At 52.9% G+C, this 57,671-nt stretch carries 47 protein-coding genes, 8 pseudogenes and 2 riboswitches (2 of these 57 running past the window's edge); of the genes and pseudogenes, 8 read left to right on the top strand and 47 right to left on the bottom strand.

From position 1 onward, the window contains the following. The 15 genes and pseudogenes from ispD to RJD28_14170 all read right to left on the bottom strand — a co-directional run. Window positions 1-181, bottom strand: the beginning of a protein-coding gene (gene ispD, locus RJD28_14100) for a 2-C-methyl-D-erythritol 4-phosphate cytidylyltransferase (protein ID WNV59632.1). Its footprint begins 491 nt before the window's first position; 181 of the gene's 672 nt are visible here — the first part of the coding sequence; its start codon is at window positions 179-181; its stop codon lies beyond the left edge, outside the window. 59 nt (window positions 182-240) lie between these two features. Beyond that, window positions 241-1,264: pseudogene (gene tsaD / locus RJD28_14105) on the bottom strand (tRNA (adenosine(37)-N6)-threonylcarbamoyltransferase complex transferase subunit TsaD). Window positions 1,265-1,282: 18 nt separating this feature from the next. Then, window positions 1,283-2,194: a ribonuclease Z gene (locus RJD28_14110; protein ID WNV57371.1), complete on the bottom strand. Its 912-nt coding sequence runs from the start codon at window positions 2,192-2,194 to the stop codon at window positions 1,283-1,285. A 24-nt stretch (window positions 2,195-2,218) separates the two neighbouring features. After that, a complete protein-coding gene (locus RJD28_14115) occupies window positions 2,219-2,467 on the bottom strand; it encodes a hypothetical protein (GenBank protein ID WNV57372.1) in 249 nt (82 codons plus the stop codon). A gap of 163 nt (window positions 2,468-2,630) precedes the next feature. Further along, complete coding sequence (rimI, locus tag RJD28_14120) at window positions 2,631-3,083, bottom strand: ribosomal protein S18-alanine N-acetyltransferase (GenBank protein ID WNV57373.1); 453 nt, start codon at window positions 3,081-3,083, stop codon at window positions 2,631-2,633. Further along, window positions 3,076-3,781: pseudogene (tsaB, locus tag RJD28_14125) on the bottom strand (tRNA (adenosine(37)-N6)-threonylcarbamoyltransferase complex dimerization subunit type 1 TsaB). The gene rimI and the pseudogene tsaB overlap by 8 nt, the downstream one beginning before the upstream one ends. Continuing rightward, window positions 3,778-4,215: a tRNA (adenosine(37)-N6)-threonylcarbamoyltransferase complex ATPase subunit type 1 TsaE gene (gene tsaE / locus RJD28_14130; protein WNV57374.1), complete on the bottom strand. Its 438-nt coding sequence runs from the start codon at window positions 4,213-4,215 to the stop codon at window positions 3,778-3,780. The pseudogene tsaB and the gene tsaE overlap by 4 nt, the downstream one beginning before the upstream one ends. 13 nt (window positions 4,216-4,228) lie before the next feature. Then, a complete protein-coding gene (locus tag RJD28_14135) occupies window positions 4,229-4,744 on the bottom strand; it encodes a YcxB family protein (protein WNV57375.1) in 516 nt (171 codons plus the stop codon). 142 nt (window positions 4,745-4,886) lie between these two features. After that, window positions 4,887-5,507: an FtsX-like permease family protein gene (locus RJD28_14140; protein ID WNV57376.1), complete on the bottom strand. Its 621-nt coding sequence runs from the start codon at window positions 5,505-5,507 to the stop codon at window positions 4,887-4,889. Further along, window positions 5,504-6,124 carry an ABC transporter permease gene (locus tag RJD28_14145; protein WNV57377.1) on the bottom strand — a complete coding sequence of 207 codons (621 nt, stop codon included), beginning with the start codon at window positions 6,122-6,124 and terminating at the stop codon, window positions 5,504-5,506. The genes RJD28_14140 and RJD28_14145 overlap by 4 nt, the downstream gene beginning before the upstream one ends. A gap of 29 nt (window positions 6,125-6,153) precedes the next feature. After that, a complete protein-coding gene (locus RJD28_14150; GenBank protein WNV57378.1) occupies window positions 6,154-7,662 on the bottom strand; it encodes an efflux RND transporter periplasmic adaptor subunit in 1,509 nt (502 codons plus the stop codon). Beyond that, the gene (locus RJD28_14155) at window positions 7,620-7,916 is read right to left on the bottom strand and encodes a hypothetical protein (GenBank protein WNV57379.1); all 297 of its coding nucleotides are present in this window, start codon (window positions 7,914-7,916) and stop codon (window positions 7,620-7,622) included. The genes RJD28_14150 and RJD28_14155 overlap by 43 nt, the downstream gene beginning before the upstream one ends. Continuing rightward, on the bottom strand, window positions 7,909-8,610 hold the full coding sequence (locus tag RJD28_14160) for an ABC transporter ATP-binding protein (protein WNV57380.1): 702 nt from the start codon (window positions 8,608-8,610) through the stop codon (window positions 7,909-7,911). Before RJD28_14160 ends, RJD28_14155 begins: the two co-directional genes overlap by 8 nt. 324 nt (window positions 8,611-8,934) lie before the next feature. After that, complete coding sequence (locus tag RJD28_14165; protein WNV57381.1) at window positions 8,935-9,534, bottom strand: ECF transporter S component; 600 nt, start codon at window positions 9,532-9,534, stop codon at window positions 8,935-8,937. A 190-nt stretch (window positions 9,535-9,724) separates the two neighbouring features. After that, window positions 9,725-9,843, bottom strand: a riboswitch (FMN riboswitch). Between the two features lie 164 nt (window positions 9,844-10,007). Further along, entirely contained in the window at window positions 10,008-12,161 is a 2,154-nt protein-coding gene (locus RJD28_14170) for a Tex family protein (GenBank protein WNV57382.1), read from the bottom strand. 296 nt (window positions 12,162-12,457) lie between these two features. Here RJD28_14170 and RJD28_14175 point away from each other — a divergent pair, with 296 nt between their 5' ends. The 3 genes from RJD28_14175 to RJD28_14185 all read left to right on the top strand — a co-directional run bounded on the left by RJD28_14175 (window position 12,458) and on the right by RJD28_14185 (window position 16,461). Then, a complete protein-coding gene (locus RJD28_14175; protein ID WNV57383.1) occupies window positions 12,458-13,939 on the top strand; it encodes a Na+/H+ antiporter NhaC family protein in 1,482 nt (493 codons plus the stop codon). 116 nt (window positions 13,940-14,055) lie between these two features. Then, window positions 14,056-15,495 (top strand): Na+/H+ antiporter NhaC family protein, encoded by a 1,440-nt coding sequence (locus RJD28_14180; GenBank protein WNV57384.1) that lies wholly within the window; start codon window positions 14,056-14,058, stop codon window positions 15,493-15,495. A gap of 9 nt (window positions 15,496-15,504) precedes the next feature. Beyond that, complete coding sequence (locus RJD28_14185; protein WNV57385.1) at window positions 15,505-16,461, top strand: LacI family DNA-binding transcriptional regulator; 957 nt, start codon at window positions 15,505-15,507, stop codon at window positions 16,459-16,461. 117 nt (window positions 16,462-16,578) lie between these two features. Here the strand turns inward: RJD28_14185 and RJD28_14190 are convergent, their stop codons facing one another. From RJD28_14190 to RJD28_14235, 10 genes and pseudogenes are all read right to left on the bottom strand, one after another. Continuing rightward, window positions 16,579-17,787, bottom strand: coding sequence for an aspartate kinase (locus RJD28_14190; GenBank protein WNV57386.1), 1,209 nt, complete (start codon window positions 17,785-17,787; stop codon window positions 16,579-16,581). A 27-nt stretch (window positions 17,788-17,814) separates the two neighbouring features. Beyond that, window positions 17,815-19,027, bottom strand: a pseudogene (locus tag RJD28_14195) (homoserine dehydrogenase). Window positions 19,028-19,032: 5 nt separating this feature from the next. Beyond that, the gene (locus RJD28_14200; protein ID WNV57387.1) at window positions 19,033-19,476 is read right to left on the bottom strand and encodes an ACT domain-containing protein; all 444 of its coding nucleotides are present in this window, start codon (window positions 19,474-19,476) and stop codon (window positions 19,033-19,035) included. Between the two features lie 257 nt (window positions 19,477-19,733). Further along, window positions 19,734-20,862 (bottom strand): annotated as a pseudogene (gene prfB / locus RJD28_14205) (peptide chain release factor 2). A gap of 31 nt (window positions 20,863-20,893) precedes the next feature. Beyond that, window positions 20,894-23,461: a preprotein translocase subunit SecA gene (secA, locus tag RJD28_14210; protein ID WNV57388.1), complete on the bottom strand. Its 2,568-nt coding sequence runs from the start codon at window positions 23,459-23,461 to the stop codon at window positions 20,894-20,896. 433 nt (window positions 23,462-23,894) lie between these two features. Continuing rightward, entirely contained in the window at window positions 23,895-24,422 is a 528-nt protein-coding gene (gene raiA / locus RJD28_14215; protein ID WNV57389.1) for a ribosome-associated translation inhibitor RaiA, read from the bottom strand. Window positions 24,423-24,720: 298 nt separating this feature from the next. After that, window positions 24,721-25,505, bottom strand: a pseudogene (gene hisA, locus RJD28_14220) (phosphoribosylformimino-5-aminoimidazole carboxamide ribotide isomerase). 299 nt (window positions 25,506-25,804) lie between these two features. Further along, window positions 25,805-26,188 carry a hypothetical protein gene (locus RJD28_14225; protein WNV57390.1) on the bottom strand — a complete coding sequence of 128 codons (384 nt, stop codon included), beginning with the start codon at window positions 26,186-26,188 and terminating at the stop codon, window positions 25,805-25,807. An 86-nt stretch (window positions 26,189-26,274) separates the two neighbouring features. After that, window positions 26,275-26,919 (bottom strand): fructose-bisphosphatase class III, encoded by a 645-nt coding sequence (locus RJD28_14230; protein WNV57391.1) that lies wholly within the window; start codon window positions 26,917-26,919, stop codon window positions 26,275-26,277. 44 nt (window positions 26,920-26,963) lie between these two features. Next, window positions 26,964-28,241: a fructose-bisphosphatase class III gene (locus tag RJD28_14235; protein ID WNV57392.1), complete on the bottom strand. Its 1,278-nt coding sequence runs from the start codon at window positions 28,239-28,241 to the stop codon at window positions 26,964-26,966. 210 nt (window positions 28,242-28,451) lie between these two features. On the opposite strand from RJD28_14235, the gene RJD28_14240 reads away from it, so the two are divergent. The 3 genes from RJD28_14240 (at window position 28,452) to RJD28_14250 (ending at window position 31,118) form a co-directional block, all read left to right on the top strand. Continuing rightward, window positions 28,452-28,823, top strand: a complete 372-nt coding sequence (locus RJD28_14240; GenBank protein ID WNV57393.1) for a metalloregulator ArsR/SmtB family transcription factor — start codon at window positions 28,452-28,454, stop codon at window positions 28,821-28,823. Window positions 28,824-28,895: 72 nt separating this feature from the next. Beyond that, the gene (locus RJD28_14245) at window positions 28,896-29,117 is read left to right on the top strand and encodes a cation transporter (protein ID WNV57394.1); all 222 of its coding nucleotides are present in this window, start codon (window positions 28,896-28,898) and stop codon (window positions 29,115-29,117) included. A gap of 129 nt (window positions 29,118-29,246) precedes the next feature. Further along, window positions 29,247-31,118: a heavy metal translocating P-type ATPase gene (locus tag RJD28_14250; GenBank protein ID WNV57395.1), complete on the top strand. Its 1,872-nt coding sequence runs from the start codon at window positions 29,247-29,249 to the stop codon at window positions 31,116-31,118. A 107-nt stretch (window positions 31,119-31,225) separates the two neighbouring features. Here RJD28_14250 and dapB read toward each other — a convergent pair whose 3' ends face one another. The 4 genes from dapB to RJD28_14270 all read right to left on the bottom strand — a co-directional run bounded on the left by dapB (window position 31,226) and on the right by RJD28_14270 (window position 34,783). Then, complete coding sequence (gene dapB / locus RJD28_14255; GenBank protein WNV57396.1) at window positions 31,226-31,981, bottom strand: 4-hydroxy-tetrahydrodipicolinate reductase; 756 nt, start codon at window positions 31,979-31,981, stop codon at window positions 31,226-31,228. Between the two features lie 65 nt (window positions 31,982-32,046). After that, on the bottom strand, window positions 32,047-32,937 hold the full coding sequence (gene dapA / locus RJD28_14260) for a 4-hydroxy-tetrahydrodipicolinate synthase (protein ID WNV57397.1): 891 nt from the start codon (window positions 32,935-32,937) through the stop codon (window positions 32,047-32,049). 150 nt (window positions 32,938-33,087) lie between these two features. Further along, window positions 33,088-33,260: riboswitch (Lysine riboswitch) on the bottom strand. A gap of 108 nt (window positions 33,261-33,368) precedes the next feature. Continuing rightward, on the bottom strand, window positions 33,369-33,884 hold the full coding sequence (locus RJD28_14265) for a cob(I)yrinic acid a,c-diamide adenosyltransferase (protein WNV57398.1): 516 nt from the start codon (window positions 33,882-33,884) through the stop codon (window positions 33,369-33,371). 272 nt (window positions 33,885-34,156) lie between these two features. Next, complete coding sequence (locus tag RJD28_14270) at window positions 34,157-34,783, bottom strand: single-stranded DNA-binding protein (GenBank protein WNV57399.1); 627 nt, start codon at window positions 34,781-34,783, stop codon at window positions 34,157-34,159. Between the two features lie 196 nt (window positions 34,784-34,979). Between RJD28_14270 and typA the strand changes: the two genes are divergently transcribed. Beyond that, window positions 34,980-36,827 (top strand): translational GTPase TypA, encoded by a 1,848-nt coding sequence (typA, locus tag RJD28_14275; GenBank protein ID WNV59633.1) that lies wholly within the window; start codon window positions 34,980-34,982, stop codon window positions 36,825-36,827. 155 nt (window positions 36,828-36,982) lie between these two features. Here the strand turns inward: typA and RJD28_14280 are convergent. The 3 genes and pseudogenes from RJD28_14280 to RJD28_14290 all read right to left on the bottom strand — a co-directional run bounded on the left by RJD28_14280 (window position 36,983) and on the right by RJD28_14290 (window position 38,222). Further along, window positions 36,983-37,631: pseudogene (locus RJD28_14280) on the bottom strand (YigZ family protein). A gap of 22 nt (window positions 37,632-37,653) precedes the next feature. Next, a complete protein-coding gene (locus RJD28_14285) occupies window positions 37,654-37,791 on the bottom strand; it encodes a hypothetical protein (GenBank protein WNV57400.1) in 138 nt (45 codons plus the stop codon). Window positions 37,792-37,919: 128 nt separating this feature from the next. After that, complete coding sequence (locus tag RJD28_14290) at window positions 37,920-38,222, bottom strand: DUF6514 family protein (protein WNV57401.1); 303 nt, start codon at window positions 38,220-38,222, stop codon at window positions 37,920-37,922. 358 nt (window positions 38,223-38,580) lie between these two features. On the opposite strand from RJD28_14290, the gene RJD28_14295 reads away from it, so the two are divergent. Then, window positions 38,581-41,301, top strand: coding sequence for a transglycosylase domain-containing protein (locus tag RJD28_14295; protein ID WNV57402.1), 2,721 nt, complete (start codon window positions 38,581-38,583; stop codon window positions 41,299-41,301). Between the two features lie 474 nt (window positions 41,302-41,775). On the opposite strand, the gene RJD28_14300 is transcribed toward RJD28_14295, so the two are convergent. The 15 genes and pseudogenes from RJD28_14300 to RJD28_14370 all read right to left on the bottom strand — a co-directional run. Next, a complete protein-coding gene (locus RJD28_14300; GenBank protein WNV59634.1) occupies window positions 41,776-42,717 on the bottom strand; it encodes an ROK family glucokinase in 942 nt (313 codons plus the stop codon). A 97-nt stretch (window positions 42,718-42,814) separates the two neighbouring features. After that, the gene (gene hprK / locus RJD28_14305) at window positions 42,815-43,753 is read right to left on the bottom strand and encodes an HPr(Ser) kinase/phosphatase (GenBank protein ID WNV57403.1); all 939 of its coding nucleotides are present in this window, start codon (window positions 43,751-43,753) and stop codon (window positions 42,815-42,817) included. Between the two features lie 107 nt (window positions 43,754-43,860). Then, window positions 43,861-44,712 (bottom strand): patatin family protein, encoded by an 852-nt coding sequence (locus RJD28_14310; protein WNV59635.1) that lies wholly within the window; start codon window positions 44,710-44,712, stop codon window positions 43,861-43,863. Between the two features lie 21 nt (window positions 44,713-44,733). Continuing rightward, window positions 44,734-45,378, bottom strand: coding sequence for a GNAT family N-acetyltransferase (locus tag RJD28_14315; protein ID WNV57404.1), 645 nt, complete (start codon window positions 45,376-45,378; stop codon window positions 44,734-44,736). Between the two features lie 43 nt (window positions 45,379-45,421). Then, window positions 45,422-47,725 carry a M28 family peptidase gene (locus RJD28_14320; GenBank protein ID WNV57405.1) on the bottom strand — a complete coding sequence of 768 codons (2,304 nt, stop codon included), beginning with the start codon at window positions 47,723-47,725 and terminating at the stop codon, window positions 45,422-45,424. Between the two features lie 23 nt (window positions 47,726-47,748). Then, window positions 47,749-48,253 (bottom strand): annotated as a pseudogene (gene greA, locus RJD28_14325) (transcription elongation factor GreA). 258 nt (window positions 48,254-48,511) lie between these two features. Beyond that, window positions 48,512-50,209 carry a carbon starvation protein A gene (locus RJD28_14330; protein ID WNV57406.1) on the bottom strand — a complete coding sequence of 566 codons (1,698 nt, stop codon included), beginning with the start codon at window positions 50,207-50,209 and terminating at the stop codon, window positions 48,512-48,514. A 183-nt stretch (window positions 50,210-50,392) separates the two neighbouring features. Further along, window positions 50,393-50,545, bottom strand: a complete 153-nt coding sequence (locus RJD28_14335; GenBank protein ID WNV57407.1) for a hypothetical protein — start codon at window positions 50,543-50,545, stop codon at window positions 50,393-50,395. A gap of 116 nt (window positions 50,546-50,661) precedes the next feature. After that, window positions 50,662-53,494 (bottom strand): annotated as a pseudogene (locus RJD28_14340) (TetM/TetW/TetO/TetS family tetracycline resistance ribosomal protection protein). Window positions 53,495-53,513: 19 nt separating this feature from the next. After that, a complete protein-coding gene (locus RJD28_14345; GenBank protein ID WNV57408.1) occupies window positions 53,514-53,870 on the bottom strand; it encodes an Hpt domain-containing protein in 357 nt (118 codons plus the stop codon). A 15-nt stretch (window positions 53,871-53,885) separates the two neighbouring features. Beyond that, entirely contained in the window at window positions 53,886-54,044 is a 159-nt protein-coding gene (locus RJD28_14350) for a hypothetical protein (GenBank protein ID WNV57409.1), read from the bottom strand. Then, window positions 54,007-55,782, bottom strand: a complete 1,776-nt coding sequence (locus RJD28_14355; GenBank protein ID WNV57410.1) for a diguanylate cyclase — start codon at window positions 55,780-55,782, stop codon at window positions 54,007-54,009. Before RJD28_14355 ends, RJD28_14350 begins: the two co-directional genes overlap by 38 nt. 258 nt (window positions 55,783-56,040) lie before the next feature. After that, window positions 56,041-56,721, bottom strand: coding sequence for a DUF6198 family protein (locus RJD28_14360; GenBank protein WNV59636.1), 681 nt, complete (start codon window positions 56,719-56,721; stop codon window positions 56,041-56,043). After that, a complete protein-coding gene (locus tag RJD28_14365; GenBank protein ID WNV57411.1) occupies window positions 56,702-57,163 on the bottom strand; it encodes a MarR family transcriptional regulator in 462 nt (153 codons plus the stop codon). The genes RJD28_14360 and RJD28_14365 overlap by 20 nt, the downstream gene beginning before the upstream one ends. A 247-nt stretch (window positions 57,164-57,410) precedes the next feature. Beyond that, window positions 57,411-57,671: the end of a M20 family metallopeptidase gene (locus RJD28_14370; protein WNV57412.1), read on the bottom strand. Its footprint extends 918 nt past the window's final position; only the last 261 of its 1,179 coding nucleotides appear in the window; its start codon lies beyond the right edge, outside the window — the gene reads right to left on this strand; its stop codon occupies window positions 57,411-57,413.

Consider the following 57,671-nt stretch of genomic DNA (forward strand, 5'->3'; position numbering starts at 1 on the left):
CGTGCACTTTGGAGAAACCGTACTGCTCCACGAACTGTTCCTGACAGTAAGCAATCTCATCCTGTCCGATGACGAGAACGATCTCATCCACAAAAGGGCAGTCTTGGAATGCCCGGAGGGAATAATAGAGCACGGGCTTGCCACACAATAACATATACTGTTTGCGTACAGCGCTGTGCATCCGTTTTCCCGCACCCGCCGCCAGAACAATCGCCGTTACCTTTTCCACCGTTATTCCTCCTACCGCTCTCCCAGCTTCAGATTGGGCACCGCATTGAGATCCAGACCGCTACGCACGCCGGCCATATATTCGTAATAACCGGCCACACCGATCATGGCCGCATTGTCTGTGCAAAAGATCGGGGACGGATAGTAGAACTCCACCCCGTTTTTCTCACAGGCTTCTTTCATGGCTGCACGCAGGGCACTGTTGGAAGCCACGCCACCTGCAATGGCCAGCTTGTTCAGCCCATACGCCTTCACCCCGTGCATGGCATTCTGCACCAGCACGTCGGTGACCGCTTTCTGGAAGGAGGCCGCCACGTCTGCCCGGTTGATCTCCTCGCCTTTCATCTGGCAGGAATTCAGATAGTTTAACACAGAGGATTTCAGCCCGCTGAAGCTGAAATCATACTCGGAATCGCCCACTTTTGCCCGGGGAAAGGTGATCGCCTCCGGATTGCCCTCTTTGGAAATCTTGTCGATCTTCGGGCCGCCGGGATACCCAAGGCCAATGGCACGGGCCACTTTATCAAAGGCTTCTCCCGCCGCATCGTCCCGGGTTCTTCCCAGGATCTTGTATTTTCCATAATCTTCCACTACCACCAGATGGGTATGGCCGCCGGACACCACCAGACAGATAAACGGCGGCTCCAGTTCTTTGTTTTCGATAAAATTGGCACAGATATGTCCCTCGATATGATGTACGCCCACCAGCGGCTTTTTCTTCGCATAGGCAATGGCCTTCGCCTCGGCCACGCCCACCAGCAGCGCCCCCCACCAGGCCGGGACCGTAGGTCACAGCAATGGCATCCATATCATCCAGCGTCACGTCCGCATCTGTCAGTGCCTGGGTGATCACCTGGTTGATTTTCTCGATATGTTTTCTGGACGCCAGCTCCGGCACAACACCGCCATACAAGGTGTGCAGGGCAATCTGAGAAGAAATGACGTTGGACAGCACAGTGCGCCCGTTTTTTACCACCGCTGCGGCAGTCTCATCACAGGAACTCTCGATCGCCAGTATATAAATATCTTTTTCCATTTTCTCTCTATCTCCCGTCTATTCTTCCTCGAAATCCAGTTCCTTTGTCCGTCCGTCCCGGCAGACAGACGCCATCGGGAAAATTTTCTTCACGTCGCCCATATAATCCTCCGGATGCACCAGCGACGGGCTGTAATGGGTCAACCACATCTCCTTCACCGCCGCATCCCGGGCAAGCCCGGCCGCCTCTTTGAAGGTCATATGCTTGTATTCCCTGGCTTTGGCCTCTTTTCCCGGCTCTCCATACATGCCCTCGCAGATAAAAAGATCCGATCCGGCAGCATTTTCCACGATGGACTTTGTAGGACGGGTATCGGTACAGTAGGTCAGCTTGATGCCCTTTCGCGGTGCGCCCAGCACCATATCCGGCGTAAAAATCCGCCCCTCCGCCTCGATGGTCTCGCCTTTTTGCAGGCGGTTCCAGTATGCCAGTGGGATGTTCTGCTCCTTCGCCCGGTCTGCCTGGAATCTGCCTGCCCGGTCCAGCTCCAGCGTGTAGCCGTAGCAAGTGACATTATGGTTCACCCGAAAAGCTTTCAGCCGATAACCGTTCAATGCAAAGGTCTGCTCCAGACCGTTGATCTCCAAAAACCGAATGGGAAACGGCAGCTCCGGCGCAATGGTCCGAAGCGCCGTCACCACCCGTTCCAGCCCCTTGGGGCCGATCATGGTCAGCGGTTCTGTCCGCTCCGCATTGCCCATGGTGAGCAGAAGCCCCGGCAGGCCGCTGATATGATCCGCATGGTAATGGGTAAAACATATCACATCAATGGGCTTGAAGCTCCAGCCCTTCTCTTTCATTGCAATCTGGGTTCCCTCTCCGCAGTCGATCAACAGACTGCTGCCATTGTAACGCACCAGCAGAGAAGTGAGCCAGCGATAGGGCAGGGGCATCATCCCTCCCGTCCCAAGCAGGCATACATCTATCATATTCTTTCTGTTCTTTCCTTTCTGTTAGACCCCCGGGATCTCCGTGGCCTCCTGCACCTCCACCGGGACAGCAAAGCCGCTGACCCAGCTGTCATAGCAGGATTCACACAGATCCAGAGAATGCACTTCCATATCCTTATCGGAAAAATATCCCCAGATATTTTCCGCCGAAAAAATCCCTTCTTTCAGGATTCCGTTTTCCACTTTCAGTTCTTTTCCACAGCAGTTGCACACTGCCCGCAGCAATTCGCCGCTCTTTGTATATTTTCGCATACTTTTCCTCCCGATTCTCGCCGCGGTTTACCTATGATGCATACAGTTCACCCACGTCATTCGTAAAACCGCATCTTCGATGTTCTCCGCTGCTGCGCAGCTTATTTTTGCTTATAAATAAATTGTACCGAAAATATACGTATCTGCCCAGTGGTGGTTGCTGTCACTTCTTCCACATTATAACAGCATGTTCCCTGGGTTTTTCATAAAAATTCTTCCGAATGCCAGCCTCTTGGAAGCCCAGCTTTCCATACAGCCGCCTGGCCGCCCCGTTGCTCTCCCGCACTTCCAGGAACACAGAACTCACCCCTCTGGCTGCCGCGCATTCCAGCAAAACGGCCAGCATCTTTTCTCCGGTGCCCCGATTTCTGCTGGTGGACTTCACCGCCACATTGGGAATCTCGCCCTCATCGAAGCTGACGTACATACCACAGTAGCCGACGATCTCGTCCTCCTCACAGGCCACCATGTAGATCGTGTCTTCCCGGGCGATGGTGCTCCTGAATGCATCGAGAGACCATGGCATGGAAAAGCTCTCCTGCTCAATGGTCTCGACCTGGGGCAAATCTTCTTCTGTCATCGGGCGAACGATCACCCGATCGGTTGTCTCATGCATGTTCTTTTTCCGCCCGTTCCCGTTCTGCCTGAGAAGGTCTTAAGTAATCCGGCGCATGCTCCGCCGCCGTCTCATATTTTCCTTCCCGGAAATACCGCATGCCCAGCACCGCCACGCAGGCCGCCCGCTGCTTGTTGCAGTGCGCAGGTGCAAACCGGAACGGCACCTTCATCTGCTCTTCGATGGTTTTCCGATATACCGGCACGCCGTCTCCCAGGAAAATCACTTCTCCCTCACCGGCGTTCAGCCCCTCCACCAGATCGGACACCGCCTGGGGCCGCTGGGGGAGAAAGTACCCGGAATTCGTCTCCCGCAAAGGTATACACACCGGTATACACCTGACTTCTTCTGGCGTCCATGATGGGGCAGATGCGGGCGCTGCTTCCATATAAATTGAAGGCCAGCGCGTCCACCGTAGGCACAGCAATGAGAGGCTTGTCCAGCGCAAGCCCCAGTCCCTTGGCCGTGGCGGAGCCGATCCGCAGCCCGGTAAAAGAGCCCGGCCCTGCCGCCACCGCGATGGCATCCACTGTCCCCAGATCCTGTTCCGTCATGCGGACGATCTCATCCAGCATGGGCAGCAGCGTCTGGGAATGAGTCTTCTTATAATTAACTGTGTATTCAGCCAGCATGTTATCATCTTCCACGACAGCCACCGAGGCCACCAGCCCCGAGCTGTCCAGCGCAAGCAGCTTCATCTGCATTCGCCCTCACTTTCGATCGTAATCTTCCGGTAGTCAAAGCCTTTTTCCAGATCCTTCTCGATCCGAATTGTCGTCCGCCTGTCCGGAAGAAGCTCCCGGATCAGCCCTGCCCACTCAATGAGGCAGACCCCTTCTCCATAAAAATAATCTTCGTAGCCGATCTCATCCATTTCCTCGATATCGCCAATGCGGTATACATCAAAATGGTACAGCGGCAGCCGTCCCTCCTCGTACACCTGCACGATGGTGAACGTGGGGCTGTTCACCGGCTCCGTAATGCCAAGGCCCGCAGCCAGTCCCTGGGTAAACACGGTTTTCCCGGTGCCCAGATCCCCTTCCAGCGTGTAAATCTGTCCCGGCTGTGCCTTTTCCCCGATGCTTTTTCCCAGGGCAAAGGTATCTTCCGGGCTGAAACTCTCTATCGTCATCGATCTTCTGTCCTTATTTTGCAAATTTTGCGCGTCCGGGTTCCATCTTTCCCGTAATGAACTTCGTCATCTCTTCGTAATCCTCGCCGATACATTCCTTCGGGAAAAAGAAAGCCATCTTGGGCGTTGCATAAACGATCACATTGCGCTTGGAAGAAATGATATGATGGATCTTGTTCCAGGGCAGCACGTCCCGCTCGCCCTCTCCGTAGTAAATGCCCTCGTCATCCAGGAAATAGGGCACCGGTCTCTGCAGGGACTTGTTTCTTCTGACATCCCTTCTGCACCGGGACCACACATTGATCGGCACACCGAAAATGAAAATCAGGCCGAACAGCAGGTAAGCGCCCCACTGTACCATGTCCACCTGTCCCCACTTGGTCACTGCCAGATATAAAAATCCGATACCAAATAATGTCGGAATGATGATTCCCGCATTGGAATACGTGCGCTGCATCAGATAATCCCGCAGGGTCTCCTCCGTGATCACGACATCCACTTTAAAACGAACTTCCGGTTTTTTCTCCATATTTTCTCTCCTTATCATCCTCTGTTTCATCAAAATCCCGCCGAAATCCATTTCCGGTGAAATCAAAAAACAGCGTGCTATATAAAACGCATTATAGCACACTGTCTTCTTTATGACAACCTGATTTCCCTTGAAGCCCTGCTTATCCGTTCTGTCTTAACGCATCAATGGGATGCATTTTTGCCGCCTTTCTGGCAGGATAAATACCGAAGAAAATTCCCACACTGGAAGAAAAAACGGTAGCAATGAGAATGGTCGTGATCCGCACGCCCGGCGCAAAGCCAAGCATGGGCAAAGAGCAGATACCGTAAGCGCCCAGCAGCCCCAGGATAATACCGATGAGTCCGCCCAGCAGGGTAATGATGGCAGACTCCGACAGAAACTGCAGCAAAATGGAACCTGTCCGCGCCCCCAGCGCTTTGCGGATACCGATCTCTCTTGTCCGCTCCGTCACAGATACCAGCATGATATTCATAACGCCGATGCCGCCCACCAGAAGGGAAATGGCCGCTACCAGCACGATAAATGCCGTGATCATGCCCAGAATATCATTGATCTGGTCAATCTCATCTGCGGCGTTCTGCGTCATATAAACGCCCTGTCCCTGACACTGGTGCCTGGCCTCCAGAAGCCGCAGGGAATCGGTGAGCACCTGCCGGGAATCCTCTGCACTCTGGCACATAATGATTACCGAGTAGGATCCCTCTCCCAGATAATATCCGTATCCCTCCTCCAGAACGGTTGCCGGTATCGACAGCGTCACCCTGGTCTGACATATACCCCATAGACATCATGCCACTCGCGTTTTTTTTCACTTTCTGTGATGCCTACGATGGTCATCTCCTGGGTCACATTGGAAATCGTCAGTTCCAGTGTCATACCGATCACATCATCGGTACCAAACAGACGCACCGCATCATTCTGGCTGATGACGCATACCTTGTTGCTGTTATAATAATCTTCTTTTGTAAAATATTTTCCACGGATCACCGCTTTCTGATCGTATTTTTCCAGATCCCAGTTTCCCGCCGTGACCATAGCATCAAAATCCCCCTTGGGGGACAGGGCGGTACCTGCCAGATTCCAGTTATCTACCACGCCCCGGACATTGCTTACTTTTTCGCGGATGGCCTCCATATCAGCTTCTGTAATGTTATATTCGTCACCCTTTCCATCGTCTGATACATAGATCGCCACCTGTCCGCCGGCCATACTGTTTAACTGATCATTGATCTGATCCTGAAAACCATTTCCGATAGAAATAATCATGATCACCGAGGAAATACCGATGATGATGCCCAGCATGGTCAGGATGGATCTTCCTTTATTAGCCCGGATATTTTCCAGCGCCATCTTGATATATTCCAGTAATTGTGCCATATACCTGCTCCTTCCTGCGGTTCGGCCGCTTACTGGAGTGCGGCTGTGGTGCCATCCACTGCCGGTGCTGCCTTGCTTCCCTCCAGCGCCTCTGCGGAAGCATCAGAAATCACATACTCCCCGCTGGCAATGCCGGAGGTGATCTCCGTGTATTCACTGGAGGAAACGCCGGTCTCCACGGTTCGTTTTTCCACCACGCCCTCACTGTTGATCACCCAACAGAAGGAACCGGAGGTGCCCGTGTTCACGGCTTCTACCGGCACCAGCACCACACCCTCGGATTTCGCCATGTGTACGCTGACCCGGGCCTCTACCCCCAGGAAAAGCTCTGCATCCGGATTGTCAATATGGATCTGGGCACCCACCACCGGTGTGCCGGAGTCATTTTTTGTGGCGATCCGGTTGATCTTGGACACGGTTCCCTGATAGGATTTTCCGGCCACGGTGATGTCCGCTTTCTGCCCCAGGGCAATGCTCTCCAGATTGTATTTTGTCACGGAAATATCTACCTTCACGTCATCCAGAGAAGAAATTTTAAACAGGGCCGCGCCCTCGCTCACCGGGGAGCCGTCCACAATCTGCACGTCTGTCACCACACCGTTTCGGTCGGCGGTGATGCCTTCCTTTGCTTTTTCCAAGGATTCTGCCGCCGTGCTTGCCGTCAGGCTTTCCAGCTTCTGATTCGTAGAAAGCTGGGCTCTGGCACTGCCGGACATCTGTCCTGCCTCCGCAGAGGATTTCTTTCCTTCATATTCTGCCAGATCTGCCTGCCATTTGGCCAGCTGCTCCTGGGCGTCTGCCAGTTTCGCTTCCTGGGAAGAAGTATCCACACCGGCGGAAGCGGTAAGAGCGGAGAGCTTTTTGTCATTCTCTGTCTTTTCCTGATACAATTTGCTCAATTCTTCATTGATGGCATTGGTATCTGTCGTCTCCGTCGGATGATCGATCTGATCCTGCAGCTCCCGGATTTTATTCTCGATTTCAATGTTTCGATCTGAGATGGGCTTCGTCTGCTCTGCCGCCTGGCTGGCCGCCTCATTCTGCTTATTTTTGATCTCGTTCTGAATGTCCGCGATATAGCTCTTCTGATCGTCGATCTGCTGATTCAAAATATCAATGGAAGTGTTGGCATTGGCCAGATCCTGGTCGTTCTTGTTGGCTTTCTGGATCGTATCCTGATAACCGTAAGCGCTGGCCACCTTCGTCAGTCTTGCCTGCTCCGCCGCTTTTTCCAGCGTTTCGGTATCGAACTCCACCACTTTCTCTCCGGCAGTCACCGGCTGCCCCTCCTCCAGCACACTGCTGGACACATAAGCCGTCACTGGGGAGAACACTGTCTCTTCCACCTCACTGGACACATATCCGCTGGTATCCAGCGTCTGCTCCACGTCTCCGGTCTGGGCATAGCTGCCTGCCAGCGCCGGCAGACTTGCGGGCCGCAGCAGTTTCGTGGCGATATTGACCACAAGAAGAATGACAATGATCGCTGCCACGATCATCCATTTTTTGATCTTCTTTTTCCGTTTCTTCGGCGGCATGACCGTTTCCGGCAGATCTTTGGCTGTCTCTGCCTGTTTCGCTTTTTTTTCTTTCTCTTCTTTCCGGTTTTCTCCTGTTCCGAAGCGGCAACAGACGTTTCCTGGTCATTCTTTTCTGCCGGTTCCTCTTTCTGCATTTCCGCTCCTTTGCCGTTTTCCCCGGCAGCTGTCTTCCCTGCTTCCACCGACTGTTCCTCTATATTCCGGCTCTGTGCCGTTTTCTGCTCTGCCTCCCGTTTTTCCTGATCAAGCATGCTGTTTTTCCTCCTCATATTTTGTATCCAGTACCACTCTTCCGTCTTTGATCCGCACCCGGCGGGCCGCCTGCTCCGCGATCTCGTCATCGTGGGTGATGATGACCACCGTCCTGCCGGAATCGTGCAGCTGTTCCAGAATGGCAATGATTTCCTTCGTGGATGCGGAATCCAGGTTACCGGTGGGTTCATCCGCCAGGATCACCGGCGGTTCCGCTGCAATGGCCCGGGCAATGGCTACCCGCTGCTGCTGGCCGCCCGACATCTGGCTGGGCTTGTGATTCATCCGATGCGCCAGTCCCACCTTTTTCAGCGCTGCCACCGACAGCTCCCGGCGTTTTGCCTTGGGCACGCCCCGGTAAATGAGCGGAAGCTCCACATTTTCTATGGCTGTCAGATTGGCGATCAGGTTAAAGCCCTGAAAAATAAAGCCGATCTCCACATTGCGGATGTCCGACAGCTCATCGTCTGTCATCCGCGAAACATCCTGCCCGTTCAAGTAATAGCTGCCGCTGGTGGGCACATCCAGACAGCCCAGCATATTCATCAGTGTGGATTTTCCCGAGCCGGAATGCCCGATGATCGCCACATATTCCCCCCGGTCAATGGTGAGGTTCACATGATCCAGCGCACGCACTTCGTTCTCTCCGGGATTATAAATCTTACACATATCTTTGATCGTAATCAGTCCCATTCCCCTGCCTCCATCGTCATTACACACTCTTTTCACCTGTATTATTACATTAATACAATAAGATAAATAGTTTTATTTGTCAACTCCATATCCATTTATTTTTGCAGACAATTTTTATGACATAAAAAACCTGCCTGTATGAATATGACTGTTCTCTATCCGCATCTGACTATAAGAAAAATTTCTTTAGGACTTCCTTGCACAATTCTTAAGATTTTCTAAATTCAAATAAAAAAAGATCCCCTCTTTACAGGTTGGTTCCGTTTTTCAGAACAAACCCGCAAAAAGGGGATCTGCTGTATTTTTCAGCAATCATTATGAAAATTATCTTCTTCCTTTCAGAATCGGACTGATGTGCTTGTAGAGCAGCATGGTGATCACGGACACCAACACCACCTTCAGCAGATTGAAGGGTGCCACGCACAGGAGTGCAAAGCCTGCCATGCTGTTGATGGAGGAATGAATCGCTGCCGCCATATCCACAAACGCAGACACCGGCATGCCAAATGCCTTGCCGTAGGCCGGAAGCAGAATGAATACATTGATAAAGCAGGAGGCAACGATCATGATGATGCCGCCGGTGGCCAGACCGATCATGGCAGTTTTCTTGGATTTCTTATGCTTGTAGATCAGCGCTGCCGGAAGGACAAACGCCACACCGATGATAAAGTTGCCGATCTCGCCGACAAAAGCGGTGATCGTTCCATTGATGACCAGGTTCAGCAGGATCTTGATGGCCTCGATGATCACGCCGGCCCAGGGCCCCAGGGCAAATGCACCGATGAGCACCGGCACCTCGCTGAAATCCAGCTCATAAAACGGCGGTGCGATAAAAGGCAGCGGGAACTCAAATAACATGAGTACCACTGCGATTGCTGAAAGCATGGCGATCTCTACCATTGTTCTTGTTTTTTCACTTCTCATATGTCCCATCTCCTCATGATTTTGTGACGGGTTCCTCAGTTTTCTTTCATCCACCTGATAAATTTTGGCAAAAGAAAAGCCCCGGCGTTCCACCGGGGCGAATCAACATGGGTAATATCTGCGTTCTGTCGATCACTTGTACGAGCCTGCCAGACGCAGTGCCCGTAAATCCATCACAACGCAAATGCTCCACGCTCTTCTCTCATCCAGACTGTACTGTCGGTTTTGGAATTGCACCAAATCAATCGCTTGCGCGAGTCGCGGACTGTCACCGCCGGTCGGGAATTGCACCCTGCCCCGAAGAACCTGTACTATTTGTATTTATCTTACGCTATTTTTTCCAAGTTGTCAACTACAGCATACGCACATACGAGCGAGCTACAGTTCACTCGCGCCATTCGCAAAACCGCATCTGCGATGCTCTCCGCTGCTGCGCAGCTCATTTTTGCTCATGATATACATGTACGAGTGAACTATTTGCCTAACTTCATGGTCAAAGAGATCCTCTTTTTCTGCAGATCCACGTCCAGGATCTTAACCTCCACGATGTCGCCTACGCTGACTGCTTCCAGCGGATGCTTGATGTAGCGATCGGTCATCTGGGAAATGTGCACCAGGCCGTCCTGATGGACGCCGATGTCCACAAAGGCGCCGAAATCAATGACGTTGCGGACAGTGCCTTTCAGGATCATGCCCGGCTTCAGATCCTTCATTTCCAGCACATCTGTGCGCAGAATCGGCTTGGGCATCTCTTCCCTCGGGTCACGTCCCGGTTTTTCCAGTTCTTTGGCAATGTCCATCAGGGTGATGTCGCCGATCTCCAGCTCTTTGGAAAGATTTTTGCTGCGGCCCGCCAGCATGACAATGCCGGTCAGATTGCCTTTTTCCACACCCTCCGGGCTGTAACCCAGCTTGGACAGCAGCTTTGTAGCCGCATCATAGCTCTCCGGGTGCACACTGGTGGCATCCAGCGGATTGTCCCCGCCGGTGATGCGAAGGAATCCTGCGCACTGTTCAAAAGCCTTCGGCCCCAGCTTGCCCACTTTTAACAGCTGTCTGCGGTTGGTGAATCGGCCATTGGCCTCCCGGTACGCCACAATATTTTTTGCGATGGGCTTGGAAATGCCGGAAATATACTCCAGCAGGGAGGCAGAGGCGGTGTTCAGATCCACGCCTACCCGGTTCACGCAGTCCTCCACCACGCCGGTAAGGGCTTCGCTCAATTTCTTCTGGTTCATGTCATGCTGGTACTGACCCACGCCGATGGACTTGGGATCGATCTTTACCAGCTCCGCCAGCGGATCCTGGAGACGGCGGGCGATGGATGCCGCACTTCTCTGGCCCACATCAAAGTTGGGGAACTCCTCTGTGGCCAGCTTGCTGGCAGAGTACACCGATGCCCCTGCCTCATTGACGATGGCATAGGAAACCGGCTCGTTGATCTCTTTCAAAAGATCCACGATGACCTGCTCAGACTCTCTGGACGCCGTGCCATTTCCCAGGGAAATGAGGGAAACGTGGTATTTGCGGATGAGCTTTTCCACGGTGTCCTTGGCCTCCCGGATCTTCTTCTCCGTGGTGGGCGCTGTGGGATACACCACAGTCGTATCCAGCACTTTTCCGGTGGCATCCACCACCGCCAGCTTGCAGCCGGTACGGAACGCCGGATCCCAGCCCAGCACCACCTTGCCTGCAATGGGCGGCTGCATGAGCAGCTGGGTCAGATTTTTGCCGAAGACACGGATGGCGCCGTCCTCGGCTTTCTCCGTCAGCTCGTTACGGATGTCCCGCTCGATGGCCGGCGCAATGAGACGCTTGTAGCTGTCCTCGATGACCTCTTCCAGCACCGGCGCCGTCACCGGATTGTCCTTCGTGATGATCTGTTTTTTCAGATAACGGAGGATATCGTCCTCCGGTGCCGCGATCTTCACCGTCAGGATCTTCTCGTTTTCTCCGCGGTTCAGCGCCAGAATCCGGTGGCCTGCCGCCTTATTCACCGGTTCTTCATAGGTATAATACATTTCGTAAACCGACTGCTGCCCGGGGTCTTTCGCTGCAGAAGTCAGCATGCCCTTCTGAAACGTCAGCTTTCGGATGTGCATCCGGTAGTCTGCCTCATCCGAAATGCTCTCCGCCAGAATATCCTTCGCTCCGGCCAGCGCCTCCGCCGCAGAGGCCACGCCTTTTTCCTCGGAAATATAGCTCTCCGCCTCTTTTTCCAGCGGCTCCTTCGTCATCTGGAGCAGGATCACGTTGGCCAGCCCTTCCAGTCCTTTTTCCCTGGCGATCATGGCACGGGTTCTGCGCTTGGGCCGGAACGGCCGGTACAGATCGTCCACCACCACCATTGTCTGGGCAGCCTCGATCTGCTGCTTCAGCTCTTCGGTCAGTTTTCCCTGCTCCTCAATGCTGGACAGCACCTGCTGCTTCTTATCTTCCAGATTGCGCAGGTACGTCAGCCGCTCTCCCAGCGCACGCAGCACCTCGTCGTTGAGCTCGCCGGTGGCTTCCTTTCGATATCTTGCAATAAAGGGAATCGTATTTCCCTCGTCGATCAGTTTTACGGCAGCTTCTGCCTGCCAGGGCTTAATCGAAAGCTCCTGGGCCAGTGTTTTGATCATATCCATAAATACTTCCATCCTTCCTGTCAGTTTTTCTATTATACCATTCCGCCCCGGCGAAAGAAAGCTTTTCTACTTTAATTTTAACAGTGGAGATTTTCACCTTTTTGTATAAGAAATCTTATCTATAAGTGATAATTTGTGCATTTTGCACAGCAAGATTTTTATAGCAAGCTGCAAACATACATCATTGTATCTAAATGGTTAAACGTTTAAACTCTAGTTAAACGTTTAGATAACTGATATGCGCATATAAATAGTTCGTTGTAATATCTACCAACAATTATAATGGAGGGATTCCTATGTCAAGTGAATCGTCAAAGCAGACGCAAAAAGCTCCCGCCCTGGAATTTCGCGGCGGCGTATATACCAGTCTTGTTCCGTTTCTTTTGTTTGTTCTCGGATCATTCGGACTGGCAATCTTCAACGTTGCAACTGTAGAAGGCTTCTGGCTCGTCGCCATCGCCTGTATTATCATCGGTATGTGGCTCTGTAAGGATCCTTTGAAATATTTCGATGAGATTTGCCGTGGAACCGCATCCCCGCTTCTGACCACTGCTGTCTTCTGCTGGCTCTGGTCTGGTGCTGTTGCCGGCATTCTGAAAGCATCCGGTCTGGTAAACGGTCTGATCTGGCTTGGACTTAACACCGGTCTCACCGGTGGTCTGTTCGTCGGTTTCACCTTCCTTGTTTCCTGCATTTACTCTACTGCAACGGGAACAGGATCCGGTACAGTTGCCGCCATGACCGTTCTTCTGTATCCTGCCGGTGTTGCTCTCGGTGCAGACCCATGGTGGATGGCCGCAGCCATTATCTCCGGCGGCGGATTCGGAGATAATCTTGCTCCCATTTCCGACACTACCATTACCGCTGCCACAACTATGCGCGTAGACGTGTCCGGTTTGGTAAAAAACCGCATGCCTTATACCCTGGTGGCCGGATTCATTACCCTCATCATTGTAACCGTGGGCGGCGCCTTAAGCACCAATGCCGTGAACATTTCCGAGACCGAATATACCAGTATCGTAACACAGGCACATCCCAAGGGGCTGATCATGCTTCTCCCGGCGGCTCTGATAGTTTTTCTTGCACTGAAAGGACGGACGCTGATTGAAGCTCTGACTTATGGCGGAATTCTTGCCATTGTGCTCGGTATTGTTACCGGCCTGATGAGTCCTGCCAGCCTAGTATCCATTGATACCGTTGCAGGCACCGTAGGCGGCACGATCACAGATGCCATTACCGGATGGTATGGCATGATTATTCTGATTTTCCTTGTTTTTGCAATGGCTCATCTGATGCAGGCATCCGGCGCGCTGACACTGCTTCTGGAAAAGCTGGAGAAACGTTTCGTCAAAACAAAGGTTGGCGCGGAAATCGCCTGCTGGGTATGCATTGCCCTATCTGCTCTTGGGCTCTGCAACAATATCACTTCTCAGATTGTTGCCGGACCAGTTATGCTGGAAATTGCAGACAGATATCACCTGTCTCACTATCGAATTGCCAATTTCTCCGATGCAGTACAGGCAATGTTTAGTTACACAATGCCCTGGGGCGGCCCGGCCCTGACCATGTGCGCAACCTCACTGATTGCCAATTCCGCCTATGGATGGTGCCCGGTACTTACCTCTCCGGCCAAACTGTTCTTCTGCGGTATTTACGGAATTGCCATCGGTCTTGTATTTCTCGTATGTGCCATTACCGGCATCGGTCGGAAATTTGACCAGCGTATGGACATCAAAAATCTGGGATATACAGAGGAATATTTCAATACCATGGAATAAAAACCGATCCTTTTTTACTTCTTCAAGACGAAGGCATCCCCCTGCGGGATGTCCTCGTCTTATTCTGTTTTTTCATTTCTTATGCTATAATGCTGTTATATGAGCGGAGGGATTTTATGAACACACAGGAGAAAGATTATCTGGAATTTCACGGTGGACCCCTGATCAGTATCATTCCTTTTGGTACTTTCCTTACGGGTTGTTTTCTTCTTGCCTGCACTGGATATGCTACTTTCCAGGCATATTGGGTCATTGCCGCCTTTTGCGTGGTACTCTGCCTGCTTCTTGCCAAAAGCCCTCAGGAATGTTTTTATTCTATTATTAAAGGCACATCCACAGATCTGATCACAGTTGTAATTTTCTGCTGGATTTTCAGTGGGATTTTTGCAGGAATCCTGAAAGTGTCCGGACTTACCAGCGGGCTGATCTGGCTGGGTGGTGTAACGCATCTGAAAAGCGGATGGTTTATCGCACTGTCCTTTCTTTTAAGTTGTATTTACTCCACCTCCACCGGCACAGGAAGCGGTACAGTTCTTATGATGACGTCCCTTCTTTATCCTGCCGGGATTGCACTTGGAGCCCATCCGCTGGTTCTCGGCGGATCCATCATCAGTGGTGGCTGCTTCGGCGATAATTTGTCTCCCATTTCCGATACCACCATTGTTGCCACTGCCACGATGGGTGTTGATATTCCCGGGGTTATGCGAAGCCGAATTCCCTATACACTGACAGCCGGAAGCCTTTCTCTTGCCATTCATACAATCCTTGGGTTTCTTCTGGAAGGCAATATTCATGTTTCCAATACCACCTACGAGCAGCTGCTTGCCACAGCCAATCCGCGGGGGCTAATTATGCTGTTTCCCGCCACGCTGGTTGTTGTTCTGGCTATCAAAGGTGTCAACCTTGTTCTATCCATGACCGCAGGCGGTATTTTGGCAATTTCGATTGGAATTCCAACCGGGCTTCTGAAAATCAGTGACGTTTTAAAATTCGAAAACGGCACAGCGACAGGTTCTGTTGTGGATGGAATCAGCGGTTTTTCTGGTCTGATTATTTTTATTTTTCTTTCCTATGCTTTATCTCATATTATGACCGCCAGCGGCGCAATTGATCTAATTCTGGAAAAAATCAAAGAGAATATCCACTCCACGCAACAGGCGGAGCTGATCAATTGCTGTGTCATCGCCCTGTCTTCCCTGGCTCTGTGCAGTACGGTTGCTTCCCAGATCATTGCCGGGCCTATTATGAAGGGCATCGCAGACAAATATGATTTGTCATTATACCGTACGGCAAACTTTTCAGATGCCATCCAGGCAATGTTCAGCTACACAATGCCATGGGGAGGGCCAGGTATGGTATTCTGCGCTACCAGCCTTCTTGTGGCGCAAACCTACAGCTGGTGCCCGGTAATTACGAATCCGGTATCTCTGATTCCATTTACCATTCATGCTTTTTTCATCGGAGGTATTTTTCTCTTCTCTGCCATTACCGGCATTGGACGAAAACGGGATCAACAGCTGGATGATGACTATCGGTTTCAAAATATTTTATTTTAGGAGAACAATATGAGTGTAACCATCAAAGATGTCGCGGAGCGGGCCGGTGTATCCATCGCGACAGTATCTTATGTACTTACCGGCACCAAAAAGGTAAAAGATTCCACACGAGATAAGGTCAACAAAGCGATCCAGGAATTAAACTATGCGCCTAATCTGCTGGCAAAAGGGCTGAAGGATAAGAAAAGCAATCTCATCGGCTTTATCACGCCCAATCTTTCCTCCCCTTACTATATGTCTGTCATAAAAATGTGCGAAGAACAATTAAAAAGCCAGGGATACCATATGCTGGTTCTTAGCCTGGATCTTCAGGAAAACGATGATACCTCTGCCATCCGCATGCTGTGTAACGGCATTGCCGGCGGCCTGATCTGGCTTGTATCTCCGGATGTGGTTCCCAAAATTCCGAGAATTGTCCCATCCGGTATTCCAATGATTATCATCGGCGCAAATGAAGCGGTTCCTTTTGCTGACACCATTGCTGTTCATATGGAACATTCTCTTTCTCATTTATTCGGTATGATAAAAAAGCGCAAACAGCACCTGCTGATTCTCACCAATCCAAATTATCTTTACTCAGAAGAAGAACAGTATCGAATGCTCCGTTCTGCATTGGATTCTACAGACTTTCCTGCTGAAAACGCCAGCTTTGTCCGCACAGAAAATGCAGCAGCAAAACTTGATGTGCTGGTGCAAAGCAACCACTCCATCGCACTGTGCGCTTTTGGTTCCGATGCCATCTGGGATGTTTTTCAGGATAAAGTAACAGGAGAATTGAAAATTCCTGAATCTCTGGATGTTTTCTATCTGGGTGATACACAGTTCGACCGATATCTAACCACACGCTGTACCAAAATTCGGGTTCCTCTGACTTCCCTGGCACAATACACAGCCAGCCTTCTGGTGGATGGTCTGCAAAACCCGGATCACGATATGCAAGCTCTTGCCATTGAAAGCGAACCTTAATCTGTCATTTTCTCTGGTAAATCACGAAAAAAAACGGCGAATCCGTCACCCGCATCATCCGGTATTCCGGATTGCGTGATTTCTGAATTCGCCGCTTTTATATTTCATATACGATTTTTAATCTTCCAGTCCGAAGGAGTCATGCACAGCCTGCAGGGCTCTGTCTGCTTCCTTCTCATCCACGATGACGGAAACACGGATCTCTGAGGTGGATATCATCTTGATGTTGATCCCTACGTTATACAGGCACTCGAACATCTTGGCAGCCACGCCCGGGTTGGACATCATGCCGGCGCCGACGATGGATACCTTGGCAATGTTCTCCTCGCACTCTACCTTCTGGGCTGTGATACGGTTCTTGTTGTCCTCCAGGATATCCTTCACTTCTCTGGCATCCAGACGCGGGATCGTAAAGGAGATGTCCTTGGTGCCGTCACGGCCAACGGACTGCAGGATCATGTCTACGTTGATCTTGTTCTTTGCCAGCAGGTTGAAAAGCTTAAAGGCAATTCCCGGCTCATCCTTCAGGCCGATAACTGAAATTCTTGCTGTATTTTTATCTACGGCTACGCCGCTTACTAACATTCTTTCCATATGTGTTCCCTCCTTGACCACCGTTCCCGGTGCTCTGTTTAAGCTGGAGCGTACGACCAGCTGTACTCCGTATTTTTTCGCAAGCTCTACTGAGCGGTTGTGCAGCACCTTTGCTCCCAGAGAAGCCAGCTCCAGCATCTCATCGTAGGAGATTTCTTTCATCTTGCGGGCGTTGGGCACGATGCGCGGGTCTGCGGTGTACACACCTTCCACATCGGTGTAGATCTCGCAGGCGTCTGCGTGCAGGGCTGCTGCCAGCGCCACAGCCGTCGTATCGGAGCCGCCCCGGCCCAGTGTGGTAAAGTCATCATATTTGTTGATGCCCTGGAATCCGGTGATGATGACGATTCTGCGGTTGTCCAGCTCATGGCGGATCCGGTCGCAGTCGATTCTCTTAAACCGGGAATTGCTGTAGGTGGATGTAGTGTGCATCTGTACCTGGAACGCATTGAGGGATACCGCCGGAACCCCCAGAGAGTTCATGGCCATGGCCATCAGGGCCACAGACACCTGCTCGCCGGTGGCCAGCAGCATATCCATTTCCCGCTTGGGTGCCAGGGGGTTGATCTCCTGTGCCTGGGCGATGAGACGGTCTGTCGTCTTTCCCATGGCAGAAAGTACCACGATGATGTCGTGTCCTTTCTTATAATCCTCGATGCAGCGCTCTGCCACATTAAAGATGCGGTCCTTGTCCGCAACAGAGCTGCCGCCGAATTTTTTCACAATAAGCATAGCTTCCTCCTCGTTTCTACCCTTGATTTATTTGACACGAATCCGGCCGATGATGCCGCCGGCCTTCTTGGCTGCTTCTTCAAAGGCTGCCTCTTCCATCTCTCCGGTAACGAATGCTGCCTCGCCTGCCACAACGGATGCCACGGGCTCCACAGCGCCGAAATATGCGGCACCTTTTGCCAGCACTTCCTCCCGACTGCCCTCCATGCGGACGAAGAAACGGTTCTTGCAGTGTTTGATATCTGCCACCTGCAGCTTGCTCTTGTCCCAGAGGAACTTGGCTGTCGTTCCTTTATGACGGGCTGCGTCGATGACGTCTGCCACCACTGCGCTGGCGGTGGGAAGCTTGCCTGCGCCCTTGCCGTAATACATCGTCTCCCCCAGCATGTTGCTGCGCACGAGAATGCCGTTGTAAACGTCATTTACCATATAAAGCGGGTTCTGGCTGTCGATCATGAACGGTGCCACCATGGCATAGACGTTCTTTCCGTCTCTGCGCCCGGAGGCCAGCAGCTTGATGCTTCTGCCCATCACGTTGGCATATTTGATATCCGTAGCAGTGATCTTCGTGATTCCCTCGGTATAAATGTCCTTGTAATCTACCTGATGACAGAAAGCCAGGGAAGAGAGAATAGCGATCTTGCGGCAGGCATCATAGCCCTCCACGTCTGCCTCCGGGTTCTTCTCTGCGTAACCCAGATCCTGGGCTGCTTTCAGCACCTCTGCAAAATCCAGTCCCTCATTTTTCATGCGGGTCAGGATGTAGTTGGTCGTTCCATTGAGGATACCGGTGATCTCCTCGATGATCTCTGCGGTCAGCGCATAGTTTAACGGACGGATGATCGGAATGCCACCACCAACGCTGGCCTCATAAAAATAGTTCACGTTGTGCTCTTTGGCTGTCTCCAGCAGCTCTGCGCCGCAGGATGCCACCAGCTCTTTATTGGAGGTGCAAACGCTCTTACCGGCCTCCAGCGCACGCTTGGAAAACTCATATGCCGGATGCACGCCTCCCATTGTCTCTACCACGATGTCGATCTCAGGATCGTTGACGATGATATCAAAGTCATGGACGATCTTTTTTCTCCTCAGGGTCTCCCGGGAAATCGCGAAGGTCGAGGATGTATTTTACTTCCATGTCTTCCTTCAGTTCTCTCTTGATGCCCTCCCGGTTCGTGTGAATGACTTCTGCTACTCCGGAACCAACGGTTCCATATCCCATGATTGCTACCTGAATCATAATGCTCACTCCCTGGCTAGTATTTTTACATAATGTATCTCTTTCTGAGACTCCATCTGTTCCATCATTTCTGACAGATCCTTTGTCGTAGGCAGGACTTCAATACTCATCGTCAGCGAAGCGATTCCGTTGATTGGAACACTCTGGTGGATGGTAAGGATGTTCGCGTTGTATTCCGCCACCTTGCCCAGCACCTCTGATAAGGCGCCCGGCTCATCATCCATCTGCATCATCATCGTAATTGTCCGTCCCTTGGCATTCTCATGAAACGGGAAAATATCATCCTTATACTTGTAAAATGAGCTCCGGCTGATGCCTACCTGGTCGGTAGCCTCCTGCACGGTCAGCACCTTCTCCGCATCCAGAAGCTTCTTGGCTTCCACCACTTTCAGCAATACTTCCGGCACTGCCTTGCCCGTCACCACATAATACTTTTTCTTTTCTGACATAATAACCGCCTTCTGTTTGTCCTGGGGATACACTTGTTTTTTCACGAAAGATATTAACACAAATAAAAACAGCGCGCAACTGTTTTTTACAGTTCACCCGCATATTTCTATGGGCAGATTTCATACTCGTATAAAAATCTGTCCTAGAAAATATGCGAGACGAGCGCCATTTCATGAGCAAAAATCAGCTGCAAAGCAGCGGAAAGCATCAAAGATGCGATTTTGCGAATGGCGCGTGGAACTGCGATTATGAGCTTTTAGCTCTCTTCCTGCGCACTGTTTTTTAAACTGATCCATTTCAAATAGGCATTGATGAACGGATCCAGGTTGCCGTCCAGCACACTCTGCACGTTACCGGACTCCTCTCCCGTTCTGTGATCCTTCACCATCGTATATGGCTGCATAACGTAGGAGCGGATCTGGCTGCCCCAGCCGATCTCCTTCGTCTCGCCGCGGATACCGGAAAGCTTCTCTGCGTTTTCCTGCTGCTTGAGCAAGTACAGCTTGGCTTTCAGCATCTGCATGGCTTTGTCCTTGTTCTGGAACTGGGAACGCTCATTCTGACACTGGACAACGATGCCTGTGGGAAGGTGGGTGATACGGATGGCCGAGGAGGTCTTGTTGATGTGCTGACCGCCCGCACCACTGGAACGGTACGTGTCGATCCGCAGATCCTTCTCGTCGATATCCACATCCAGATCTTCCTCAATGTCCGGCATCACATCCAGGGAAACAAAGGAGGTCTGCCGTTTGCCCGCCGCATTGAACGGCGAAATCCGCACCAGCCGGTGAACGCCTTTCTCGGATTTGAGGTAACCGTAGGCATTCTCGCCGTTGACCTGGAAGGTGACGGACTTAATGCCCGCCTCGTCGCCGTCCAGATAGTCCAGCACCTCCACGCTGTAGCCCTTGGCATCTGCCCAGCGGCAGTACATCCGATACAGCATGGCTGCCCAGTCACAGGCTTCTGTGCCGCCTGCCCCGGCATGCAGCGTCAGGATCGCACCGCAGGCATCGTACTCGCCTGACAGCAGCGTCTTCATCCGGATATTGTCGTAGGTGCTGATGAATTCCTGCAGCATTTCCTCGATCTCCGGGATGACAGAGGCGTCATTTTCCTCATACCCCATCTCGATGAGTGTGGCAATGTCCTCATACTGGCTTTCCAGCTGCTCATACGTCTCCTTGTCATCCTTGAGACTCTTGAGCTCCACCATGTATTTCTGGGAGCGCTCGGTATCGTCCCAGAATCCCGGCGCTTCCATCTCTCTTTCTAATTCTTCGATCCGCTTTTCCTTGTTAGCGAGGTCAAAGTGAATCCCTCACTTCCGCTAATGGACTTTCATAGGAATTCAGAATGCTTTTAAAATTATCTAATTCTACCACGCGAAATCACATCCTTTTTTTCTGATTTTCTTTAAATCTGCTTTCTGCCGCAGCACTGCTTGTATTTCTTACCGCTTCCGCACGGGCACGGATCGTTGGGGTAAACCTTGGCGTTTTCCCGCTTTTTCGGCACCCGGGGGCCGGTCTCATCCTTGTTGGTGCCGGTTACCTTGGCAACCTCTTCCCTCTCTACCTTCTGCTCGATCTTCAGATGCAGCAGCAGCTTCACGGTATCCTCCCGGATGCTCTCTGTCATGGCATCGAACATCTCATAGCCGTTCAGCTTGTATTCTACCAGCGGGTCTCTCTGACCGTATGCCTGCAGGCCGATGCCCTGCCGCAACTGCTCCATATCGTCGATATGGGTCATCCACTTCCGGTCAATGACTTTCAGCAGGATCACGCGCTCTGCCTCACGGATCATCTCCGGCTCCGGGAATTCGGTTTCTTTTACTTCATATAAAACAACGGCTTTCTGCTTCAGATCCTGTTTCAGCTCGTTCTTGGACATGCCCTTTGCTGCCTCGCGGGTGATGAGCGGCAGCGGAATGATGGGCAGCAGCAGCTCGTTGAGCTCTGTGAAATCCCACTCCTCCGGGTCAGAATCCTCGGCAATACACGTATCTACGGCATTTTCCACGATATCCATGATCATCTTGTAGATCACGTCCCGCATGTTCTCGCCGTCCAGCACTCTGCGGCGCTCACCGTAAATGATCTCACGCTGCTCGTTCATGACCTGGTCGTACTCCAGCAGGTTCTTACGGATACCAAAGTTGTTGCTCTCGATCTTCATCTGGGCTTTCTCGATGGCGTCGGTCAGCATCTTGTGCTGGATCTCCTCATCCTCCGGCACGCCCAGTGCATTGAAGACGGACATGAGACGTTCGGAACCGAACAGGCGCATCAGATCGTCCTCCAGGGAAATGTAGAACTTGGAGCATCCCGGATCTCCCTGACGGCCGGAACGTCCGCGCAGCTGGTTGTCGATACGTCTGGACTCATGACGCTCAGTGCCGATGATCTTTAATCCTCCGGCTTCTCTGGCTGCATCGTCCAGCTTGATATCCGTACCACGGCCTGCCATATTGGTGGCAATGGTCACGGCGCCGTGCACACCGGCATCCTTGACGATCTCTGCCTCCAGCTCATGGAACTTGGCGTTCAGCACCTTATGTGGAATGCCTTCTCTGTTCAGCATCCGGCTCAGTTCCTCGGAAGCATCGATATTGATGGTGCCCACCAGCACCGGCTGACCGGTCTCATGGGTCTCCTTGATGTCACGGACAACCGCACGCAGCTTTTCTTTCTTCGTCTTGTATACAGAATCGTGCAGATCCTTTCTCTGTACCGGTCGGTTGGTGGGGATCTCGATGACGTCCATGCCGTAAATGTCACGGAACTCTTTTTCCTCGGTCTGCGCCGTACCGGTCATACCGCATTTTTTGTCATATTTATTAAAGAAATTCTGGAAGGTGATGGTAGCCAGCGTCTTGCTCTCCCGCTTCACCTGTACCTTCTCCTTCGCCTCAATGGCCTGATGCAGGCCGTCGGAATACCGTCTGCCCGGCATGATACGGCCGGTGAACTCATCGACGATCATGACCTTGTCATCCTGCACCACATAGTCCCGGTCACGGAACATCAGGTAGTTGGCACGCAGCGCCAGAATGATGTTGTGCTGGATCTCCAGATTCTCCGGGTCTGCCAGGTTTTCAATGTGGAAGAAATCCTCCACCTTCTTCACGCCGGACTCGGTCAGGTTCACGATCTTATCTTTCTCGTTGACCACAAAGTCGCCGGACTCCTCTACCATCTCACCCATGAGGGCGTCCATCTTGGACAGCTCCCGGTACTCGCCCTTCTCCAGCTGACGGGCAAGAATGTCGCACACCTCATACAGCTTCGTGGACTTGCCGCTCTGACCGGAAATGATCAGCGGGGTTCTGGCCTCGTCGATGAGGACAGAGTCCACCTCGTCGATGATGGCGTAGTGAAGGCCGCGCTGTACCAGCTGTGCCTTGTAGATGACCATGTTGTCACGCAGGTAGTCAAATCCCAGCTCGTTGTTGGTAATGTAAGTGATATCACAGTTGTACGCTTCCCGGCGCTCGTCTTTCTCCATGGAGTTGAGCACGCAGCCCACCTTCAGCCCCAGGAATTCATGAACAGCGCCCATCCACTCTGCGTCACGGTGTGCCAGATAGTCGTTGACCGTCACGATGTGGACGCCCTTGCCTTCCAGGGCATTTAAGTAAGCCGGAAGAGTGGATACGAGGGTCTTACCTTCACCGGTACGCATCTCTGCGATTCGCCCCTGATGCAGGATGATGCCGCCGATGAGCTGTACCCGGTAATGCTCCATGCCGAGCACCCGGCGGGCAGCTTCCCGGACAACGGCGAAGGCTTCCACCAGCAGGTCGTCCAGCGTCTCTCCGTTGGCCAGACGATCCTTGAACTCTTTCGTCTTTCCTTTCAGTTCCTCATCAGTGAGTGCAGTCATCTCCGGGCGAAGTGCTTCGATCTTATCCACGATAGGATACACCCGTTTCAACTCTCTCGTACTGTGTGTACCAAACAGTTTCTCTGATAATTTCATAAATCTTTGTTCTCCTGTTTCTTCCTATACTATACAAAAGGTAATAGCGATTTCAAGTCAAAGTATATTATACGGCATTTGTTCGTCAAACACAAGAACTAACTATGGAGCGTCCTGTGACACGCCTCGTTTTCTATTCCTCGCACGAATTGATTTGCGATAGCCTCTGCGAATGCACGCCGCATCGGATACAGCGGCACTGTATCCCGATGCTGGCATTGCGGAATTTTATAAGCTTTCCGGTGGTGCAAATGAAATAATAGGCTTACATATAAAAATCAGGCGCATCCCCTCCTTTTATATAGGAAGAAACACGCCTGTCTGTAGTTATTTCTTATCTCTTATATGGAACTTTTGCTCCTTAGCTACTCATCCGGCTGATCCATAAAGTAAAACCGGAAAACGGCTATTCCAGCCGCTCAACCGATGGTTCTTAGCACTCCGGCTCGATGAGACCGTAGGTGTTGCCTTTTCTCTTATAAACGACGCAAACTTCATCACTCTCTGCATTGCGGAATACGAAGAAATTGTGTCCCAGAAGTTCCATCTGTACGCATGCGTCCTCGGGATACATGGGCTTCATGCCGAAGCTTTTTCTTCTGATGATCTCGATGTGGTCGTCGGTGTCGTAGTCTTTCTCGATGAACTCTTTGTTGAAGCTGACTGCGCTCTGCTTCTTGTCGATGAGTTTCTTCTTGTACTTCTTCAGCTGACGCTCGATGACTTCTTCCACCAGATCAATGGAAACGTACATGTCGTTGCTGACCTGTTCGGAACGGATCATATTGCCCTTCACGGGGATCGTTACCTCGATCTTCTGCCGTTCCTTCTCCACACTGAGTGTGACGATAATCTCTGTATCAGGAGTGAAATATTTCTCAAGCTTTCCCAGCTTGTCTGTAACCGCGGCCTTCAAGCCCTCCGTTACATCTATGTTTTTTCCGCTAATCGTAAAACGCATACTGTCCAACCCCTTTTCCTTTGGATTACAACAGAGATCTTTGTCGCGTCCTCTGTTATGTTCTAATTATACCATATCCCAGATAAATTGCAATAATTTTCGGATAAATTAAGTATTTTTTAATAATTGATCTTACAGTTCACTTGTACATTCATGTGGACAGATTTCGTGCTTGCATGAAAATCTGTCTGCATAAATGTACAAAGGGAGCGCCAATGTCTGAGCAAAAATGAGCTGTGCAGCAGCGGAGAGCATCGAAGATGCGATTTTGCGAATGGCGCGGGTGAACTGTATCTTGTTAATCAGCTGCTTTCTTTATGTATTCCAGCACTTCCCGATACGGCATTTTCCCGCCAAACAGATCCAGGGCGCTTCCAATGGTCACATCTACCTTCCCCCGTCCGGCCTGCTTTAACCGGGCCAAATCCTCGAAGCTGCCCACACCGCCCGCATATGTACACGGAAAATTGTCCATATCGGCCAGCAGCTCCACCAGCGGCACCTCAATGCCGGAGGCTTTGCCCTCCACATCCACCGCGTGAATGAGGAATTCCGCGCAGCTGTCCCGGAGCCATTCCAGCGTGTCTGCTGTGACCTTCGTCTCTGTGAATTTCTGCCAACGATCCGTCACCACATAGTAGGCGCCGTCCTTTTTGCGGCAGCTCAAGTCCAGCACCAGATGTTCCTTCCCCACACAGTCCAGCATCCGGCGCAGATTGTCCGTGCTGATTTTCCCATCCCGAAAAACATAGGACGTGACGATCACATGGCTGGCCCCTGCATCCAGGAATGCTTTCGCATTGTCCGGGGTAATGCCGCCGCCCAGCTGAAAGCCGCCAGGATACGCCCTAAGTGCCAAAAGCGCCTGCTGCTTCGTTGCCTCATAATAGGGGAGGATGCCGGATTCAGCAAAATGATGTGGCCGCCTTTCAAACCGTCTTTTTTATAAAAATCGGCATAGTAGGCGCCGTCCATCTCGGATACAAAATTTTCTGCTGCCCGGTCGCCCTGATCCTTCAGGCTTCCTCCCACGATCTGTTTGACTTTTCCATTATGGATATCGATACATGGCCGAAATCTCATCTTCTGTTCCTCCAACCCATTCTTGTATACGTCTGTTCCTGCGTATATTTATTCTTGTGTATAACTACTCTCATATACATCTATTTTTATGTACATTTCTGCGCATTTATAAAGGCAGGCCGCATCCTGCTGCTGCCCTTTTTTATGATTCCTGCACTTTATTCCAATCGTTGCTGAACAAGCGCCACTGGCACCTGGCAACGCCAAGATCTCAGACAAGCGCAGACTTTCGCATAGTGCATGCATAAATTTTGAAGAAAGGGCACTCTTTCTATCGCAGAATGCCCTTTCGATCTGTATTACGGATTGTTCTGGCTGTCGTCGTTGGGATCCAACATATCTTTCACGCCATCGGTCATGTCATCCACGCCGCGCTGCAGCGCATCCCCGGTCTCCTCAATGAGGCCGGTGTCCTCCGGGCCGCTGGTGGCACCCATTCCACTGCCGGTGCCGCCGTTATCCGGGATCGTATCTTCCTGCATCTGCTCCTCCACAGCGCCGTCCCCGTCAACAGCTCCGTTCATATCCGGTGTCTCGTCCACCGGCGCTTCCGTGTTCGTGCCTGTATTTTCCGTTCCGTTTTCCGTCTGATTACCACTGTTGTTGGAACGACCACAGGCCGTAACCATGCCAATGGCAAAAATAAGCATGCATACCAGCAGCAGGCTCTTCCATTTTTTCATAAATCGTTCTCCTTTACGAATAGATGTAAAACAGCGTGTGCGCTGTCTCCTGCTGATAATATGCCCCGTTTTTATTTTTTATATACTTAAATCATCCCCGTCTCCAAAATCGTGCCGTCGCGGTATGCCTGCAGCAGCTTCTCCAGATCGGCGATCTGACTCTTCAGATCCCGGCCCACATCGGTGTCTCCCACGCTTCTGCGGCGCAGTACCTGCTCCACGATGGTCGTCTCAGAATGAATATCGCTCTCTTTTTCGATGGCTGCCTCGGTGGACTCGAAGGGTTCATGGGCAACGAGCCGCAGACCGTAGGAATTGTAAACAAGGGTATAGCCCGCAATGCCGGTCTCCTTCTGGTACGCCTTGGCAAAACCGCCGTCGATGATCAGCAGCTTGCCGTCACAGTACACCGGCTTCTGCCCTTTCAGCAGCTGCACCGGCATGTGGCCGTTGATGATGTGCGAGCCCTGTGTCGGCAGGCCGAACTCCTCCAGGATCCGGTTCAACACTTCCTCTTTCTCGATGAGCTGATAATAAATGTTCTTCTGCTCCTTGCGCAGCTTCTCATCCCGGATGAAATACCGCTCAAAGGTGGCCATCTTGGCCTTGCCGTACACCGGGGAATTCTCGTTGGACCAGATGAACCAGAGCATATCCTGTCCGTCTTTACGCTCCTTGCTTCCCTCCGGCGCGTTGTATCCCTCTTCTGGCATAAACCTCCAGAATGTCATAAAGGGCTTTGCCGCTGTATTCCTGGCCGAAAATATTGACCTTCTTAAAGTTCCCCTTTTTCATCGAAAGGAATGCATCCGTGATAAAGCAGGTTGGAATTGTATACTTTATACAGGCTGCCCTTCAGCAGCAGAAAACGGATGTGCTGCTGCAGACGGTCACAGCGAAGGAACGCGGTGCGCAGCTTATCCATCACCCGGGCTTCCTCCGGTGACAGCGCATAGGGATCCTTGGGATCCACCGTCGGGAAATGACAGTCATCCAGCTTGTACTGCTTGCCCTCAATGGTAATGGTCTGTGTCTCATAATCAATCTTATCCAGCAGTAGACGGCTCTCCATGCCGAACTCCGGCCGCGCCTTGATAATCTGCCCCTCCAGCTTGAACTGGATGACGGTGATGGCCTTGTGCATAAGCCGGTCAAGCTCCATATTTCGCACATCTGACTGGTCGGTACGATAGGAAATGTTAAAACAGCTGCACGGGTCATCCTTGTATGTATGCAGTGCCAGCGTTGCCAGCGGGATCAGGTTGATGCCGTAATCGTCCTCAATGGTATCCAGGTTGCCGTACTTGGCGCTGATACGGATGACGTTGGCAATGCAGGCCAGCTGTCCTGCCGCTGCGCCCATCCACAGCACATCATGATTGCCCCACTGGATATCCACAGAATGATAGTTCATGAGAATGTCCATGATCTGCGCCGCGCCGGGGCCACGGTCAAAAATATCGCCGACGATGTGCAGATGATCTACCACCAGCCGCTGAATGAGCGTGCAGAGCGCCACAATGAACTCCGGCGCCCGGTCAATGCGGATGATCGTGTTGATGATCTCGTTATAATATGCCTCTTTGTCGGAGATTTCCTCCTTCTCCGTGATCAGCTCTTCTATAATATAAGCGAAATCCTTGGGCAGAGCTTTCCGCACCTTGGAACGCGTATATTTGGAAGATACCCGCTTACAGATCTGAATGAGCCGGTGCAGCGTGATCTTGTACCAGTCGTCCAGATTCGTCTCCTCTTTCAGGATCCGTTCCATCTTCCGGTGCGGATAATAAATCAGCGTCGCCAGACTCTTCTTGTCCCGGATACTTAACGTGTTGCCGAATTCATCGTCGATCTTGCGGCGGATCGATCCCGAACCGTTCTTCAGTACGTGCTTAAACTGTTCATACTCGCCGTGCACATCCGACAGGAAATGCTCCGTCCCCTTCGGCAGGTTCAAAATGGACTGCAGATTGATGATCTCCGTCGATGCCTGTGCGATCGTAGGGTACTGTTTTGCCAGCCCTTTCAGATACTTCAGTTCCAACTCCTCCATGATTATAAAATCCTCCCAAAAACGGTGTTTTTTCTATTATAATATAATTTCTTTTCCGGTACAAGATATCCGACGTGCCATGTTTTTTCTCATTTATTGGTCATTTTTTTCCAACTTTTCTATTGACATTTTCAGAAAGCGTGATATTATTAACATATGAACAGTTGTTCAATCGTTTTACTGATTGTTCAGCAAAGGCAGGTGAGAAATTTGGCAGACGATAAGAAAGAAAACGAATTAGATTGCTGTGAATGCTTTCAGGTGCACCCCGATGTCCTGAAGACGGTGAATGAGCAGATGCCCGCAGAGGAAGAGCTTTATGATCTGGCAGAGCTTTTCAAGGTGTTCGGCGACTCCACCAGGATCCGCATCCTCTTTGTTCTGTTTGAAGCAGAGGTGTGCGTGTGCGATCTGGCACAGATCCTCGGCATGACCCAGTCCGCGATTTCCCATCAGCTCAAGATCCTCAAGCATTCCAAGCTGGTGACCAGCAGGCGGGAAGGCAAATCGGTCTTCTACTCGCTGGCTGACGATCATGTCCGCACGATCATCGGGCAGGGCCGTGAGCATATCGAGGAGTAAATCGATACAATCGAGGGAAAATATTTCCACTCAGTATTTTAAAAAATGCAAGAAAGAAAGGAAGCAGATACTATGAAAAAGAAATTCAAACTGCAGGATCTGGACTGTGCAAACTGCGCAGCAAAAATGGAAGAGGCTATCAAGAAAATCCCCGGTGTCAATGACGCATCCGTATCATTTATGACCCAGAAAATGACCGTTGAGACCGCTGACGACGCAGCTTTCGACGACATCATGAAGCAGGTTGTTTCTGTCTGCGCCAAGGTGGAGCCTGACTGCAAGATTCTCCTGTAGGATCCTCTCCCCATCTGCAAAGCCCGGTGTCCAGATCGTCTGTGCCCGGGCTTTCCTGTTCTTATCATGCATATCATCCACTGGTCCGGCGGACCGGTTTTGATTTCGAAAAAGAAAGGAGTATGTATCATGACAGAGAAGCAAAAGAAAATGCTTGTCCGTATTATCGTAACATTTGTGATTTTTGCGGTTTTGTTCGCCGCCGAACACACCGGCAACCTAGAAAGCCTGGAGGGCAGCGTTCTGCTCTTCCTCATTTATCTGGTACCCTATCTCATCATCGGCTACGATATCGTCTGGAAAGCCATCCGCAACATCAGCCACGGTCAGGTTTTTGATGAAAATTTCCTGATGATGATCGCCACCTTCGGCGCTCTGGGTGTCCGGGAATATTCCGAGGCCGTGGCCGTCATGCTGTTCTATCAGATCGGCGAGCTGTTCCAGGGATATGCTGTCGGAAAATCCCGCCAGTCCATCGCCGCTATGATGGACATCTGTCCGGAATATGCCAACATTGAAGAAGACGGAGAACTGAAACAGGTAGATCCCGATGATGTGGAGATCGGCACCATCATCATCATCAAACCCGGCGAGCGCATCCCGCTGGACGGCGTAGTAGTGGAGGGCGAGTCCCTCATTGATACCGCTGCCCTCACCGGAGAATCTGTTCCCCGCAAAGCAGCTGTGGGCGACGAGATCATCAGCGGCTGTGTCAACGGCAACGGTACGCTGAAAGTACGCACCACGAAGGAATTCGACGATTCCACCGTTTCCAAGATCCTGGAGCTGGTGGAAAACGCCAGCAGCAAAAAGGCACATGTAGAAAACTTTATCACCCGGTTTGCCAAATATTACACCCCGGTTGTCACCATCGCCGCTGTGATTCTGGCCATCGTTCCTCCCCTTGTTTTGGGAGGCGGCTGGAGTGACTGGATCCAGAGAGCCTGCATCTTCCTCGTTATTTCCTGTCCGTGTGCGCTGGTCATCTCCGTTCCGCTGGGCTTCTTCGGCGGCATCGGCGCTGCCTCCAAGCTGGGCGTTCTCGTCAAGGGCAGCAACTATCTGGAAGCACTGGCCCAGATGGATACGATGGTCTTCGACAAGACCGGCACCCTGACCAAAGGCGAATTCAAGGTAACAGAAATCCTCCCTGCGGAAGGTTTTACGAAAGAAACGCTTCTGAACCTGGCTGCACTGGGTGAGGGCTACTCCACCCATCCAATCGCCGCCTCTATCCGGGAGGCGTATGGACAGCCGCTGGATATGAACCGGGTCAATGACGCCAAAGAGGTAGCCGGTCACGGCATTCAGGTACAGATCGACGGGCAGGAAGTATTCATCGGCAACGAGAAGCTCATGCGTGCCCAGAACATCACCCCGGCTGCCTGCGAAAGCATCGGCACCGTGATCTATGTGGCGTGTGAAGGCAAATACGCCGGCGCCATCGTCATCTCCGACACCATCAAGGACGGTGCAAAAGAAGCCATTCGCGGCATGAAGGCAGTCGGCGTAAAGAAATGCGTCATGCTCACCGGTGACCGAAAAGAAGCTGCCGAGCTGGTGGCAAAAGAGCTGGACATCGACGAGGTACACGCAGAGCTGCTGCCCCAGGATAAGGTCAGCCAGGTGGAAGCCCTTCTGTCCAAAGAAACGGAAAAAGAACGGCTCGCTTTCGTGGGCGACGGCATCAACGATGCGCCGGTACTGTCCCGGGCTGATATCGGCATTGCCATGGGAAGCATGGGTTCCGACGCTGCCATCGAGGCTGCCGACGTGGTGCTGATGGATGATGACATCCGCAAGATCGCTTCCGTCGTACGCATCTCCCGCAAGACGCTGACCATCGTTCACCAGAACATCGTCTTCGCCCTGGCCGTCAAGGCACTGGTGCTCATCCTCGGCGCCCTGGGCATGGCCAACATGTGGGAAGCCGTGTTCGCAGATGTAGGTGTATCCGTTATCGCTATCCTCAACTCCATGCGGGCGTTAAAGACAGAGTAAGATGAAGCAAGCCCTCTCCTGACAGAGAAGGCCGACCATAGCAGAGAGAGCTGTGAAATCCCAGGAAGGGTTCACAGCTCTCTGTTTTCATAATATGCCGAATTTTTTTACCCGATGACATCCGCCATGGTGTACAGTCCCTGTGGTTTTCCTGCCAGGAACTTGGCCGCCTGTACGGCTCCCTTTCCGAAAATACTCTTGGAATATGCCCGGTGATTAAACTCAATGACTTCATCGGTACCCGCAAAAACCACCTCATGCTCTCCCACGATGGTGCCGCCGCGCACGGCAGAAATACCGATCTCTGTCTTTTCCCGTTTCTTCCGCTCCTGACTGCGGTCATAGGTATAGCTGTACGCATCGTCCAGCGCATGATTGATACTGTCTGCCAAAGCCAGCGCTGTTCCGCTTGGCGCATCTACCTTCTGATTGTGATGTCTTTCCACGATCTCAATATCGAATCCGGCATCTGCCAACACCCGGGCAGCCTCCCGCACCATCTTCATGAGCAGATTGATGCCCAGAGACATGTTGGCAGAATAGACGATGCCTACCTGCTCTGCTGCTGCATAGATGTGTGCTTTCTGCTCTTCGGAGAGTCCGGTTGTGCACACCACCGCCGGAATCTGCCGCCGGACACTGTATTCCAGCAGGCTGTCCACTGCTGCCGCATTGCTGAAATCAATGATCACATCCGCTTCCACATCGCAGGCATCCAGACTTTCGTATACCGGGTAGGGCGCCCCTTCCCGGGGATACGGATCCACCCCTGCGACAATTTCTATTTCCTGATCCTCTGCAACGAGACCGGTGATCACCTGTCCCATTTTCCCGCTGCAGCCATGCATGATCGCTTTTACCATTTTTTTATCCTTTCTGAGGGCTCGCCGGGTCTGTATCTCTACAGTCCCAGCAGCGCCTCGTCCTTTCAAACGAGGGAAATACCGAAGGTCTCCATGGCTTCTCCCAGCTTCTGTGCGTGCTCCGGCTCCATCTCCGTCAGCGGCATGCGCAGCGGGCCAGCCTCATAGCCCATCAGGCTCACGGCCTTTTTCACCGGGATCGGATTTACCTCACTGAACAGCTGCTCAATGAGTGGCAGCGCGCCCAGCTGGATCTCCAGGCTCTTCTGCGGATCGCCGTCCAGATAGCTTGCCACCATATCATGCACACACTCCGGTGCAATGTTTGCCAGCACGGAAATGACGCCTTTGCCGCCCAGGGACAGAACCGGCACCACCTGATCATCGTTTCCGGAATAGATGTCCATCCTGCCCTTCGTCAGCGCGGCCAGTCTTGCCACCTGCCCGATGTTGCCGGAAGCTTCCTTGATAGCCACAATGTTTTGCACATTCTCACACAGAGCTGCCGCCGTCTCCGGCAAAATGTTGCAGCCCGTTCTGCCCGGCACATTATATAAAACGATTGGAAGAGACACTGCGTTCGCCACGGTCGTGAAATGACGGATCAGGCCCTTCTGGGTTGCTTTATTATAGTAAGGCGTCACCACCAGCAGGCCGTCCGCCCCGTATGTTTCCGCTTTCTGAGAAAGATAAACGGCTGTCTCTGTGCAGTTGGATCCGGTGCCCGCAATGACCGGAATTCTGCCTGCGGTCTTCTCCACCGCATAACGGATACATTCCAGATGCTCCTCGTGGCTCATCGTAGAAGCCTCACCTGTCGTTCCGCAAATGATGATCGCATCGGTTTTGTGTGCGATCTGGAATTCGATCAGTTCTCCCAGCATCTCATAATTCACTTCTCCGTTTTCATGAAAAGGTGTTACAATCGCCACACCTGATCCTGTAAAAATTGCCATATTCAAATACCTCCCTTTATATATTTCGTATACAGTCCTTTGCCGCACAAGTTCAGCCGTTCTCCTGTCCAGCCGGATCAGGGCTGCCCCTGTGCGTCAAAAAAAGGCGCCGCAGAAACGGCGCCCCATAAACTTCAGGAATTCTCTCTTCCTTTCGATAGCGCCCCATCTTGCGATGACAGTCATACGATTCTTCACCGTATGCCCAGGAACACAGTCGTCGGCTGCTCTGCTCCTTCGGCGTCCTCCCCTTTCCATAATCATCATCTGCCTCCGCGGCATCCGGTTATGTACTGATGTCAAACGCAACCTCTACCAAAGTATGTCTATATTTTACTATACATGGCCTTTATGTCCGTGTCAAGCCCCAAAACAGGCACCAAAGCAATATCAGAAAGCGTTACTGTTCTCCTGCGCCATCCGAAAAACCGCTATACATCTTTCACCTTCGATTCACCCACCGCATCCTTCACGGTTTCCAGACGATAAGCCTCATCAGCGATCCCAAGCACCTCGTCAGAAGCCTTCTGCCCGGTGAAGATCAGCTCGGTCTCCCCGGCCACCTCCCGCAGCTGAGTCAGGTCTTCCACAGTGATGATGCCGTTGTCCAGCAGGCCCAGCACCTCATCCAGGATCAACACATTGCACTCCCCGGTAGAAAGTACCTTCCTGGCAAAATTCATGCCGTTCCGCAAATTGGCCTTCTCATCTGCCTTCTGCTCCGGCGTCAGATCTGCAAAGCAGGCGTCAGATTTTTCAAAACGGAACAGCTTGATCTCCGGCTCCAAACGACTGATAAAGCTCATTTCCTCCCGGTTCCGGCTTTTCAGAAACTGGATGATGATCACCGAGCGCTCCTCGCTGGCCGCCATGATTCCCTGGCCGATGGCCGCTGTTGTCTTTCCCTTGCCGTCCCCGTAGTATACTTTTATAATTCCATTTTTCATCATGCACCTCTGGGTCAAAACAAAATCCATATTTTTTTAATGATATTTGATTATAGTACCATAACCCATCCTGCAATTCAATATGCTGTGCATAGGAAAGTTAATTACAGTTCACACGCGCCATTCGCAAAATCGCATCTTCGATGCTTTCCGCTGCTTTGCAGCTCATTTTTGCTCATTACGAGGCGCTCCCTTCGCATGTTCATGTAGCCAGATTTTCATGCAAGCATGGAATCTGTCCACAAGAACATACAAGTGAACTGTAACGAAAATTACTCAATAAACTCAAGCTTGCTCACGGACACCTCGTAGGCGATCCGCCGCTCGATCTCCTCCTCGCTGATTTTTTTCGTATACTCCCGGCTCTGGATCCGCCCCCACAGCTGAATATGGGCTCCCACCTCAAAGCCGGAGGCATATCTGGCATTTCTGCCCCAGCAAATACACGGGATATAATCTGATTTTCCATAAGGGCGGTTTACCGCCACGAGAAGATCCGCGATCTCCCGCCCCAGCGGTGTTTTCCGGTATACCGGCATCTTACATATGTAGCCTTCCAGAAAAATCTGATTCGTCCGGGAACTTTCCGGTTCTTCCTCCACAAATTCCAGCTCCCGCACAAATACAGACAACACCAGCCGATTTTTCTTTTCCTCATGCCGGTTATAGGAGCGGAACTGCCCGGACACCGCGATCGTTTCTCCCCGGTAATCCTGGGTGACATCGATGAGCCGTTCCGATATCATGAGCGGAATCACATCATAGGAATTGCTCAGCCGCCGGACACTGATCTCCAGCATATAAAAGCCTTCCCCGAACACCTCATGGCTGAACACGAACTCAGACACGATTTCCCCCGCCATAATTACCTGATTGTTTTCAATTACCTGATCTACCATCTGTTGTTCTCCCTTCCTGTAACGAAGTCTCGTTTTGTAATTTTGTGTAATACTATATGTATTTCGTTTTCCCTCATTTTAGAACCGGAATGTGAAAAAAAACTTGTAATCTCGTCAACATGTGATAAACTGTACAGTTGAGACGACTTTAAATTCAGTTACGAAATCCGAAACGGATACAAAGAAAGGTGTATAAATCCCATGCGGACAAAAAAGAGAAGATATCAGAAATATTGCCATCATCGCACACGTTGACCACGGCAAGACGACACTCGTAGATGAACTGTTAAAACAGAGCGGCGTATTCCGTGAGAATCAGGAAGTGGCGGAGCGCGTGATGGATTCCAACGACATTGAGCGTGAGCGCGGCATCACCATTCTTTCCAAGAATACTGCCGTATATTATAAGAACACCAAGATCAACATCATTGACACCCCCGGGCACGCAGACTTCGGCGGCGAGGTAGAGCGTGTGCTGAAGATGGTCAACGGCGTTGTCCTCGTTGTTGACGCATTTGAGGGCCCCATGCCTCAGACCAAATTCGTTCTGCGAAAAGCGCTGGAGCTGGATCTGCCGGTTATTGTCTGCATCAACAAGATTGATCGGCCGGAGGCAAGACCGGAGGCTGTCATCGACGAAGTGCTGGAGCTTTTCATGGATCTGGACGCTTCCGACGAGCAGCTGGACTGCCCCTTCGTATACGCATCTGCAAAAGCAGGCTATGCTGTGCGCGACTTAAACGACAAGCCGGAAAACATGGTTCCCCTGTTTGAGACGATCCTGGACTACATCCCGGCTCCCGAAGGAGATCCGGAGGCAAGCACACAGGTGCTCATCAGCACCATCGACTACAACGAATATGTGGGCCGTATCGGTGTCGGCAAAGTGGACAACGGCGAAATCCGTGTCAACATGGACGCCGTACTGGTAAACCATCACGACCCGGACAAAAAACAGCGCGTCAAGATCAGCAAGCTGTACGAGTTCGACGGTCTGAACAAAGTAGAAGTGAAATCTGCCGGCATCGGCTCCATCGTAGCCATTTCCGGTATTGCAGATATCCACATCGGCGATACGATCTGCTCCGCAGATAACCCGGTAGCCATCCCGTTCCAGAAGATTTCCGAGCCTACCATTGCCATGCAGTTCCTTGTCAACGACAGCCCGCTGGCAGGACAGGAAGGAAAGTTCATCACCTCCCGTCATCTGCGCGAGCGTCTGTTCCGAGAGCTGAACACCGATGTCAGCCTGCGTGTGGAAGAGACAGACAACATGGACAGCTTCAAGGTGTCCGGCCGTGGCGAGCTGCATCTGTCCGTCCTCATCGAGAACATGCGCCGGGAAGGCTATGAGTTCGCTGTCAGCAAGGCTGAGGTGCTGTACCACCGCGACGAGAACGGCAAACTCTTAGAGCCCATGGAGCTGGCTTACATCGACGTACCGGAGGAATTTACCGGTACCGTTATTGACAAGTTAAGCCAAAGAAAAGGCGAGCTGCTGAATATGGGCGCTGCTTCCGGCGGCTACACCCGTCTGGAGTTCTCCATTCCCGCCCGCGGCCTCATCGGCTACCGCGGTGAGTTCATGACAGACACCAAAGGAAATGGTATCATTAACACGATTTTCAATGAGTACGGCCCGTATAAGGGAGACATCCAGTACCGCAAGCAGGGTTCCCTCATCGCTTTCGAGAGCGGCGAGGCGGTTACCTACGGCCTGTTCGTGGCACAGGAGCGCGGCACCCTGTTCATCGGCCCCGGCGAGAAGGTATATGCCGGTATGATCATCGGCCAGAACGGTAAATCCGACGATATCGAGGTCAACGTCTGCAAGCGCAAACATCTGACCAACACCCGTGCTTCGGGTTCCGACGATGCCCTGACCCTGACACCGCCCCGGATCTTAAGTCTGGAGCAGTCCCTGGAATTCATCGACACCGACGAGCTTCTGGAGGTTACCCCCAAGAGCCTGCGTCTGCGCAAGAAAATCCTGGATCCGACTTTAAGAAAACGTGCATCCATCAATAAAAAACCGGTGCAGTAAACAGAACAAAATTTTAATAAAAATATGCTTTCGGGCGTGTAAAAAGGAGATCCTTCGCAGGGATCTCCTTTTTGCGCATCATAGAAGGCCGATATTTTTCTCATACAAGATTTTCCAAAAATGCAAAGCCCCAACGTGGGCCGGGAATTGATTGTCTACGTCGGCATGATCCGATCCGGCAGCAGTTCTCCATCCACCATAAGGTACCAGCACGGATCCCCTGGCGTCAGCACCGCCCGTCCGTTGGTGCCCTCCGTCAGCGCTGCCGTCAGTTCTCCCTGCTGCGCTGCCGGAACCAGCACTTCCAGCATCACCTTGTCTGTGTATTCCGAAGACAGAGTGGCAATGCCCCGCTGCCCGAGGATGTACTGGATCTTGCCGATGCCGTTATAGTCCGTCTCAATGGACAGCCGGATGCCATAGCACTGCTCCGCCGTCACCGCATGACGCAGTCCCTCCTGCACCGCCCCGGAATACGCCCGGACAAGGCCGCCCGTGCCCAGCAGCGTGCCGCCGAAATACCGGGTCACCACCACTGCCGTGTTATGTAATCCTGCCCCCAGCAGCACATCCAGCATCGGCTTTCCCGCCGTCCCCCTGGGGCTCCCCGTCATCCGAAAACCGCATCAGCTCCTGATTGCGGCCGATCACAAACGCCGAGCAGTTGTGGCGCGCGTCCCAGTACTTCTTCTTCATCTCCTCAATAAAAGCCAGTGCTTCCTCCTCCGACGCCACCGGGCGAACCGTGGCGATAAATCGGGACTTTTTCTCCACGATCTCCCCTTCCCCGCCCTCCAGCGTCATCAGAAAGCTATCCTTTGTATTTTCAGCCATTGCTCCAGTCTCTCTTTCTTTTTCCAAATTTTCCCCGCAGCGCAGCAAAACGCTTCCACTCCTCCACCGGGTTCCTGCCGCGCCGATTCTCCCCTCTGGCCGTCGGCAGATTTTCCAGTTTTGCGAGCATAGCGCTGGCCGGTTGCGCTTGTCCGAGCCTGTTCTCAGGCGAGTTTGCGCAATCGTTCAGCCATCGGCGGCGCAGCAAAACGCAGAAAATCAACGGGGCAGGGCGGAATGCTCGTGCTCGAACGCACTTCACACCCACTCCCCCACCTCATCATCCACGGCCTCCAGCAGCCCCGTGGGCGTCACGGACAGCCGCCGCAGCTTTTCAATGAGCCCGGCCACCTGGCGGCCGGAATAGGACAGGGCCGGCGCTGTCTCCTCCTCGTAGCTTGTCCGCCCGCCGATTTCCCGGTACTGTTCCACCCGGATCCCGTAGATACACGTTCCGGTGCGCACGTCCCGGACTTCTCTTTGCAGATAATATTCCAGGCGGATGGGCCGGTGTTCATCGTCCCAGACGGTCTGTCCGCCGCGGTATATCCATGCATCCATGTTTGTCATTCCTTTCCGTTATTATAGCATGTCCCTGTAAATTACGATAGGAAATCATGTATATATTTCTAATATATGCAGATGCTTGTGAGAGAATGACTACATTTCTGACCGCATAACAATAACATTCACAGCCCGCGCCATTCGCAGAATCGCGTGTAACCACGCTTCCCGCTGCCTTGCAGCTCCTTCTGCTCATTACCCGGCGCTCCGCTCATTCGTTCCCGCGTCCAGATCTCTGTGCAAGCACAAGATCTTTCCCCGGCAACGAATGACTGAACTTATCTTAAAAAAATATGAAGCTGATTGTATTCATTATTGCAATTTGATATAATAACGGGATAAAGGAGGCAATTTCATGAATTATGGAAAAAAGAGTACCTCTGCCAAACAGAAGGCACTGAACAGCAAATCCCGCAAGATGGGAAAGAAGCTCAGCGTCGTTTTCTTCAAAGGATTTATCATCTGCCTGCTGGCGATTGTCGTTCTCGGCACATGCGCCGGCGTCGGTGTCATTAAAGGAATTATAGATGCAGCACCGGATATCACCAATATCAATGTATCTCCGGAATCTTATAAATCTTTCATCTATGATTCAGAAGGAAACCAGATTTCCTCCCTGGTGGCGTCCAGCGCGAACCGGGTGTATGTCAAGATCGACGACATCCCCGAGGATCTGCAGCACGCTTTTGTCGCCATCGAGGATGAGCGTTTTTACCAGCACCACGGGATCGACCCGCAGGGTATCCTGCGTGCGGCTGTCAGGGGCATTGCCCGGGGCTTCAAATTTAAAGAGGGAGCCAGCACCATCACCCAGCAGCTTCTGAAGAATAACGTTTTCACGACCTGGGTGGAGGAGAAAGGCTTCGTGGACAAGATCCAGCGAAAGATCCAGGAGCAGTACCTTGCCCTGCAGCTGGAGAAGGTCATGGACAAGAAGCAGATCCTGGAAAATTATCTGAACACCATCAACCTGGGACAGAATACCCTGGGTGTACAGGCGGCATCCTACCGCTATTTCGGCAAGCCCGTTTCCGAGCTGACGCTGTCGGAATCCGCATGTATCGCGGGCATCACCAAGAGCCCCACCAGCCTGAACCCCATCACGAACCCGGAGAAGAACCAGGAGCGCCGGGCACAGGTGCTGAAAAACATGCTGGAACAGGGATATATCGATCAGGATCAGTACGAGGAAGCACTGGCTGATGACGTGTACTCCCGGATCCAGGAGGTCAACAAGGAAGTAGAAGATACTGCAGATACGTACAATACATATTTTGTAGACGCAACCATCGAGCAGGTCATGAACGATCTGGAAAACAAGCTGGGTTACAGCCACAACCAGGCTTACAACCTGCTGTACAGCGGCGGTTTGAGCATTTATACCACTCAGGATCCGTCCATTCAGGCCATTGCCGATGAGGAATACTCCAACCCGGACAACTATCCGGCAGGCACCCAGGTGAGCCTGGACTACGCCCTGACGGTGAAGAAGGCTGACGGCACTACCGAGAACCACAGTATTGAAATGCTGGTGAGCCACTTCAAGTCCCAGGGTGTCAAAGGTGTGGACGGCGGTACGTTCTCCACGCTGTTCGCATCCGCAGACAAGGCCAACGAGTATGTGGAACAGTACAAGACCGACGTGCTGGAACTGGGTGACGAGGTGCTGGGCGAGCGCATTGACCTGACCCCGCAGCCCCAGACATCCATGGTGCTCATGGAGCAGGCCACCGGCTATGTGAAAGCCATCGTGGGCGGCCGCGGCGACAAGACCGCAAACCTGACGCTGAACCGTGCCACCAACACGACCCGTTCCCCGGGTTCCACCTTCAAGGTCATCAGTGCCTACGCACCGGCCATTGACGCCTACGGCTATACGGTAGCCACCGGCATCGACGACTGCCCGTACACCTACGCCAGCGGTCAGCCGGTCACCAACTTCAACTCCGACCGGTACCACGGCATGACCAGCATCCGGGACAACATTGTATTTTCCTACAATATTCCGGCGGTCAAGGTGCTGACAGCCATCACCCCCCAGGCGGGATTTGATTACGCGAAAAACCGGTTCCACATAGACTCTCTGGTGGAAAATGAAACCCGCTATGTGTGGGAAAATGGACAGAAAGTATCCAAGACATTTACCGATATCAACCAGTCCATGGCACTGGGCGGCCTCACCGACGGTGTGACCAACCTGGAGCTGACGGCAGCCTATGCGGCCATCGCCAACGGCGGCACATACAATCCGCCGGTATTTTACACGAAAGTTGTCAACCATGACGGCGAAGTGATCCTGGATAACACCACACCGGAATCCAACCGGGCCATCAAGGAGACAACCGCATGGCTACTCACCGATGTGATGAAGGGCGTTCTCACCAGAGGAACGAGTACCATCGCCAACTTCTCCGGCATGACACTGGCCGGAAAGTCCGGAACATCCAATGATTTCCGCGATGTGTGGTTTGAGGGCTACTCCCCATACTACACCTGCGGCGTGTGGAGCGGTTACGATTCCAACGAATCCCTGCCCAGCAACAGCCGGAATTTCCACAAGATCCTGTGGAAGAAGGTCATGTCCCGGGTTCATGCAAATCTGGAAAACAAGGACTTTACCAAGCCGGACAATATTTCCACGGCAACGGTTTGTAAGAAATCCGGCAAACTAGCCGTGGCGGGCCTGTGTGACAGCGATCCAAGAGGCAGCATGGTGACAACCGAGGTCTTTGAGACAGGAACAGAGCCCACGGATTACTGCGATGTGCACGTAAGAGTATCCATCTGTGCAGAGTCCGGCCAGCTGGCCAGCCAGTTCTGTCCGGAGGAGCTGCGGATCACCCAGGCATATATCAAACGGCCGGAGCCTGCGGAAGGCACCACCGACGATACGCCGTACACGATCCCGGCAGACATCGCCACCGGTCTGTGCCCCATCCATGTGAACGGCGACGTGCCGTCCGTATCCGTGGATGACCTGAACAACCCGAATAACCAGCCTGCCGCCGATACCGGCGCAGGTGACACCGGCGGTACAGATACCACCGGACAGGATGCAGCTAATCCTGAAGGATAGCCACTGATAAACTCTCCAACCTATAAAAGAATAGGTAAAGACAAAAACAGCCCCGGAAACGGGTTCGTGACAGATGCCAGATCTGTTCACGTTCCCATCTCCGGGGCTTTTGCTATCCCGCTGCGGATGAATTTGGGCAAAAAAAATACCAACCACAATCGACTAGTCGCGATTGCTCGCGATCTAGTCATTGGTCGGAAAAAAAGGGAGAGAATAGGACCTATTGTCCAAAAAAGGTAAAAAGACGCCACTGGAGTAGTGACGTCTTTGTCGGCTAATTCATTATGTAGTTCTTTGTTCCTCTGAACTTGCTATTATGATACAAAATTTGCCCTGCAAAGTCAATCACCGGATTTCACAAAATCCTGACCGATTTGCAGGGCATTTCTTTCAAACTGCACAATACTAAAGTTTTCAACATTCTTTCAGCAGCATTCGGACAGTCATCCACACTGCTTCTGTGGATCTCTCCCGCTATTCTAACACCAGTTTCGCTGCGCCGTAGATACCCGCATCATTTCCCAGCTGAGCCAGTACAAAGTTTGCCTCCCGGCAGGTGGGGAATACATACTGCAGGTAATATTTTCTCACATAATCAATGAGGATGGGGCCTGCTTTGGATACGCCGCCGCCCAGCACGAATACCTCCGGGTCTACCACCCCTGCGATCTGCGCGAAGGCTTTGCCCAGATACCAGCCGAACTGATCGGCGATCTCACAGGCCAGCGCGTCGCCTTCCTTCACCGCATCGAAGACAAGCTTGGCAGAGAGCTTCTTGCTCTTATCCCGCAGCAGGGACGGCTCATCCGATGCCGCCAGATGCCGTCTTGCCAGCCGGACAATGCCGGTAGCCGATGCCATCTGCTCCAGACAGCCCTTATTGCCGCAGTTGCACACTTCCTCTTCCGCGTCCTCCACATGGATATGGCCAATCTCTCCACCGGCGCCGTGGGAACCCGCAATGACCTTACCGCCGATGATGATGCCGCCGCCCACACCGGTTCCCAGCGTGGCAAGCACGACGTTGCGGCAGCCTCTGGCGCCGCCCTTCCACATCTCTCCCAGGGCAGCCACGTTGGCATCATTGCCCGCCTGCACCTTCAGGCCGGTGAGCGCATGCATCTCCTTTGCCACGTCCACGAAGCCCCAGCCAATATTGACTGCCACAGGCACCTGCCCGGCCTCGTTCACCGGCCCGGGAACGCCCACGCCAAGGCCTTCCACGTCCGCCGCATCTATGCCCTTATGCTCCATGACCTTCTTCACACTGGCGGCCACATCCGGCAGAATGTATTTTCCACCGTCCTTCTTGCGAGTGGGCACCTCCCATTTGTCCAGCACATTGCCCTCCAGGTCAAAGAGGCCGCATTTCACGGTCGTTCCGCCCACATCTATTCCAAATACATATCTGCTCATTGTCTTTTCTCTCACTTCCATTTTTCTATCTCATTTATTCTATACATGGCATGCATGATACCCTGCTGGCCATTGCCGGTCATCCGCTATTCTCAGATCAGTCGTCGGCTTCTCTGCGCTTTGCCAGGCTCTCCTGTACCCGCTTGTACAGCTCCTTGGCCGCATTGTAACCCATCTTCTTCTGTCTGTGGTTGACTGCCGCAGACTCTACGATGATGGCCAGGTTCCGGCCGGGACGGATGGGCAGGGAATGGCAGACCACCTTGTTGCCCAGAAACTCCGTATACTCCTCCTCCAGGCCCAGACGGTCATATTCTTTATCCTTATTCCAGTCCTCCAGCTTGATGACCAGGTCGATGGACTGGGACTCTTTTACGCTCTCCACACCGAACAGTGCCTTCACATCGATGATACCGATGCCCCGCAGCTCGATGAAATGTCTCGTGATCTCCGGGGACGTGCCGATGAGCTCTGTCTCGTTGATCCGGCGGATCTCCACCACATCATCGGTAACCAGACGGTGGCCCCGCTTGATGAGCTCCAGCGCCGCCTCGCTCTTACCGATACCGCTCTCACCCATGATAAGGATGCCCTCGCCGTATACGTCCACCAGCACGCCATGAATGGAAATACACGGCGCCAGCTCGATGCTCAGCCAGTGGATGACCTTTGCCATCACGGAAGAGGTCTTCTGATCGGTGTAAAATACCGGACGGCCAAACTGCACGGCCAGCTCCAGGAATTCCGGATCCGGGCTTGCCAGGCTGCAGAAGATCGTACACGGAACTTCATAGGAAAGATACTGCCGGTAGATCTCGATCTTACGCTCCAGCGGCATGTTCTGCAGATAGGTATACTCCACATATCCCACCATCTGCACTCTTTCCTTATCAAAATGCTCAAAATATCCTGTCAGCTGCAGTGCCGGTCGGTTAATATCAGGAACGGTGAGCCGGATCTTGGTCAGATCAATGTCCGGCGTCAGGTTCTTAAAGCCCATTGCCTCCACAAATTTCGATAACTTTACCGATGCCATAGTCTCTCTCCTTTTACAACGAAAAAGTGCCCGAACGATGCGGACACTTTCTGCATTCTTCTGTATTTATTTTACCAGAATTTCTTCTGTTGGGAAAGGGCTTTTGGCTATTTTTCCAGATATTTGCACAGGGCCGCGTACTGCTCTCCCATGAGGCGGTAGCCGTCCACGTAAAACGCCGCCAGCTTCTTCCGATCCTGCTCCATCCGCCCGATGGCCTTCATTCTCGGCCGGATGACAAAAATCTTTCCTTCCTCCTCCAGCTTTTCCAGCCGCTCCATGGTACGGTTGTAGGCCACATAACGTCTGGCAATGGTCTGGCACAGCTTCGGGTATTTCCGGTACTCGTAAGCCGCCATTTTCGTAAACATGCGGCTGGGCTCCTTGCGGTAACCCCGGTTCTTCGTCAGCACCACCACGATCTTCTCATACCCCAGCTGCTGCGCCCGCGCAAGAGGCACGGAATCCGCAATGCCGCCATCCAGATAAGGGACATGATCCAGCATGACCAGCGGCGACACGAAGGGCATGCTGCTGGACGCCCGACACGTATCCATGAACTTCTTTTTGTCCGGATCCGGCGTCTTATACTCCGCCTTTCCCGTCAGGCAGTTGGTCACCACCATCTCACATTTCATCGGCGAGCGGTAAAAGGTATCAAAATCAAAGGGATGGGATTTGTTGGGAAACTGGTCAAACACCATGTCCATGTCGTACACCGGACGATGGCGGAACACGTTGCTGAACCGCAGATACCGCTCATCCGGCCTCCGGGTGATAAAGCAGTCCCGGGTACGGCCCGGCTGCTTCGATACATAATCCACCGCATTGCAGGCACCGGCGGACACGCCCACCACGTACTCCGGATAAAAATCCCTTTTCATCAGATAATCCAGTACCCCGGAGGTAAAAATGCCCTTCACAGCGCCGCCCTCCAGTACCATTGCGCAACGTTTCAGTTCCATGCTTGTGTCCTCCTCTCAGACCTCTGCCTGAATTTCCCGGATCAGGCAATACTGTTTCAGCGGAAAATGTTTTTCCACGATTCCAAATACCTTAAAACCAAAATGCTCATACATGGCCACATTTTTCTCGTTGTGTGTCTCCAGCGAGATCATCATGCGGTTTTCCTCGGAATAACGGATCACCTCATGCAGCAGCAGATCGGCCACGCCGTGATGCTGGGCCTTCGGATCCACCGCCAGATAAATGATGTGCAGCCGCTGCTGCTGATGCAGCTGGGCTGTCCACCGGGAGTTCAGATAATCCCGCCCCACAAAAAAGTTCCAGAAGGTTTTTAAGGAAGGATCCTCCCTGATGAGAAATCCATCCGTCCGCAGGGAGGCCTGGGCCTCCGTCAGAAAATATTTGAAAATATTGTAGGGCTCCGCCTCATCCGACACGACCAAGATGCCTCTCATCTCTTCACTGTCCGCGAAAATCTCGCAGTTTTCGTAAAATTCCGTCAGGTCACAGTCAAACAGCTCCGGCAGCAGTTTTTCCCGCATCTGATGATCCGGGATCAGCTGACAATACAGCGGATCCTCGATAAAACAGCGGGTCAGAAGCTGCTCCAGCTTTCCAAAGTCTTCTTTTTTTACCTTATATAAACGATCTGATTCCATCGTATGTGTTCCTCTTATCCTTTTTGTTTTCGTGTGCCCCGCATCAGAGCGTCTGCAGCTTTGCGATCATTTCCTGCACCGTTTTCTGCATTCCTTCCAGATCTCTCCGGCAGCAGGCGATCTGGCGCAGCTTCGCCTGTTCCAGCCAAGTGCGTGCCTCTTTCAAGCGCTGCTGGCGGGCTGCCTCCTGCTCCGTGGCATGCACAGACCGCATCACCGCATCGGATTCGCCCTCGCCACGACTAGCGCTGTCGTCGGATGATGTCTCTGCCAGCTCCGTCATCAGACTGCGCACCAGCGCATACAGGTTCTCGTGGTCACGGATCCGCCCGGTACCCCACTTCGTCCGGCTCTCCGGCTGGGAGAGCACATAGTCTGTGAAATGCCGGTATACCTCCTCATCGAACTGGAACGCATAGCGGTTGTTGTCGATCTCATAAAGTGCTTCCAGAGCTTTACGGATATAGGCTTGCACACCATTCGCCTGTCTGAATGTCTCTGCCTGTTCGCCACAAGTCTGCTCTACTCCTGCAACTCCGGCCTTCGCATTCTCACCATGCTCCCCATCTGCGGCTCCGGCTTGTCTATTTGCCACCTGTTCTGCGTCTCCTACTCCGGCCTGCTCATTCGCCACCTGATTGGGTTCTGCGGCTTTCTGCGCCTCCCGCAGCGCTTCTATCGCCGCCTCCAGGCAGCGCAGGTTGTTCTGGGCGGTTTCCTGGGGAAAGAGCACATCATCATGCCAGCTCAGTGTCACCAGCTCGCTCTGCTCCTGATAGAACAGCGCCAGAAGAGTCTGCTCCATCTCCCTCACGGCCTGGAAAAGTTCTTCTGCCTCCTGCCGGTTGCCTTCCCGCAGAAGCCTGTCATACCAGGCATTGATCTCACAGATTTTCGCATAGACAAGCCGCCCCTGCAGCTCGCCCTCCTCCAGCAGATCCGCCAGCGCCTGCACCGGAAGTCCATACGCTTTTGTCTGCTCCCTGTCCAGCGACTGCCGCACCCGGGCAAACAGCTCCCCGAAGTTCAGCGGTGCCACCGCCAGCCGATCCATGCGCATGAGCAGCAGCCCGTACAGCTCATGGTGGAACCGGTATACCTTCTCGTCATAAAATTCGTCATTGTCGAACTGGGAATGATAGTGGGTCTCCATGAAGCTGCCGTCCGAAAAATTGTTGACCATGGACGGAATGCCTGCAATCGCGATGGAAAAATCATCCGACCACGTCTCTATAGGCGTGCTGACGCAGATCCCCTCCGGATAGCATGCCGTTGACACCGGCAATTCCTTTAAAAAGGTTTCCAGAAACGTCCGGTACTCATGGGTGCTGTGAATGGCATCCTGGGCCTTGTGCATCAGCGCCGGAAGCTCAAAGTTGAAATCCGCGATAACCTTGCCCCGCCACTCAGGGTGTACCCGGAACACTTCTTCATAAGCCCCTGTTGACCAGTCGTACTTGGAGTCGCACACGCCCCATTCCTCTGACGCCATGGCACAGAACAAAATGGTATTTTCCGGCTCGTAGCCGCTTTCTTTCAAAGCCCGGCCGATCTCCAGCATCATGGAAATGGCCGTATTGTCATCCTGAAACCCGTCAAAATAGGAATCATAATGGGCAGACAGCATGAGATAACGATCCCGGTGCCGCCCCGGCAGCCGTCCCACAATGTTGCAGGTATGGGCATCCCGCCGGATCCGGGACACCGCGTCAAACTGTACGGTGATCTCCTTCTCCCCGTGCATGAGCCGTTTCAGCACTGCCGCATCCGCCCGGGAAATAGAAAATGCCGGTGCATCCTCCGGGCCCGCGATATCCTGGGCATTCAGTGCTTTCTCATCCACATTGCCATAGCCGCCGTCCTGGACAGCGATCAGTGCCAGGGCGCCCTTGCAGCTTGCCTGATACACAGGATAGTTGATCCACCATTCTTCCCGCTGGTTGATGCTGGCCAGCACCAGCTTGCCGGTAACATCCAGTCCTTCATAGTCCGCAGCCGTTCCCCGGCCCACGTCCACCAGCGAAAATATCTCCGGCCCGTCGGTGACAAAATGGGTCTGGTAGGCCCCCAGCTGAAAATGATGGGGCGCCCGGCCCGCTTCCTCCACCGTCAGTTCCGCCCGTTCAAACTCCCAGGCATCCACGTCGATGCGGTCACAGGACACGTCCGAAAAGCCGATGCGCTCCATTTCCCTGGCCAGGAATTGTCCGGCCTGCCGCTCTGCTGCGGAACCGGCCGTCCGGTAGCCCAGGGCAGGGTTGCTTCGAAATTCCTCCAGCTTTTTTGCCAGGTTATAAGAATATCCGATATCCAGCGCCTCCAAATAATTCTCTTCTGTCTTTTCCATTGCCGATTGGCGCCTCCTTTTTGTCAGAATTTACGGATATCGTCTTCCGCATCGTTGGTGCTTTTATCAATGGCTTTGATCACCACATAATAGCCGTAATTGTCGTTGACCTTTACCAGCACCCGATCCCCCTGCTTTTTCCCAAGGATGGCCTTGCCCAGCGGGGACTCGGTGCTGATCTTCCCCCTCCAGAGAATTGCCCCGGATGCTGGTCACCAGCTTATACGTTTCCGTCTCGTCGTCTTCTTCTATATAAAGGGTCACCGTGTTGTTGATGCCCACCTCGTCCTCTTTGGACTCGTCAGAGACCACCACCGCGGTGCGGAGCATCCGCTCCAGATAGCGAATCCGGCTCTCATTTTTATTCTTGTCCTTCTTCGCCGCATAATACTCAAAGTTTTCACTCAGATCCCCTTGGGCTCTGGCTTCCTTCACCGCCTCAATGGCTTCCTTTCGCACCACCAGTTTCCGGTATTCGATCTCTTCTTCTATTTTTTTGATATCATTTTTCGTCAACTGATCCCGCATATCACTGCCCCATTTCTGTTTCCATTCTGTTTTCAATCTGATAAACATGCCCGCACTGTTTCCACAAAAATTTCTTCGCAGACCTGTCATGTTGCTATCATAGACCAGTCGGGAAAATCTGTCAACGGACAGTTCCGGACACCCCGCCAGCGCAGTTGCGCAAAAGAATCCCCCGGAAGAACAGCTGCTGCGATATTCCTCCGGGGGATCCATACGTCCGGCGCGCCTCTTTTTTTCTATAATATATGTAGAAAAATGTTACGCTGCCTTCGCGGTTTTTTCAGTTTTCTCTGCCAGTTTGCGGATGCCCTGTACAGCTACGATGACACCAAGGATGAGCAGCAGGACTGCAAAGATCAGCTGCAGGGTTGTTCCAAGCGTTAATCCTGTAGTCACAAATGCTTTGCTCAGTTTGACAATGGTCATGCTCAGGGCGGTAAAGGTCACACCCATCATGAAGACCATGGGGAACCAGAGCATTGCGCCCTGCCGGTTGGTTTTCTTTAAAAATACAGCACAGGCAACCAGTGCCAGAACAGACAGCAGCTGGTTGGCTGAACCAAACAGCGGCCAGATTTCCGCATAACCGACCTTTGCCAGCAGATAGGAAAGCACCAGTGTCAGGATGGTTGCAAAGTATTTATTGGTAACGACTTTCAGGAACGGGCTCATGTTGCCCTCATCCATACCGTCCTCCACAAAGAACTCCTGGAAGGACAGACGGCCGATCCGGGCAACAGAGTCCAGGGATGTCAGGGCGAAAGCGGATACAGCCAGGTTGATCAGGGTAAATACCAGATCATAAGGCAGGCCTGCAGCTGTCAGGAAGTTTGCAATGGCGCCTGCAAAAATCTGCGGCTGTGTGGTCAGGCCCTGGGCTGCTGCCTCTCCCTTCGCGAAGGATGCGACGGCGATCAGTGCCAGAACAGCCAGCATACTTTCCATCAGCATCGCACCGTAGGATACCGGCAGCATGTTGCGCTCACTCTTAATCTGCTTGGATGCGGTTCCGGAGGATACCAGCGAGTGGAAGCCGGAAACGGCACCGCAGGCAATGGTAACAAACAGGATCGGGAACAGGTACTGCCCATCCACGTTGAATCCGGTGAAAGCTTCCAGGTTACAGGACGGATTGGATACGAACACACCGACAACGGCACCTACGATCATGAAGATCAGCAGGTAGCTGTTCAGGTAATCTCTTGGCTGGAGCAGTGCCCATACCGGCGTTACACAGGCCACAAGAACATAGGCAAAAATAATGATATGCCAGGTCGTTCTTGTCAGGTAAACCGGGCAGTTCAGGCCGATGGCAACAGCAGCTACCAGCATCAGGATGGCAATGGCAGTGTTCACCCATTTATTCAGACGGGCATGTTTTAAAATCATTCCAAGGATCACTGCCTCTATGATAAACAGCATGGAGGTGGTTGCCACGGCACCGTTGGCTTTTACTGTTGTCACAGCACCGGCAGCATCTGTGGCAAAGCCATTAAAGGTACCGGCCACCACGTCTGCGAAAGCGGCAACGACAAGGATACAGAACAGCCAGCAGAACAGAAGGAACAGTTTTTTGCCCAACTTGCCAATGTACTCCTCGATAATGTAACCGATGGTACGTCCTTTATTTTTTACCGATGCGTACATGGATGCAAAATCCTGCACGGCGCCAAAGAACACGCCGCCCACCAGAACCCACAGCAGTACCGGCAGCCAGCCGAACATGGCAGCCTGGATGGGGCCGTTGATCGGGCCTGCACCGGCAATAGATGCGAACTGATGACCGAATACCACATTGGTGTCTGCCGGTACATAGTCTACACCGTCCTCCATTTCATAAGCGGGCGTTTTTGCGTTGGGGTCAATACCCCATTTCCGTTCCAGATAACGGCCATACAACAGATAAGCGCCTCCCAGAACGACAATGGCGATAACCATCATTGTGATTCCATTCATATGTAACTCCTCTTTTCTGATTTCCACACGGGTGGAAAGTATTTTCACAAAAACAATGCTGCTGCGGAAAAATTACCATCTAAAAAATCAAAAAACCCCCGCAGTCCTTGTACAAAGACTGCAGGGGCGAAAGTCATTCTTCCGTGGTACCACTCTGCTTACCGGATATTTCTGTCCGATCTCTTATCTGCTGTCGCATGCCAACAGCGTCTCCTGTAACGGTGAGAATCCGTCCCCTCCTACTGCCGATCCGAAAATCTCTTTCAGCGGGATGCTCCAGGGTGATGCTGCTGTGGGCTTCATTCCGTCTCGCACCGGCCGACGGCTCTCTGTCATGAAAAAATCCACCGCAGTGTATCCCATTCACTGCATTTCTTTTTGTGTTACCTATGTTTTATCACCTTTTTATCAAAAATGCCAGTGGAAATATATGGAAAAATTTTATACTTATTTTACTTTTTTTCGTTATTTTTCACAATTCCACTCTCGTTACCGGCATCAAATAACTCCCGTTTGCCCAGCCTGGCATCCTGCACGGCCTGTGCCTCTTCCCCGGAAAGCTTGTCGAAAAGGCCGCTGCCGCTGCGGGCAGTTCCCTCCTGTACCACCTCCCGATACAGTTCCCGCAGTTCTGCCGATGCCGACAAGATTTCCTCCTTCAGCATTTTCGCTGACATGCGTACTGCGCCCTGTCCCAGAATGATCACCTGCTCCAGGCCGTCAGAGGTAGCCACAGTTACCCGGGCCTTGCGCCCCATGGCATGCACCGTTTTCTCAATATACTGGTCCGCGGTCTCCGCCTCCTTCGTAAACACCACATAAATGTTATGATATTGAAAGATGGAGCCCCGGCCGCCTGCCACCCGGTAGGCGTCAAACACGAGAATCAACGTACCGCCCCGGATGCCCTGATAGTTGCTCAGGATTTCCATGAGCCGCCCCCTGGCGCCGTCCAGACTGTCCTTCGCCAGGTCTTTTAACTCGTCCCAGGAGAAAATGATATTGTAGCCGTCCACCAGCAAGTACTCTTCGGGCTTGTCTGCCGGATTGGCATTTCCCATACCAGCCAGCTTCCCACTGTGCTGTTCACCGTCAGCATCTGTCCCGGTCACTCTCGCCGGGGATGCACTCTGCTCCGCCGCCGTCACCAGCCGCGCCGCTCGCGTCCGTTCCCGTTTGTCTTCGCCGTAGGTGCGCCGGAAGATCTCTTCCAGCTCCTTGTCCTCAGCCCCGAAGCCCCCCGGCCATCCGCCCGGCGTTTCCGCCGCCGCTGCGCATGCCCGCAGGCCGTCCGGTACTGCCGGGTTCCGGCCGTTTCTGGCCCGGCAGCCATCCCCAGGGCAGGTGCATATGTTCCGCCACCTCCTGCCAGGGCACATAGTATCCGGCCCCATGGGCACAGAACACCGATCCCGCCGGATGCGCTGCATCCGCCTCGGGATCGTACCCGGAAGCGGCAATGACCTCCTCCGCATTGTGGCACGGCTCATAGCCTTTTAGGCGAAGGGACAGCCTTGCCCGGCCCTTGCCGTAGGCAGCCACTTGGGATGGATACCCCTGCATGGCAACCACCGGCGCACTGCCGGTGAGGATGGTGTAGTCGTCCTCCGTCTGCGGCTCGTCCAGCTGGCCGTTCATCCGCTGCAGATCCGACATGGCCCGGCCCGTCAGCTCTGCAGGCACCTCCAGCCGGAACACATACACCGGCTCCAGCAGCACGCTCTCGGCCCGCATAAGGCCATGGCGCACCGCCCGGTACGTGGCCTGCCGGAAATCCCCGCCCTCGGTATGCTTCAGATGGGCTTTCCCCGACAGCAGGGTGATCTTCATGTCCGTGATCTGTGATCCGGTGAGCACGCCCCGGTGGGGCACCTCCGCCAGATGGGTAAGAATGAGCCGCTGCCAGTTGAGATCCAGCACATCCTCGCTGCAGGCTGTGGCAAAGGTCAGGCCGCTGCCCGGTTCTCCCGGCTCCAGCAGCAGGTGCACCTCCGCATAATGCCGCAGCGGCTCAAAGTGGCCCACGCCCTCCACCGGGGCCAGGATCGTCTCCCGGTATACAATGCTGCCGTCCGCAAAGGTCACTTCCATATCGAACCGATCCCGAATCAGTCTGCGCAGCACCTCGATCTGGATCTCACCCATGACCCGGGCATGGATCTCGCCGCTTTCTTTTTCCCACACAATGGAAAGAGAGGGATCTTCTTCCGACAGCTGCTTTAATTTCAGAAAGGCCTGGTACACATCCGTCCCCTCCGGCAGACAGATCTGGTAGCTCAAGACCGGTGTCAGCCTGGACTTTTCCCCCTCCGGCTCGATGCCCAGCCCTTCTCCCGGCACGGTGGACGACAGACCGGTGACCGCACAGATCTGGCCCGCAGCCACCTCCTCCGCCGTCGTATACCGGACACCGGAATAGATGCGCAGCTGGTCAGCCTTCTCCTGCCAGTCCCGGCCCTCCAGCATGGTTTTCACCCGGAGGCTGCCGCCGGTGACCTTCAGATACGTCAGTCTTGTGCCCTGCTCATCCCGGGCGATCTTGAACACCCGGGCACCAAACTCTGCCGGATAGGTTTTCTCTTCTGTATACGCCTCCAGTCCCGCCAGCAGCTCCCGGATGCCCTCCAGTTTCAGCGCCGATCCGAAATAACAGGGAAAAATCTTCCGCTCCCGGATGAGACGGACAATGACCGCATCTTCCACCCGCCCGGTCAGCAAAAAGTCCTCCATCACATCCTCGTCCGTCAGCGCCGCATCCTCATAAAAGAGCTCGTCCCCCTCCGGCCGTCCGAAGTCGATGCAGCCGCCATGGAGCCGGTGCCGCAGCTCCAGCAGCAGGGATCTGGCATCCGTCCCCGGCCGATCCATCTTATTGATGAACAGAAACGTGGGGATCCGGTACTGCTCCAGCAGCTTCCACAGCGTCTCCGTGTGCCCCTGGATGCCGTCCGTGCCGCTGATGACCAGCACCGCATAGTCCAGCACCCGCAGGGTGCGCTCCATCTCCGTGGAAAAATCCGCATGCCCCGGCGTATCCAGCAGCGTCACGTCCATCTCTTCCGTAGAAAATTCCGCCATCTTGGAAAAGATGGTGATGCCCCGCTCCCGCTCCAGCGCGTCCGTATCCAGAAAAGCGTCCCGGTGATCCACCCGTCCCAGTTTGCGGATGCTGCCGCTCTCGTAGAGCAGCGCTTCCGACAGAGTTGTTTTTCCCGCATCCACGTGGGCCAGAATACCCACACAGACATGTTTTCTTTTCTTGCTATTTTTCTTATCAACAGGCATAAAAAAGCCCCTTCCATACTCAGCTTTCCGCTGCAAGCTCCCGAATGACCGCTGTCAGTGCTTTGTAATCCGCTTCCACCCGTGCGAACAGCGGCTCCCATCCGGTCTGGTCACCTCCGCGCAGCAGCTCTGTCAGTTCTCTGTCCGTCTCAAACAGCCTGTCAAATCCCAGATTCGCGCAGATTCCCTTCAACGTGTGCGCTGCCCGGAATGCTTCCCGGGTGTTACCTGCCTTCAGATTCTCCTGCAAAGACTGAAAACTCGGATCATCCAGAAATTTAATGGAAAAGCGCTTCAGCATATCCTCACTTCCAAGCCTTTTCAGCACAGCCTCATAATCGGATCCCACTTTTTCATAGCACTCTTTTACCGTCATTGTCATTCTCCCCCATCATTTCATCTCGTCGTTTTCATAGCGCAGCTTGATCTCCTTGCTGATGTCCTTCAGACAATCCAGCAGGATCGGGTTGAACGCGCCACACTCCCCGTTCAGGATCATCTCCTGCGCCTTCTCATGGGAAAACGCAGGCTTGTATACCCGCTTGCTCACCAGAGCATCGTACACATCTGCCAGCGCCACCACCTGGGCAGAAATCGGGATCTCCTCCCCCCTTCAGGCCGTCGGGATAGCCTCTGCCGTCATACCGCTCATGATGCCAGCGGCAAATCTGGTAAGACACCTTCATCAGCATCTCGTCCTTGTACGTGTTCAGGTCGTTCAGCATGGCCGCGCCGATCAGCGTATGGGACTTCATGATCTCGAACTCCTCCGGTGTCAGCTTGCCCGGCTTGTTCAGGATCTTCTCATCAATGCCGATCTTGCCGATGTCGTGCAGGGCCGAACCGATGGTGATGACATACTGCTCCGACCAGGACAGCGGGTAGGCATCCGTCTTCTGCACCAGGCGGGACAGCAGCATCTCTGTCAGATTGTGGATGTGCTGCACATGCAGGCCGCTCTCGCCGTTACGGAACTCTACGATGTGGCTTAAGATCGTCACCATCATCTGGAAACTCTTCTCACGCTCATGGATCTGATCAGACACAATGGACGTCAGACGGCGCTGTCTCGCATACAGCTTGATCGTGTTAAATACTCGCCGGTATACGACCTCCGCGTCAAAGGGACGGCTGATGTAGTCCGATACGCCCATGTCATACGCCCGCCGGATGTGCTGGGCGGAATCCTCACTGGAAATCATGATGACCGGAATATCATCGATCCAGTGACGGGAATTCATCACATTCAGCACGCCGAAACCGTCCATGCCGGGCATGACGATATCCAGCAGCACAAGGGAAATGCCGGTGCCATACTGCTGCAGCGCTTCCAGACATGCCTCACTGGAGGACGCTTCCATAATGGAAAAATCCTTGCGCAGCATCTCTGCCAGCAGCGCCCGGTTGAATTCCGAATCGTCCACAATGAGGATCAGCTGCTTGCCGACCTCTTCCTCCTGCTCCAGCTCTGTGATCTCCGCAGCGATCCCGGTCTCATTCTTCTCTGTCACCACAGAATTCTTCCGATTCTTGGCCTGGTACATGAGCCGGTCTGCCCGCTCCACAGCTTCCTCCACCGTGTGGTCTGTCTCCAGGACACCGCCGATGCTGGCTGCCAGCTGGATCTTATTGAAATCCTGCACCTTGGCCCGGCAGATCTTCTGATGGATCTGCTCCAGCTTCTGGTCAAAATGTTCCGCCGACATATCCGGTAAGATCAAAAGGAATTCATCGCCGCCGTAGCGGATCAGGATGTCAGACTTGCGGACGCATTCGAGGATCGCCTGGGTAGCCGCGCAGAGCGCCATGTCCCCGGCGTGATGGCCGTACAGATCGTTGTACAGCTTAAAATCATCCAGGTCGATGACCGCAACCCCCGCGCGGATCGTCAGCAGCTTGATCTCGTCCTCATAATACCGACGATTATACACACCGGTCAGCGCGTCTGTATACAGGCGCTCATTGTAATGCTCGATAAACGTCTCCAGCGTATCTGCACCGCCGGTATACAGCTGCGGATTCTCATCCAATTCGCTGACCAGCTCCAGCACATACGGCTCGCCGTCCACCTCCACATATCTTGCGATGACCTGACAGGTGGCCGTGCCTCTCGGCTCCAGGCCGCTCCATTTGGATCGTTCCTGCAGCGCCTTGTACGCAATCCGGTCTCTGTCCTCTTCCGCTTCCAGAACTGCCCCCTTCAGAACCCGTACCTCAGTGAAAAACTTCTCCAGGTACGACTTCTCCTGCTGCAGCTCCTCCATTGTCATCTTCGTCTGTGATTCCATTCGTTTGAATTCCCTCATCTATATGTATTTGTAAACCTTTCGATCATCCTGTTTTGATTATACTCATTTTGAAAACCTTTGTCCATGTTTTATTGTGCGGATATTAACGGTTTTCTTAATTTTTGCTGTTTCTAAAAGAAAAACATATGCATATCGCAAAACGGGCAGAGAATCCTGCGATCTGGATTCTCCGCCCGTAACAATCTTATTTCTGACACAATTTTTGTTCAGTTCTGGCTGGCGCCGGTCTATATCGTATTACCGGGTGCCGTGAAGCAGGGCATCCCGTTTTTCCCCGAACAGCTTCGTGAGGAAGCCAAGGACGGTGCCCACCAGCACAGCCGCCGTGATGGTGCCGATACCCACAGCGCCCAGTTCGCCCAGGGCAACCATGCAGGCGATAAAGGAAACCACCACCATGGTAACATCAAAACCGATCTTTACTTTGCTGAAGGCGATCCCCGTTTTGTCGGAGATCGCTTTCATAATGCCTTCTCCGGCCAGAGGCATGATGTCTGATGGCAGATAGAAGAAAATACCCACGGCAATGATGCAGGTGCTGCAAAGCATCATCACCAGACGGACCGGCAGGCTTTCGGGCGTGGGAAGGAAGGAAAAAAGATAGTTCGAAAACGTAGTAAAGTATCCGAACAGCACGCCCACGACCACCTGCAGGAAGTTTTTCTTCTCAAAGGCTTTTCCGAGAATAAGGATCTGCAAAAATACAAGGAAGGTGTGGAAAAGGATCGTTGCCTTTCCCATCTCCAGCCCTGTAATGCATGTAATCGTATAAGGGATCGAGCTCACCGGGGACACACCCAGGTTGGATTTCACCGACATGGATACCCCCAGTGTCATAATAAAAAGTCCTAAAATATACAGCGGAAACCGCACCGCATAGTTGCCTGTTCTGATCTTGTCATTTGCTGTTGCTGTCATGTTCAATTTCTTTCCCCTCCGTCAGATCTTCCAGATTGCGATTCACCTTCGCAAGGAGCGCAAGAAACGTCTCCTGCTCCCCGGCAGTCAGGCCTTCCACCGCCCGACCGTCCACCAGTGCAAACGTCTCCTCCACTTCCCGGGCCAGCGTCCGCCCGTAGTCCGTCATCGTCACAAACAGGGACCGGCGGTTGCCGTCCCGGCAGGCACGCGTCACCAGCCCCCGGCTTTCCATTCTTCCCAGGATGCCCGTGACAGACGCCGGATCCAGGCCGCAGCCCGCAGCAATCGTCTTCTGCTCGCAGGGCTCATGCTCCAGCAGGAATTCCAGGATCTTCGGCTCTCCCGGCCGCAGATCTCCGGTCTGGCGCAGCTTTGTGATAATCGCTTTCTGACAATTCGTATGGCAGGCTCTCAACTGATAATGTAAGGAATGTTCCATGGGTTCTCCTGTTCTGTATGGGTATGCAGGTTCGGGCTTCATTCTCTTTGTATATCAATAGTTCGCATACCAATTATTTTTACTTTCTAAAGTATTATTATAGACGGATGGCAAGAAATGTCAACACGCAATTTCATCCAACATCGTTTCATACATCCGCAACATCCTGACTATTGCTGCTTTGATGAGATACACTTCTTCATTGAACCACATCTTCTGCTCAAAAATGCTGTACAAACAAGTCATCTTACCTCGCATTTTCCTGTAACCACCGAACTGCACAGTGCGCCAGGCAGGCGGCGCCGATGGGGCACACATCCTCATTGAACCGCACCTTCGGGTGGTGGGCCGGGTAATCGCCCCGCTCGTCCAGATAGCCCGCTGACAGATACATGAACACCGACGGCACCCGCTCCGCGATCACGGCAAAATCCTCGGACGCACTGGCAGACACCCCCGGATACGGCGTCAGTCCCGGAATATCCAGCTCCTTCATATAAGAAACGAT

This window comes from Oscillospiraceae bacterium NTUH-002-81, assembly GCA_032620915.1.
Lineage (GTDB): Bacteria > Bacillota > Clostridia > Lachnospirales > Lachnospiraceae > JAGTTR01.

What these genes read in the sequence shown, in the direction of transcription:
- RJD28_14110 (WNV57371.1), bottom strand. Translation starts at nt 2,194, where the DNA reads ATGATAGATGTATGCCTGCTTGGGACGGGAGGGATGATGCCCCTGCCC.
- RJD28_14115 (WNV57372.1), bottom strand. Translation starts at nt 2,467, where the DNA reads ATGCGAAAATATACAAAGAGCGGCGAATTGCTGCGGGCAGTGTGCAAC.
- rimI (WNV57373.1), bottom strand. Translation starts at nt 3,083, where the DNA reads ATGCATGAGACAACCGATCGGGTGATCGTTCGCCCGATGACAGAAGAA.
- tsaE (WNV57374.1), bottom strand. Translation starts at nt 4,215, where the DNA reads ATGACGATAGAGAGTTTCAGCCCGGAAGATACCTTTGCCCTGGGAAAA.
- RJD28_14135 (WNV57375.1), bottom strand. Translation starts at nt 4,744, where the DNA reads ATGGAGAAAAAACCGGAAGTTCGTTTTAAAGTGGATGTCGTGATCACG.
- RJD28_14145 (WNV57377.1), bottom strand. Translation starts at nt 6,124, where the DNA reads ATGGCACAATTACTGGAATATATCAAGATGGCGCTGGAAAATATCCGG.
- RJD28_14150 (WNV57378.1), bottom strand. Translation starts at nt 7,662, where the DNA reads ATGCCGCCGAAGAAACGGAAAAAGAAGATCAAAAAATGGATGATCGTG.
- RJD28_14155 (WNV57379.1), bottom strand. Translation starts at nt 7,916, where the DNA reads ATGCTTGATCAGGAAAAACGGGAGGCAGAGCAGAAAACGGCACAGAGC.
- RJD28_14160 (WNV57380.1), bottom strand. Translation starts at nt 8,610, where the DNA reads ATGGGACTGATTACGATCAAAGATATGTGTAAGATTTATAATCCCGGA.
- RJD28_14165 (WNV57381.1), bottom strand. Translation starts at nt 9,534, where the DNA reads ATGAGAAGTGAAAAAACAAGAACAATGGTAGAGATCGCCATGCTTTCA.
- RJD28_14170 (WNV57382.1), bottom strand. Translation starts at nt 12,161, where the DNA reads ATGGATATGATCAAAACACTGGCCCAGGAGCTTTCGATTAAGCCCTGG.
- RJD28_14175 (WNV57383.1), top strand. Translation starts at nt 12,458, where the DNA reads ATGTCAAGTGAATCGTCAAAGCAGACGCAAAAAGCTCCCGCCCTGGAA.
- RJD28_14180 (WNV57384.1), top strand. Translation starts at nt 14,056, where the DNA reads ATGAACACACAGGAGAAAGATTATCTGGAATTTCACGGTGGACCCCTG.
- RJD28_14185 (WNV57385.1), top strand. Translation starts at nt 15,505, where the DNA reads ATGAGTGTAACCATCAAAGATGTCGCGGAGCGGGCCGGTGTATCCATC.
- RJD28_14190 (WNV57386.1), bottom strand. Translation starts at nt 17,787, where the DNA reads ATGCTTATTGTGAAAAAATTCGGCGGCAGCTCTGTTGCGGACAAGGAC.
- RJD28_14200 (WNV57387.1), bottom strand. Translation starts at nt 19,476, where the DNA reads ATGTCAGAAAAGAAAAAGTATTATGTGGTGACGGGCAAGGCAGTGCCG.
- secA (WNV57388.1), bottom strand. Translation starts at nt 23,461, where the DNA reads ATGAAATTATCAGAGAAACTGTTTGGTACACACAGTACGAGAGAGTTG.
- raiA (WNV57389.1), bottom strand. Translation starts at nt 24,422, where the DNA reads ATGCGTTTTACGATTAGCGGAAAAAACATAGATGTAACGGAGGGCTTG.
- RJD28_14225 (WNV57390.1), bottom strand. Translation starts at nt 26,188, where the DNA reads ATGAAAAAATGGAAGAGCCTGCTGCTGGTATGCATGCTTATTTTTGCC.
- RJD28_14230 (WNV57391.1), bottom strand. Translation starts at nt 26,919, where the DNA reads ATGACATTCTGGAGGTTTATGCCAGAAGAGGGATACAACGCGCCGGAG.
- RJD28_14235 (WNV57392.1), bottom strand. Translation starts at nt 28,241, where the DNA reads ATGGAGGAGTTGGAACTGAAGTATCTGAAAGGGCTGGCAAAACAGTAC.
- RJD28_14245 (WNV57394.1), top strand. Translation starts at nt 28,896, where the DNA reads ATGAAAAAGAAATTCAAACTGCAGGATCTGGACTGTGCAAACTGCGCA.
- RJD28_14250 (WNV57395.1), top strand. Translation starts at nt 29,247, where the DNA reads ATGACAGAGAAGCAAAAGAAAATGCTTGTCCGTATTATCGTAACATTT.
- dapB (WNV57396.1), bottom strand. Translation starts at nt 31,981, where the DNA reads ATGGTAAAAGCGATCATGCATGGCTGCAGCGGGAAAATGGGACAGGTG.
- dapA (WNV57397.1), bottom strand. Translation starts at nt 32,937, where the DNA reads ATGGCAATTTTTACAGGATCAGGTGTGGCGATTGTAACACCTTTTCAT.
- RJD28_14265 (WNV57398.1), bottom strand. Translation starts at nt 33,884, where the DNA reads ATGAAAAATGGAATTATAAAAGTATACTACGGGGACGGCAAGGGAAAG.
- RJD28_14270 (WNV57399.1), bottom strand. Translation starts at nt 34,783, where the DNA reads ATGGTAGATCAGGTAATTGAAAACAATCAGGTAATTATGGCGGGGGAA.
- RJD28_14285 (WNV57400.1), bottom strand. Translation starts at nt 37,791, where the DNA reads ATGCTCGCAAAACTGGAAAATCTGCCGACGGCCAGAGGGGAGAATCGG.
- RJD28_14290 (WNV57401.1), bottom strand. Translation starts at nt 38,222, where the DNA reads ATGGATGCATGGATATACCGCGGCGGACAGACCGTCTGGGACGATGAA.
- RJD28_14295 (WNV57402.1), top strand. Translation starts at nt 38,581, where the DNA reads ATGAATTATGGAAAAAAGAGTACCTCTGCCAAACAGAAGGCACTGAAC.
- RJD28_14300 (WNV59634.1), bottom strand. Translation starts at nt 42,717, where the DNA reads ATGAGCAGATATGTATTTGGAATAGATGTGGGCGGAACGACCGTGAAA.
- hprK (WNV57403.1), bottom strand. Translation starts at nt 43,753, where the DNA reads ATGGCATCGGTAAAGTTATCGAAATTTGTGGAGGCAATGGGCTTTAAG.
- RJD28_14315 (WNV57404.1), bottom strand. Translation starts at nt 45,378, where the DNA reads ATGGAATCAGATCGTTTATATAAGGTAAAAAAAGAAGACTTTGGAAAG.
- RJD28_14320 (WNV57405.1), bottom strand. Translation starts at nt 47,725, where the DNA reads ATGGAAAAGACAGAAGAGAATTATTTGGAGGCGCTGGATATCGGATAT.
- RJD28_14330 (WNV57406.1), bottom strand. Translation starts at nt 50,209, where the DNA reads ATGAATGGAATCACAATGATGGTTATCGCCATTGTCGTTCTGGGAGGC.
- RJD28_14335 (WNV57407.1), bottom strand. Translation starts at nt 50,545, where the DNA reads ATGACAGAGAGCCGTCGGCCGGTGCGAGACGGAATGAAGCCCACAGCA.
- RJD28_14345 (WNV57408.1), bottom strand. Translation starts at nt 53,870, where the DNA reads ATGACGGTAAAAGAGTGCTATGAAAAAGTGGGATCCGATTATGAGGCT.
- RJD28_14355 (WNV57410.1), bottom strand. Translation starts at nt 55,782, where the DNA reads ATGGAATCACAGACGAAGATGACAATGGAGGAGCTGCAGCAGGAGAAG.
- RJD28_14360 (WNV59636.1), bottom strand. Translation starts at nt 56,721, where the DNA reads ATGACAGCAACAGCAAATGACAAGATCAGAACAGGCAACTATGCGGTG.
- RJD28_14365 (WNV57411.1), bottom strand. Translation starts at nt 57,163, where the DNA reads ATGGAACATTCCTTACATTATCAGTTGAGAGCCTGCCATACGAATTGT.